The 57,671-nt window shown below is 40.6% G+C and carries 51 protein-coding genes (2 of these 51 only partly in view); 11 read left to right on the top strand and 40 right to left on the bottom strand.

Going from position 1 to position 57,671, the window contains the following annotated elements; all coding sequences use genetic code 11:
* The 5 genes from dnaX to udk all read right to left on the bottom strand — a co-directional run.
* Window positions 1–1,405, bottom strand: the 5' portion of a protein-coding gene (dnaX, locus tag GPW69_RS02650; protein WP_074391544.1) for a DNA polymerase III subunit gamma/tau. Its footprint begins 263 nt before the window's first position; 1,405 of the gene's 1,668 nt are visible here — the first part of the coding sequence; the start codon lies at window positions 1,403–1,405; the stop codon falls past the left edge of the window.
* A complete protein-coding gene (locus GPW69_RS02645) occupies window positions 1,405–1,902 on the bottom strand; it encodes a GAF domain-containing protein (protein WP_044758508.1) in 498 nt (165 codons plus the stop codon). Before GPW69_RS02645 ends, dnaX begins: the two co-directional genes overlap by 1 nt.
* A 64-nt stretch (window positions 1,903–1,966) precedes the next feature.
* Complete coding sequence (locus tag GPW69_RS02640) at window positions 1,967–2,236, bottom strand: DUF1294 domain-containing protein (RefSeq protein ID WP_074391545.1); 270 nt, start codon at window positions 2,234–2,236, stop codon at window positions 1,967–1,969.
* Window positions 2,237–2,323: 87 nt separating this feature from the next.
* Window positions 2,324–2,863 carry a PadR family transcriptional regulator gene (locus GPW69_RS02635; RefSeq protein WP_024400271.1) on the bottom strand — a complete coding sequence of 180 codons (540 nt, stop codon included), beginning with the start codon at window positions 2,861–2,863 and terminating at the stop codon, window positions 2,324–2,326.
* Between the two features lies 1 nt (window position 2,864).
* The gene (gene udk, locus GPW69_RS02630) at window positions 2,865–3,494 is read right to left on the bottom strand and encodes a uridine kinase (protein ID WP_002936217.1); all 630 of its coding nucleotides are present in this window, start codon (window positions 3,492–3,494) and stop codon (window positions 2,865–2,867) included.
* An 82-nt stretch (window positions 3,495–3,576) separates the two neighbouring features.
* Between udk and GPW69_RS02625 the strand changes: the two genes are divergently transcribed.
* The gene (locus GPW69_RS02625) at window positions 3,577–4,563 is read left to right on the top strand and encodes a Gfo/Idh/MocA family protein (RefSeq protein ID WP_074391546.1); all 987 of its coding nucleotides are present in this window, start codon (window positions 3,577–3,579) and stop codon (window positions 4,561–4,563) included.
* Complete coding sequence (locus GPW69_RS02620; RefSeq protein ID WP_074391547.1) at window positions 4,553–5,635, top strand: DEAD/DEAH box helicase; 1,083 nt, start codon at window positions 4,553–4,555, stop codon at window positions 5,633–5,635. Before GPW69_RS02625 ends, GPW69_RS02620 begins: the two co-directional genes overlap by 11 nt.
* 66 nt (window positions 5,636–5,701) lie before the next feature.
* Here GPW69_RS02620 and GPW69_RS02615 read toward each other — a convergent pair whose 3' ends face one another.
* From GPW69_RS02615 to GPW69_RS02600, 3 genes are all read right to left on the bottom strand, one after another.
* Complete coding sequence (locus GPW69_RS02615; protein ID WP_074391548.1) at window positions 5,702–7,099, bottom strand: polysaccharide deacetylase family protein; 1,398 nt, start codon at window positions 7,097–7,099, stop codon at window positions 5,702–5,704.
* Window positions 7,100–7,443: 344 nt separating this feature from the next.
* On the bottom strand, window positions 7,444–7,827 hold the full coding sequence (gene gloA, locus GPW69_RS02605; protein ID WP_024385011.1) for a lactoylglutathione lyase: 384 nt from the start codon (window positions 7,825–7,827) through the stop codon (window positions 7,444–7,446).
* A 105-nt stretch (window positions 7,828–7,932) separates the two neighbouring features.
* Complete coding sequence (locus GPW69_RS02600) at window positions 7,933–8,625, bottom strand: phosphoglycerate mutase (RefSeq protein WP_002936226.1); 693 nt, start codon at window positions 8,623–8,625, stop codon at window positions 7,933–7,935.
* A gap of 225 nt (window positions 8,626–8,850) precedes the next feature.
* On the opposite strand from GPW69_RS02600, the gene GPW69_RS02595 reads away from it, so the two are divergent.
* The 3 genes from GPW69_RS02595 (at window position 8,851) to GPW69_RS02585 (ending at window position 12,539) form a co-directional block, all read left to right on the top strand.
* Window positions 8,851–10,035 carry an acetyl-CoA C-acetyltransferase gene (locus GPW69_RS02595; RefSeq protein ID WP_074391549.1) on the top strand — a complete coding sequence of 395 codons (1,185 nt, stop codon included), beginning with the start codon at window positions 8,851–8,853 and terminating at the stop codon, window positions 10,033–10,035.
* Window positions 10,036–10,063: 28 nt separating this feature from the next.
* Window positions 10,064–11,218: a hydroxymethylglutaryl-CoA synthase gene (locus GPW69_RS02590; protein ID WP_074391550.1), complete on the top strand. Its 1,155-nt coding sequence runs from the start codon at window positions 10,064–10,066 to the stop codon at window positions 11,216–11,218.
* A gap of 61 nt (window positions 11,219–11,279) precedes the next feature.
* Complete coding sequence (locus tag GPW69_RS02585) at window positions 11,280–12,539, top strand: hydroxymethylglutaryl-CoA reductase, degradative (RefSeq protein ID WP_074391551.1); 1,260 nt, start codon at window positions 11,280–11,282, stop codon at window positions 12,537–12,539.
* 20 nt (window positions 12,540–12,559) lie between these two features.
* On the opposite strand, the gene GPW69_RS02580 is transcribed toward GPW69_RS02585, so the two are convergent.
* The 11 genes from GPW69_RS02580 to xseA form a co-directional block, all read right to left on the bottom strand.
* Window positions 12,560–13,027 (bottom strand): GNAT family N-acetyltransferase, encoded by a 468-nt coding sequence (locus tag GPW69_RS02580; RefSeq protein ID WP_029171938.1) that lies wholly within the window; start codon window positions 13,025–13,027, stop codon window positions 12,560–12,562.
* 576 nt (window positions 13,028–13,603) lie between these two features.
* Window positions 13,604–13,879 (bottom strand): HU family DNA-binding protein, encoded by a 276-nt coding sequence (locus GPW69_RS02575; protein WP_024385016.1) that lies wholly within the window; start codon window positions 13,877–13,879, stop codon window positions 13,604–13,606.
* A gap of 89 nt (window positions 13,880–13,968) precedes the next feature.
* Window positions 13,969–14,565 (bottom strand): YpmS family protein, encoded by a 597-nt coding sequence (locus GPW69_RS02570; protein ID WP_024385017.1) that lies wholly within the window; start codon window positions 14,563–14,565, stop codon window positions 13,969–13,971.
* The gene (locus tag GPW69_RS02565; RefSeq protein ID WP_002936251.1) at window positions 14,537–15,370 is read right to left on the bottom strand and encodes an SGNH/GDSL hydrolase family protein; all 834 of its coding nucleotides are present in this window, start codon (window positions 15,368–15,370) and stop codon (window positions 14,537–14,539) included. The genes GPW69_RS02570 and GPW69_RS02565 overlap by 29 nt, the downstream gene beginning before the upstream one ends.
* The gene (locus GPW69_RS02560; RefSeq protein WP_024385018.1) at window positions 15,363–16,196 is read right to left on the bottom strand and encodes a DegV family protein; all 834 of its coding nucleotides are present in this window, start codon (window positions 16,194–16,196) and stop codon (window positions 15,363–15,365) included. The genes GPW69_RS02565 and GPW69_RS02560 overlap by 8 nt, the downstream gene beginning before the upstream one ends.
* A gap of 93 nt (window positions 16,197–16,289) precedes the next feature.
* Window positions 16,290–17,951, bottom strand: coding sequence for a DNA repair protein RecN (gene recN / locus GPW69_RS02555; RefSeq protein ID WP_074391552.1), 1,662 nt, complete (start codon window positions 17,949–17,951; stop codon window positions 16,290–16,292).
* A 2-nt stretch (window positions 17,952–17,953) separates the two neighbouring features.
* Entirely contained in the window at window positions 17,954–18,379 is a 426-nt protein-coding gene (locus tag GPW69_RS02550; RefSeq protein WP_002936261.1) for an arginine repressor, read from the bottom strand.
* The gene (locus GPW69_RS02545; RefSeq protein ID WP_074391553.1) at window positions 18,372–19,193 is read right to left on the bottom strand and encodes a TlyA family RNA methyltransferase; all 822 of its coding nucleotides are present in this window, start codon (window positions 19,191–19,193) and stop codon (window positions 18,372–18,374) included. Before GPW69_RS02545 ends, GPW69_RS02550 begins: the two co-directional genes overlap by 8 nt.
* The gene (locus GPW69_RS02540; protein WP_074391554.1) at window positions 19,186–20,055 is read right to left on the bottom strand and encodes a polyprenyl synthetase family protein; all 870 of its coding nucleotides are present in this window, start codon (window positions 20,053–20,055) and stop codon (window positions 19,186–19,188) included. The genes GPW69_RS02545 and GPW69_RS02540 overlap by 8 nt, the downstream gene beginning before the upstream one ends.
* Window positions 20,055–20,270, bottom strand: a complete 216-nt coding sequence (locus tag GPW69_RS02535) for an exodeoxyribonuclease VII small subunit (RefSeq protein ID WP_002942935.1) — start codon at window positions 20,268–20,270, stop codon at window positions 20,055–20,057. Before GPW69_RS02535 ends, GPW69_RS02540 begins: the two co-directional genes overlap by 1 nt.
* Window positions 20,245–21,588: an exodeoxyribonuclease VII large subunit gene (xseA, locus tag GPW69_RS02530; RefSeq protein WP_024408666.1), complete on the bottom strand. Its 1,344-nt coding sequence runs from the start codon at window positions 21,586–21,588 to the stop codon at window positions 20,245–20,247. Before xseA ends, GPW69_RS02535 begins: the two co-directional genes overlap by 26 nt.
* 166 nt (window positions 21,589–21,754) lie before the next feature.
* Between xseA and ypfJ the strand changes: the two genes are divergently transcribed.
* Window positions 21,755–22,663 carry a KPN_02809 family neutral zinc metallopeptidase gene (ypfJ, locus tag GPW69_RS02525; RefSeq protein ID WP_074391555.1) on the top strand — a complete coding sequence of 303 codons (909 nt, stop codon included), beginning with the start codon at window positions 21,755–21,757 and terminating at the stop codon, window positions 22,661–22,663.
* An 87-nt stretch (window positions 22,664–22,750) separates the two neighbouring features.
* Here ypfJ and GPW69_RS02520 read toward each other — a convergent pair whose 3' ends face one another.
* The 6 genes from GPW69_RS02520 to GPW69_RS02495 form a co-directional block, all read right to left on the bottom strand.
* The gene (locus GPW69_RS02520) at window positions 22,751–23,857 is read right to left on the bottom strand and encodes a hypothetical protein (protein WP_141668701.1); all 1,107 of its coding nucleotides are present in this window, start codon (window positions 23,855–23,857) and stop codon (window positions 22,751–22,753) included.
* Between the two features lie 22 nt (window positions 23,858–23,879).
* Complete coding sequence (locus GPW69_RS02515; RefSeq protein WP_074391557.1) at window positions 23,880–24,431, bottom strand: isoprenylcysteine carboxylmethyltransferase family protein; 552 nt, start codon at window positions 24,429–24,431, stop codon at window positions 23,880–23,882.
* Window positions 24,432–24,650: 219 nt separating this feature from the next.
* Complete coding sequence (locus GPW69_RS02510; protein ID WP_074391558.1) at window positions 24,651–27,536, bottom strand: LPXTG cell wall anchor domain-containing protein; 2,886 nt, start codon at window positions 27,534–27,536, stop codon at window positions 24,651–24,653.
* Between the two features lie 195 nt (window positions 27,537–27,731).
* Window positions 27,732–28,277, bottom strand: a complete 546-nt coding sequence (locus GPW69_RS02505; protein WP_024402072.1) for an isoprenylcysteine carboxyl methyltransferase family protein — start codon at window positions 28,275–28,277, stop codon at window positions 27,732–27,734.
* 283 nt (window positions 28,278–28,560) lie between these two features.
* On the bottom strand, window positions 28,561–29,919 hold the full coding sequence (locus tag GPW69_RS02500) for a sensor histidine kinase (RefSeq protein WP_074391559.1): 1,359 nt from the start codon (window positions 29,917–29,919) through the stop codon (window positions 28,561–28,563).
* A 2-nt stretch (window positions 29,920–29,921) separates the two neighbouring features.
* Complete coding sequence (locus tag GPW69_RS02495; RefSeq protein WP_024385031.1) at window positions 29,922–30,566, bottom strand: response regulator transcription factor; 645 nt, start codon at window positions 30,564–30,566, stop codon at window positions 29,922–29,924.
* Window positions 30,567–30,731: 165 nt separating this feature from the next.
* On the opposite strand from GPW69_RS02495, the gene GPW69_RS02490 reads away from it, so the two are divergent.
* A complete protein-coding gene (locus GPW69_RS02490; RefSeq protein WP_044768641.1) occupies window positions 30,732–31,439 on the top strand; it encodes a CPBP family intramembrane glutamic endopeptidase in 708 nt (235 codons plus the stop codon).
* A 781-nt stretch (window positions 31,440–32,220) separates the two neighbouring features.
* Here GPW69_RS02490 and GPW69_RS02485 read toward each other — a convergent pair.
* Window positions 32,221–33,630: an MSCRAMM family protein gene (locus GPW69_RS02485; RefSeq protein WP_074391560.1), complete on the bottom strand. Its 1,410-nt coding sequence runs from the start codon at window positions 33,628–33,630 to the stop codon at window positions 32,221–32,223.
* 134 nt (window positions 33,631–33,764) lie between these two features.
* Complete coding sequence (locus GPW69_RS02480; protein ID WP_074391561.1) at window positions 33,765–35,744, bottom strand: M13 family metallopeptidase; 1,980 nt, start codon at window positions 35,742–35,744, stop codon at window positions 33,765–33,767.
* Between the two features lie 1,622 nt (window positions 35,745–37,366).
* On the opposite strand from GPW69_RS02480, the gene GPW69_RS02475 reads away from it, so the two are divergent.
* Window positions 37,367–38,074: a hypothetical protein gene (locus GPW69_RS02475; RefSeq protein WP_044682202.1), complete on the top strand. Its 708-nt coding sequence runs from the start codon at window positions 37,367–37,369 to the stop codon at window positions 38,072–38,074.
* A 264-nt stretch (window positions 38,075–38,338) separates the two neighbouring features.
* Here the strand turns inward: GPW69_RS02475 and GPW69_RS02470 are convergent, their stop codons facing one another.
* The 7 genes from GPW69_RS02470 to GPW69_RS02440 all read right to left on the bottom strand — a co-directional run bounded on the left by GPW69_RS02470 (window position 38,339) and on the right by GPW69_RS02440 (window position 48,231).
* Window positions 38,339–41,944 carry a KxYKxGKxW signal peptide domain-containing protein gene (locus GPW69_RS02470; protein WP_156697650.1) on the bottom strand — a complete coding sequence of 1,202 codons (3,606 nt, stop codon included), beginning with the start codon at window positions 41,942–41,944 and terminating at the stop codon, window positions 38,339–38,341.
* A 293-nt stretch (window positions 41,945–42,237) separates the two neighbouring features.
* Window positions 42,238–42,783 carry a hypothetical protein gene (locus tag GPW69_RS02465; protein ID WP_074391563.1) on the bottom strand — a complete coding sequence of 182 codons (546 nt, stop codon included), beginning with the start codon at window positions 42,781–42,783 and terminating at the stop codon, window positions 42,238–42,240.
* A gap of 161 nt (window positions 42,784–42,944) precedes the next feature.
* Window positions 42,945–45,134, bottom strand: a complete 2,190-nt coding sequence (locus tag GPW69_RS02460) for a YSIRK-type signal peptide-containing protein (protein WP_074391564.1) — start codon at window positions 45,132–45,134, stop codon at window positions 42,945–42,947.
* 242 nt (window positions 45,135–45,376) lie between these two features.
* A complete protein-coding gene (locus GPW69_RS02455) occupies window positions 45,377–46,225 on the bottom strand; it encodes a bifunctional methylenetetrahydrofolate dehydrogenase/methenyltetrahydrofolate cyclohydrolase (RefSeq protein ID WP_074391565.1) in 849 nt (282 codons plus the stop codon).
* A gap of 233 nt (window positions 46,226–46,458) precedes the next feature.
* A complete protein-coding gene (locus GPW69_RS02450; RefSeq protein ID WP_002943067.1) occupies window positions 46,459–47,193 on the bottom strand; it encodes an amino acid ABC transporter ATP-binding protein in 735 nt (244 codons plus the stop codon).
* A complete protein-coding gene (locus tag GPW69_RS02445) occupies window positions 47,186–47,875 on the bottom strand; it encodes an amino acid ABC transporter permease (RefSeq protein ID WP_074391566.1) in 690 nt (229 codons plus the stop codon). The genes GPW69_RS02450 and GPW69_RS02445 overlap by 8 nt, the downstream gene beginning before the upstream one ends.
* Window positions 47,876–48,000: 125 nt before the next feature.
* Complete coding sequence (locus GPW69_RS02440; RefSeq protein WP_002938704.1) at window positions 48,001–48,231, bottom strand: DUF1797 family protein; 231 nt, start codon at window positions 48,229–48,231, stop codon at window positions 48,001–48,003.
* A 222-nt stretch (window positions 48,232–48,453) separates the two neighbouring features.
* Between GPW69_RS02440 and GPW69_RS02435 the strand changes: the two genes are divergently transcribed.
* The 3 genes from GPW69_RS02435 to GPW69_RS02425 all read left to right on the top strand — a co-directional run bounded on the left by GPW69_RS02435 (window position 48,454) and on the right by GPW69_RS02425 (window position 51,692).
* Window positions 48,454–50,682 (top strand): ATP-dependent Clp protease ATP-binding subunit, encoded by a 2,229-nt coding sequence (locus tag GPW69_RS02435; RefSeq protein ID WP_015646546.1) that lies wholly within the window; start codon window positions 48,454–48,456, stop codon window positions 50,680–50,682.
* 185 nt (window positions 50,683–50,867) lie between these two features.
* Window positions 50,868–51,329, top strand: coding sequence for an NUDIX hydrolase (locus GPW69_RS02430; RefSeq protein WP_002938708.1), 462 nt, complete (start codon window positions 50,868–50,870; stop codon window positions 51,327–51,329).
* A 54-nt stretch (window positions 51,330–51,383) separates the two neighbouring features.
* Window positions 51,384–51,692 carry a DUF1827 family protein gene (locus GPW69_RS02425; RefSeq protein ID WP_002938710.1) on the top strand — a complete coding sequence of 103 codons (309 nt, stop codon included), beginning with the start codon at window positions 51,384–51,386 and terminating at the stop codon, window positions 51,690–51,692.
* Between the two features lie 312 nt (window positions 51,693–52,004).
* On the opposite strand, the gene ileS is transcribed toward GPW69_RS02425, so the two are convergent.
* From ileS to GPW69_RS02395, 6 genes are all read right to left on the bottom strand, one after another.
* The gene (gene ileS, locus GPW69_RS02420) at window positions 52,005–54,794 is read right to left on the bottom strand and encodes an isoleucine--tRNA ligase (protein WP_074391567.1); all 2,790 of its coding nucleotides are present in this window, start codon (window positions 54,792–54,794) and stop codon (window positions 52,005–52,007) included.
* A 10-nt stretch (window positions 54,795–54,804) separates the two neighbouring features.
* Window positions 54,805–55,248 carry a GNAT family N-acetyltransferase gene (locus tag GPW69_RS02415; protein ID WP_029171398.1) on the bottom strand — a complete coding sequence of 148 codons (444 nt, stop codon included), beginning with the start codon at window positions 55,246–55,248 and terminating at the stop codon, window positions 54,805–54,807.
* A 231-nt stretch (window positions 55,249–55,479) separates the two neighbouring features.
* Window positions 55,480–56,169 (bottom strand): DivIVA domain-containing protein, encoded by a 690-nt coding sequence (locus GPW69_RS02410; RefSeq protein ID WP_024385043.1) that lies wholly within the window; start codon window positions 56,167–56,169, stop codon window positions 55,480–55,482.
* A gap of 8 nt (window positions 56,170–56,177) precedes the next feature.
* On the bottom strand, window positions 56,178–56,969 hold the full coding sequence (locus GPW69_RS02405) for a YlmH family RNA-binding protein (protein ID WP_074391568.1): 792 nt from the start codon (window positions 56,967–56,969) through the stop codon (window positions 56,178–56,180).
* A 2-nt stretch (window positions 56,970–56,971) separates the two neighbouring features.
* Window positions 56,972–57,235 carry a YggT family protein gene (locus GPW69_RS02400; protein WP_074391569.1) on the bottom strand — a complete coding sequence of 88 codons (264 nt, stop codon included), beginning with the start codon at window positions 57,233–57,235 and terminating at the stop codon, window positions 56,972–56,974.
* A 4-nt stretch (window positions 57,236–57,239) separates the two neighbouring features.
* Window positions 57,240–57,671, bottom strand: the 3' portion of a protein-coding gene (locus tag GPW69_RS02395; RefSeq protein WP_024406976.1) for a cell division protein SepF. Its footprint extends 135 nt past the window's final position; only the last 432 of its 567 coding nucleotides appear in the window; the start codon falls outside the window, past its right edge; it ends in the stop codon at window positions 57,240–57,242.

Below are 57,671 nucleotides of genomic sequence, written 5' to 3'. Positions count from 1 at the left end.
TCGCATGATTTTCATTTGCAGCGACTGGTTGAGAACCAACAAGCAAGGCACGATCTGCTCCTGATAAACTCTCAATAATTTCTCCCCAAGCATTCTGCAAGCGAGTCAAATTTTCACGCGCCAAGGTTGGATTTTCCATAGCTTCCTGCAAAATAGCATGAACCTTGCTGGTATCCAATCGGTACTTCTTCGGAGCCTGCGGCTTGCGTGAAACTGGCTTAACAGCACTTGGTTGACTAGATAATTGACCTAGTTGTTTCTGTAAATCCGCAACTTGTTGTTGCAGACTGGCTAGTTGCCCCAGTAAATCAGCTGGCAGCTCTGCCATTGCCCCCGAAGGAGAACTATCTTCAGCCAAACGAATGGTCATCATTTCAGCGTAAATCTTCGGTTGAGGACTGGACTTGATGTCCGCCAAACCCCTGGTCACCGTCTCAATCATGGTAAAAATCCGTGCCTGCTCAAGAGCTAGATTTTCTGAAAAACCTGTTGTTAAATGCGTATCCTCACCACCCGTCTGCACGATAAGGACATCTCTCAAATAGTGCAAAAGATCTGTCGCAAAACGGCTCATACTCTTTCCTTGGTCAAACAAGGTTTGTAGATGCTGGAGAGCTGTGACACTATCCCCTTGACGCAGACTTGCCACATAGTCATCCAAGGCACGCAAGCTGATAGAACCCGTAATTTCCTCAGCAATTTCCAAGGTCACTTGCTGGTCCTGACTAAGGCTGAGAGCCTGATCCAAAATAGATAGGGCATCCCGCATCCCCCCTTCTGCCCGACGCGCAATGATCGTCAGAGCCCGCTCGTCAAAGATTAGCCCTTCCTTGGTCAAAATTGCAGCCAAGTGCTCCTGAATGTCCGTCACCTTGATGGACTTAAATTCAAATCGTTGCACCCTTGACAGAATGGTAGCAGGAATCTTATGCAATTCCGTCGTTGCTAGAATAAAGACTACATTTTCAGTCGGTTCTTCCAAGGTCTTCAAGAGGGCGTTGAAGGCACCAGTAGACAGCATGTGGACCTCGTCGATGATATAGACCTTATAGGTCGCAAGACTAGGTGCATAGGTCGACTTATCACGAATATCACGAATTTCATCCACACCATTGTTGGAAGCAGCATCAATCTCAATCACATCTTCCAAGCTACCTTCCGTAATAGCCTGACAGATATAGCAATCGTTACAAGGCTCGCCTCCAACCTGATTAGGACAATTCATGGCCTTGGCAAAAATCTTAGCTGCCGATGTCTTACCCGTACCACGAGGACCTGAAAAGAGGTAGGCATGGCTAATTTTCCCCTGTTCAATGGCCTGTTTGAGTGTGGTCGCAACCACCTCCTGCCCCACCATCTCCTCAAAGGTCTGGCTTCGGTACTTCCTATATAAAGCTTGGTACATTAGCGTTTTTCTCCAAACATAGCAAAATTCCAGTCCGTCTTCTCAACCAAGAGAGCAACGAACTTTTCTAGATAGTCTTGGTCAATCGTATCATAATCAGCAACCAATCTCGAATCCAAGTCCAAAACGCCCAGCAACTGGTCGTTTTTCACCATTGGCACAACGATTTCCGAAAGAGCTGTCGCATCGCAGGAAATATAGTTATCATGTAGACGAACATCGTCTACGAGAATAGTCTGGCGCTTAGCTGCAGCCTCACCGCAGACACCCTTTCCAAGTGCAATATGAACACAGGAAACGCCACCCTGAAAAGGCCCCAAAATCAATTCTTGACCATCATATAAGTAAAATCCTGTAAAGACAGAGTTTGGTAGAGCTTGATTGAGCAAAGCAGAAGCATTTGATAGATTGGCTAAAGCATTGGTTTCACCATCAAGAAGAGCTTCCAATTGAGCCAATAATAGTTGATAATTTGAAATTTTTTCTTGTTTTGTCATAGGAACATTATAGCATAGTTAAGCCGACTTTTATAGTCCGAGCGATAAAGAAAAAGGCTTGCGCCTATTTCCACATCCAGTACATAATCACTGCATCAATCAATACCCCTATAGCCCAGTCTAGTTGAAAATACTTTTTCTGTGTCTTATGCCGAAAATGGGTTCCACCTGCCCAGGCACCCAGCCCGCCACCAAAATAGGACATGAGTAATAAGGTCTTTTCTGAAATCCGATAGGCGTTCTTTCTTGCCTTTCCTTTATCCATACCATAGGTAATGAAGACAACTAAATTCCAAACTACTAGCGCCATACTAACCATCTGTTTGATTGACATACATTCCTCCAATTAAGTCACATTTCTTCTTACTCTAACATAATCCAAAACAGGACACAAGGAAAAACGATTCGGAAATCCGAATCGTTACATTTCTGCCAGTGTATCCTCTAACCATTTGAGCTGGGCACGGTTGCGTTCAATAGCCCGTGTCAAAATCAAATAGTGTCCATAATTGTCTTGGATACTTTCCTTGGTTGAGAACAGCTCAACTTTACGACTGTCTAGGTGTTTTAAGTGCTTGGTGACTAGTTCAATTTGACTCTGCAACAAACCAGGAATCCGTGGGTCATCCTTTTCACGGATAAAAAACATCTTGATTGAAAACAAGTCTTTTTGCTGAGGCGTTTCTTCATTTGGAATGGATAGCCATTCGTCTAAAATCTGACGACCAGTAGCCGTCATCGCATACTGCTTTTCCTTTTCATTTCCAGGTACTGCATGACAAGTAATCAATTCTTCCTTGGTCATACGTTTTAATTCTGGATAGACTTGGCTATGGGCAACCTGCCAAAATTCGCCTAAATCACGTTGAACATAGTCGGTAATCTGTTTGCCAGTTACCATCTGACCGCTAGCACCCATAATCCCTAATATGATATGAGGTAATATTCTTTGCTTGGGCATCTTAACCACGCTCTCTTAATATACTCTCCACCTTGGTGTTAATCAAGTCGATGGCTACAACGTTGCTGACGCCTTCAGGAATGACGATATCTGCATAGCGCTTAGTTGGCTCGATAAACTGGTGATACATTGGTTTCACCACCGAGGTGTACTGCTCAATGATACTATCTAAGCTACGGCCACGCTCTTCCATGTCTCTCTTAATGCGGCGAATGATACGAATATCGTCATCAGTATCGACGAATATCTTAATATCCATTAAATCCCGCAACCGTTTGTCTTCCAATACTAAAATACCTTCCACAATAAATACATCTTGTGGTTCCTGACGATAGGTCTTCTCTGAACGTGTGTGCTGAGTGTAATCATAAATCGGAATATCCACTGAACGTCCTGCTAATAGCTCACTGATATGGTAAATCATCAAATCCGTATCAAAAGCCAGTGGATGGTCATAATTGGTCAGTATCCGTTCTTCAAAGGTCAGGTGGGACTGATTCTTATAATAAGAATCATGTTCAATCATAGATATACGAGCATTTGGGAAATTATCCAGAATGGCACGTGACACACTTGTCTTGCCACCCCCAGATCCGCCGGTTACGCCAATAATAATGGGTTTCTGAGTCATCATCATCTCCTTCTATTTTCAATACTATTTTACCATGAAACATGGTATAATGAAAAGGATAACACAAAAGAAATGAGAATTTATGCTTAATTTTGGTATTGTTGGCACCTCAGACATCTCTCATCGTTTTATAGAGGCGGCCCATTTAAGTGGACATTATCAGCTACAGGCTGTTTTCTCCCGTAAACTAGAAACTGCTGCTGCCTTTTCAGAGCAGTATGAAGGAGTCGATTTATACACAGAATGGGTAAAATTTCTTTCTGCTCCCATTGATGTTGTCTATATTGCCAGTCCAAATGCCCTGCACTTTGAACAGGCAAAAGCTGTTCTAGCTGCTGGTAAACATGCTATTGTTGAGAAACCCATGGTTTCTACACCTCAGGAATTAGGACAATTGCGTCGCGTTGCCCAAGAAAATAATGTTTTCCTCTTTGAGGCTGCTCGAAACTATCACGAACAAGCTCACACCATTATCCGTGAATTTTTGACGGGTAAAACGATTTTGGGTGGTTCATTTGGGTATGCCAAGTATTCTTCTAAGATGCCTGAATTGTTAGGTGGGCAAATGCCAAATATCTTTTCAACTGATTTTTCCGGTGGTGCTCTCATGGATCTAGGTGTCTATACGCTCTACGCCGCTATCGGTATTTTGGGAACTCCCATCACGGCCCGCTATGTAGCACAACAGCTACCTTCTAGTATTGACTTAAATGGTTCGGGACAACTCATTTATGACAACTATATCGTCCACATTCAGGCAGGAAAAAATATTACGAGCAATCTAGCAAGCGAAATCTATACAAATGATGGAACACTAACACTCAACGCATGTCAGCATATCAGCTCTGCTATTTTCACAAAACATGACGGAGAGCAAATTGTTTTACCAATCCAAGCGGCCCAGCACCCTATGCTCGAAGAAGCGCTAGAAATTGCACAGGCAATCAAGCAACAAAACCGCGAGCTTGTGGACCAGTGGTTGGCTGTAGCAGAAAGCGTCCATCAAACACTTTACACCATGCGTCAAGACGCAGGAATAATCTTTAAGGCGGATAACAATGAAATCTAAATTTCCCTCCAGCTGGACGAACCAGCTTACCCTACTTGGCTTTGAGGACTTTACTCCTATCCAAGTCCAGGCCTTTGAGCCTATTGCAAACGGCAAGTCCCTTCTAGCTATCAGCCCAACAGGCACAGGAAAAACCCTTGCCTACCTCTGGCCTAGCCTATTAGCCCTAACTCCTAAAAAAGCCCAACAATTGCTCATCCTCGCACCAAATACAGAGCTGGCTGGCCAAATATTTGATGTTTGTAAGACTTGGTCGGAGACAATTGGGTTGACTGCTCAACTATTCTTATCTGGTTCCAGTCAAAAACGCCAGATTGAGCGACTAAAAAAAGGACCAGAAATCCTGATTGGAACACCTGGTCGTATTTTCGAGTTGATTAAATTGAAAAAAATCAAGATGATGAATATTAACACCATCATCCTAGATGAATTTGATCAGCTATTCTCCGATTCTCAATATCAGTTTGTCGAAAAGATTATCAACTACGTACCTCGTGACCACCAGTTAATCTACATGAGTGCAACAGCTAAATTTGACCGTCAAAAAATTGCTGAAGACATTGAAAGCATTGATTTATCTGAGCAGAAATTAGATAATATCCAGCATTGCTATATGATGGTAGATAAGCGTGAACGTTTGGAAACTCTACGTAAGTTTGCCAATATCCCTGATTTTCGTGCTCTTGCATTTTTTAACAGCCTATCAGACCTTGGTGCAAGCGAAGATAAACTACTCTATAATGGAGTGAATGCAGTTTCATTGGCTTCGGATGTCAACGTAAAATTCCGCAAGGTCATCATCGAACGTTTCAAAAATCACGAACTCAATCTTCTACTTGCTACAGATATGGTCGCACGTGGTATCGATATTGATAACTTAGAATGTGTCCTCAACTTTGAAGTTCCTTTTGACCAAGAAGCCTACACTCATCGTTCCGGACGTACTGGACGCATGGGAAAGGAGGGACTTGTCATCACCCTAGTATCTAGTCCTAGCGAACTAAAACAATTGAAAAAGTATGCCTCCGTCCAAGAAGTCATTCTCAAGAATCAAGAGCTCTACAAAATATAATGAACAATATACAAAAGGCTTAGAACCAGTGTTTCTACTAACATGATTCTAAGCCTTTTATCATTCTTACTGGGCTGGACCAGATAATTCTTGTGAATAATAGATTAATTGAGGATTGAGAGGACTGGCGAGTAAGTCTGTTACAGTAACCATATTGTAGCCCTCACCTGTTAAGTATTGCAATACAGACTCGAGGCTATCAACTGTTGACTGATGAATATCATGCATTAGGATAATACTTCCTGGGCAAGTCTGTTCTTTTATTTCTTTCAAAATGGCTTGGGGATTGCGACTCTTCCAATCTTTAGAATCGACAGACCAATAAATCGATGGAAGTCCCATCTGATTGACAACAGCCTGGTTAACCGAACCATACGGAGGACGAACCATTGTTGGTACAATACCTGTAGCTTCAGCAATAGCTGCCTGTGTATCTTGAATTTCTCTCTGTACTTGCTCCCCAGAAATAGTGACTAGATTAGGATGATTCCACGTATGGTTGGCGATGACGTGTCCTTCTGCTACCATTCTACGGAGAATAGCTTCATTCCCGGCTACAGCCTTACCAACAACAAAGAAAGTAGCTTTGGCATTATATTTTTTCAGTAAATCTAAAACTACCGGTGTCGTGTTCGGATTTGGTCCATCATCAAAGGTTAGAGCTACCTGTCTCAAATGTTTCTTATCCACAACTTGTGCAGCCATATACTCATCATAGCCAACCTTATCAGCATCTACTAGGTAATCACTCTTCACTACTGGGTACAAATCTGAAATTGGTAGAAGCAACTGGTTGATGCCGTAACCATCTGGTAATTGTAAGGTTAATTGGCTGTCTCCATAACTAAAGGAGATAGCATTTAAGTCTAGTGTTTCAAACTTTTTGACAATCGCTTCTACATCAGTCTCTTCCATTCCTTGAGCAAGTAAGGCTTCTCTTAGATGATCAACAATAATACTTGCTGCAGAGGATAAATTAGGTAATAAATCTTCCAGGGTAAACAATTCATTGTCCTGCGTCAACAACACACGCTCAGACGGAAGTTTATCCTGCTTTTTAATTTGCAAGTTGTCTACTTTATAGTGCTCCGCTTGAATTTCACGAGCTGTTACATTTTTAAAATTCGTTTTTCCCTCTATTGACGAAACAAAGACCAGTTTTTGAATTTTTCCTGCTGGTTTTTTATGACCAAAGCGTCTTTGAACATAAGAAATCATTCGACTTTCTACAGGTCCTAAGACTTGACCTGCATCATCTGTAGGTAAGGCAGCCACAACATGGGTCGTATCAATATTCCCCTCTTGAATTTTGCCCTTGCCTTTAGCGAGGATAGTTTGTTGTTTTTCCTCGATAAACTGACTAACTTGTCTTTCTTGAAGTCCTGCAAATAACCAAAAAGCCAAACTTACCATCATGCCGAGCAAGGCGATGTTGATTCCCAACCAAAAACTAACTTTTTTCATCTCCAACCTCCCATTCAAAACATATATAAACTATGCTAAATCATTTAAAGGCTCTTGTCAAGACAGTTCTATAAAAACTCATAAAAAGATTAGGTAATACTCTTCGAAAATCAAAATTATCCGTTGTCAAGAGCCTTGATGAGTGAAAAGCTCCAGTGGAGGTTTTCAGCCTGTTACCTTGAAATAAGAAAGTAACAGAGTTCTATCTTCGGCTTCGTTTCCTAGGCTACTTTTGATTTTCATTGAGTATAAATAATTGATTTACTTCCTAATGCCCTCCCTTCTGCCATTTTCTGATTTTTTTCTGAAAAGAAAAAAAGACTGCCTAGGCAATCTTTTCTAAATTAATCTGCACGAATGACTTCCACACGGTAGCCATCTGGATCTGTCACAAAATAATAACGACCTGGACTTCCTGGCAAGCCTTTTATATCTGTCGTTGGATAGCCCAATGCTTTGTGTTTCGCATTGTCCCCTTCTAAGTCATCCGAAGAAAGAGCTAGATGCGAGAAGCCATCCCCTACGATATAGGGACCATGATCATAATTGTAGGTCAATTCAATCTCAAAGTCATCCCCTTCAAGTGCTAAGTAAACCAAAGTAAACTTGTGCTCTGGATAGTCCTTGCGACGGGTTTCCTTAAATCCAAATGCTTCTTCATAAAATTTTTGAGATGCTTCTAAGTTCTCAACACGCAAACATGCATGTAGCATTTTTTTACTTGCCATAATAAACTCCTCCTACCTTTTAATACCACCAGTATACCATACTCTCTATGAAAAGTCCGATATTCAAAACTAAAAAAGCCTGAGCGAACTCAGGCCTTAAATGAATTATGCTTCCAAGTAGTACTCTTTCACAATGTTCAAGTTTTCATCCAATTCGAATACAAGTGGTGGGAAGTTTGGAATTTCCACATCCATGATTTCGTCATCAGACAATTGTTTGATGTGTTTTACAAGGGCACGGATTGAGTTACCGTGTGCACCTACGAATACGTTTTTACCGTCTTTCAATGCTGGAGCAATTTTATCTTCCCAGAATGGAAGGGCACGCTCAAGCGTTACTTTCAAGTTTTCTGCATCTGGAATAACTGAATCATCAAGGTGTGCATAGCGACGGTCAGTGTGTGCTGAATGCTCATGATCTTTAGCCATTTCTGGTGGCAAAGTATCATAAGAACGACGCCAGATGTGAACTTGCTCATCACCAAATTCAGCAGCTGCTTCAGCTTTGTTCAAGCCAGTCAAACCACCGTAGTGACGTTCGTTCAAACGCCATGATTTTTCAACTGGTACCCACAATTGATCTGCAGCTTCAAGAGCCAAGTTTGTAGTCTTGATAGCACGTTTCAATACAGATGTGAAAGCAAGGTCAAATTCGATACCTGCTTCTTTGATCAATTTACCTGCATCGATTGCTTGTTGTGTACCTTTTTCAGACAAATCAACATCAGCCCAACCAGTGAAAAGGTTAGCTTTGTTCCATTCAGACTCACCATGGCGAGCAAAAACCAATTTTACCATTTATGGATTCTCCTTTAAATTTTGAGGTTCCCCTCTTATACTTCTCTATTTTACACGAAAAGGTAAAAAAATGCCAGCCTTTCCACAATCTGTGTACGCTTTCATTACTCTTTCATGTAAATTCAGTCTCTAGACCTATCTTTCTTCTTAGAAAAAAGACAAAATAATGGTATAATAGTAAGGCTGAACACGACAGTTCAAAACGATACCACTATAGGAGTTATCATGAAAAAAGTAGCTATCGTGTCTGCCTATCGTTCTGCCATCGGCAGTTTCGGAGGTAGTCTGAAAGATATTGAAATCGCTGATTTAGGGGCGCAAGTCCTCGAAACAGCCTTAGCTAATAAAAACATCCCTGCAGACAGCGTTGATGAAGTTATCTTCGGAAATGTTCTCTCAGCAGGACAAGGACAAAATATTGCACGTCAAATTGCTATTCGTGCAGGCATTCCTCAGACAACCTCTGCCTATGCAGTCAATAAAGTCTGTGGTTCTGGTCTCAAATCAGTCCTTCTTGCCACACAATCAATCCTTCTCGGTGACAATGATGTAGTTGTGGCTGGAGGCATTGAAATCATGAGCCAGGCACCTTATCTATCCAAAACTAGCCGGTTTGGTAGTAAATTAGGGCATATTAGTCTGGAAGATTCCATGTTAACAGATGGATTGACAGATGCCTTCAACGACTATCACATGGGCATTACTGCAGAAAATGTTGCTGAACGCTATCAAGTCAGTCGCGCAGAGCAAGATGCTTTTGCATACAGTAGCCAAGAGAAGGCTGCAAAAGCTATTGCTGAGGGAAGATTTGTTGACGAAATTGTTCCTATTAGACTAAAAAATCGGAAAGGCGAAACTATTTTTGCCACAGATGAGTATCCTCGTCTGACGCCAATTGAAAAATTGGCAACACTCCGTCCAGCTTTCAAAAAAGATGGAACCGTCACCGCAGCCAATGCTTCTGGCATCAACGACGGCTGTGCTGTCTTGGTACTCATGTCTGATGAAAAAGCCAGTGAGCTAAATATCCAGCCACTCGCCTATATTGAGGCCTATGCAACAAGCGGTTTAGATCCTGCCTATATGGGGTTAGGTCCTATAACAGCTAGTCAAAAAGCCCTTGAAAAAATCGGCAAATCCGTCGAAGATATTGACTTATTTGAACTCAACGAAGCTTTCGCAGCCCAATCAATTCCAGTTGTCAAACAACTCAGCATTAATCCTGCAAAAGTCAATGTCAATGGTGGTGCTATCGCCCTTGGACATCCAATCGGAGCTAGTGGTAGTCGAATCCTAGTCACTCTGATTCACGAATTAATCAAGCAAGAAAAAGAGCTTGGTCTTTGCTCACTTTGTATCGGAGGCGGTCAAGGCATCTCCCTAATCGTTTCCAATGCGCAAACAAGTTAACCTATCATTTGTACACAAAGGATATATTATGAACATCGGTATTGATAAAATCGGATTTGCGGCACCCGATTATGTTTTAGATTTGGCTGATTTAGCCCAAGCCCGCAATGTGGACCCAAATAAATTTAAGATTGGTCTTCTTCAGTCTGAAATGGCTGTAGCTCCTATCACTCAAGATATTATCAGTCTTGGTGCAAGGGCTGCCGAAGCTATTTTGACAGAAGAAGATAAACAAACCATTGACATGGTTATTGTCGGTACAGAATCTAGCGTAGATCAAAGTAAGGCAGCTGCCGTCACCATTCATGGATTACTCGGTATTCAGCCCTTCGCTCGCTCCATCGAGATGAAGGAGGCCTGTTACGGTGCAACCGCTGGACTAAGTCTTGCCAAAAGCCATATCGCTCAATTCCCAGAATCAAAAGTCCTAGTCATTGCTAGTGATATTGCAAAATATGGAGTCGCTTCTGGCGGTGAACCTACCCAAGGTGCTGGGGCAGTTGCCATGTTGGTAACCGCAAACCCACGAATTTTGGTCCTCAACAATGATAATGTCTGCCAGACACGTGACATCTACGACTTCTGGCGTCCTAACTACGACAAATATCCACGTGTTGATGGTAAATTTTCAACTGAACAGTACACCGATTGCTTGACGACAACTTTCGGCTACTATCAACAAAAAACAGGCAAAACCCTCAACGATTTTGCTGCCATGTGCTTACACATTCCTTTCTCCAAGCAAGGTCTTAAAGGATTGCAGGCTATCACTCAGGACGAAGAAACATTGGAACGTTTGACAGAGCGTTTCCAAGAAGCAATCGTCTATAATAAGGTTGTCGGCAACATCTACACTGGCTCTATCTTCCTCTCCCTCCTTTCCCTTTTGGAAAATAGCAGAGCTTTAGAGACAGGGGATCAAATCCTCTTTTATAGCTATGGTAGCGGCGCTGTCTGTGAAATTTTCAGCGGTCAACTCGTTGAAGGTTATCGCGACCACTTACAAGAAAATCGTTTAGAACAACTCAATCAGCGTACAAAACTCAGCGTTAAGGAATACGAACAAGTCTTCTTTGAAGAAATTCCCCTTGATGAAACTGGTTCATCCCTTGACCTACCAGAAGACCAAACTCCCTTTGCCCTTATCAAAGTGGACAATCACAAACGTATCTATCGTAAATAGTAGCCAAAACGGCGCCCTTTGGCTCTCACCAAGGGGGGCTTTCTTGTAGAAAGAGGAACCTATGTCAACTTTTTCCGGATTTTATAAAAAATCACGCCAAGAGCGCATTGATATTCTCCGTCAGAATCGTTCCCTATCCGAAGATAGCTTAGACATTCTATACAAAGACAAAAACCTGCCAGAAGCAATTGCGGGAAAGATGGCAGAAAATCATCTAGGAACATTTTCCCTACCTTTTTCTGTACTTCCTGAACTGCTCGTGGATGGACAAACTTATTCTGTACCGATGGTTACTGAAGAACCTTCTGTGGTTGCAGCTGCGTCTTTCGGAGCCAAAATCATCGCTAAATCTGGCGGTTTTACAACGACTATTCACAACCGTATCATGATTGGACAAGTTGCTCTCTACGATATTTCGGACCATAGCAGAGCGACACAGGCGATTCTTGACCAGAAGGAGAGTATTTTAGAAACTGCCAATCAAGCACACCCTTCTATTGTTAAACGAGGGGGCGGTGCAAGAGAATTGACTGTTGAGAGTAAGGATGAGTTTTTGATTGTCTATCTTCAAGTTGATGTACAAGAAGCCATGGGAGCCAATATCCTCAATAACATGTTAGAAGCTGTTAAGGATGACTTAGAAGAGCTCAGCAAGGGACAGGCTTTGATGGGAATCCTCTCCAACTATGCAACGGAGTCACTGGTCACCGCCCAATGCCATATTGCCATCTCTAGTCTGGCTACCAGCTCTGCCATTGCTCAAGAAACTGCTCAAAAAATAGCCCTGGCAAGCAAACTGGCGCAAGCGGACCCTTATCGTGCTGCGACACATAACAAAGGGATTTTTAATGGTATAGATGCTGTCGTTATCGCTACAGGAAATGACTGGCGGGCAGTCGAAGCCGGGGCTCATGCTTATGCCAGCCGTGATGGGCAATACAAGGGGCTTTCTACTTGGTCCATTGATGGCGAGCACTTGGTCGGCTCCATCACCCTACCTCTTCCGATCGCCTCCGTCGGTGGCTCTATCGGGCTCAATCCAAAGGTAGCTGTCGCTTTTGACCTTCTCCAACAACCAAAGGCACGCCAATTAGCTTCTATCATCGCTTCTGTCGGTCTCTGTCAGAACTTTGCTGCCCTGCGTGCTCTTGTTACTTCAGGGATTCAGGCTGGTCATATGAAGCTCCAGGCAAAATCCCTAGCACTACTTGCTGGTGCCGAGGAGCATGAAGTAGACCAACTAGCCCAACTCCTGCGGAAAGAAAAGCACAGCAACCTAGAAACTGCTCAAAAATTATTAGCAAAAATGAGAGAACATTAAAAAGAGGGACTCCCTCTTTTTTAATTTATTATTTGCTCCATACGAAACTTTTGCGGTTTCATTCCTTGGCGTTCATAAAAACGGACAGCTCCTGCATTGTCAGCCCATACATCCAAGGTAAGATTGTGGCAACCCTGCTCCTTAGCATAGGAAAGAGCAAATTCATAAAGTTGCTCGCCAATTTTTTGACCACGCGCCGAATTGGCTACACACAAATCATCAATAAACAAGGTTTTAACTGGTTCTAAAACATCGCCTGTTGCGGTAGATAATTCACAAAAAAGATGCCCAACCACTTGTCCCTCTAGCTCAAAGACAAAAATAGGCTTATCTGGATTTTCCAAAAGTGCTACTAATTCAGCCTCAGAAAATTTTTGACCTGCACTTTTAAAAATATCTGGTCGTGCCTGGTAATGCACCTGTAAAATATCTTGAAGCAATTCATTTAAAACTGGAATATCAGATTGTCTAGCTTTACGGATTGTCATAAAAAATCTTCCCTTTTTTATTTTTTCTATTATAACACATGTTTATTTTTTAACAAAATAGGTCTACAGACCGATGAAGAATCTGAAAATTCGAGTATACTATAAGTGTATCCTAAAATTTTTCATAAATCTCCTAAAAAATCAGCTGGCCAAAGCTGGTTTTTTTGTTGTCTTAAAACGAGAATATGTACTGTAGAAAACTACTAATAGTCAATGAAAATCAAAATTATCCGTTGTCAAGAGCCTTGATGAGTGAAAAACTCCAGTGGAGGTTTTCAACCTATTACCTTGAAATAAGAAAGTAACAGAGTTCTATCTTCGGCTTCGTTTCCTAGGCTACTTTTGATTTTCATTGAGTATAAAGCTTCTCCATCTTTGACGCAAAGTGTTTTTGTCCCTTATTTGCCCCTTAAACAAGAAAAAAGCCTACTGCACAACGTAGAAACGTTGATACAATAGGCTTTTTTCACGTTATTCCTCGCTCTTTTATTTCTAGGCGGGGGATAAAACAGTCTATCCCCAGTTTTGCTCTCCCGTTTTCAAGCAAAAGATAAAAAGGTCCACTGGACCTTTTTATTATTTTACAGCGTCTTTAAGAGCTTTACCAGCTTTGAATGCTGGAACTTTTGAAGCTGCGATTTCGATTTCTTTACCAGTTTGTGGGTTGCGACCTTTACGTGCTGAACGCTCACGAACTTCAAAGTTACCAAAACCGATCAATTGTACTTTTTCACCAGCTGCAAGGTAGTCTGCTACTGCTCCGAATACTGCATCAACAGCTGCTGCTGAGTCTTTTTTAGTCAATGAAGTTGCTTCTGCAACTTTTGCAATCAAATCTTGTTTATTAGCCATTTGCTAAGTCCTCCAATAATTTTCTGAGTTATTACTCACTTCTATATAGTACCGAATTTTAGGCGTTTGGTCAAGTTTTTAATGCTATTTTACTGTCTTTTTCTGTAGATATCAACAATGAATTGATCGTTGTACAAATCAATCGTATTCGCCTTTCCATACAGACCAAATTTGTTCTTCAGTTCTGTCAGTTGAACCTGTACTTGCGCTTGTTCTGAGTCTATTTTTACAAAGGCAGGTAGTTTATAATTTTTTTGTAAATAGGCTAATACCTCTGCTTTCGGCAAGGATAAACTTCCAGCTGATATTTCTATTATCCGTAACAAAATACTGCCATCTTCCATTTTGCTAGGTTGAAAATAAATATAGAGTGGGATAGTCACACCAAAAATCTGATAGCTACCTTCAAAAACAACTTGCTGACTCGTTACGAATAATTGATAGGAAAACTCTTCCGTCTGATAATCTTTTAGATAGTTAGTGAGGGTTTGGTTGAGCTGTTCCCTATTAGTGGAGAAGGTCCCAACCTTGGTATCTTCTGTACTAGTCTGAACGAGCTTTGTTAAATCCTCTCTATCTGTTTGAATCCGTGTATAGAGGACTATTCCGCAACCAATCAATAAAGCCATCTGGGCTAAAAATAGCCATTTCCAAATATTAAGGTTCCCAGCTTTCCGTGGTCTCATTCATTCTCTCCAATATCGCTTTTTTCATAATCTCATATCCAGTATTATTGGGATGGAAACTGTCTTCCTCATACAGTAAATTATTGGTAACTTGGCTACCATTTTGACTAATACCAGCCTCCCCTTCCAATCCTTTATAGAGCAAATCATTGATTGGAACAAAGTAGACATGTTGATATTTTTCAGTTATCTGTTCTGTCATAGTATTCCAATTATCAACAATTGTCTGCATTTCTGTCAATTCAGGAAAATTGAGGTAGAGTGGATTGTAAATCCCGACAACATAGATGGGAAGATTTGGATTATTCTTACGCGCTGTCTTAATAATCGTATCCAATCGTTTTCCGTAATCTTTTGCGGGCTTATCAAAAGTTGAAACTTTGAGATTGGCAATGTTTTTAATAATAGCCTTGCGCAAATCGTTGCCACCAACTGTCAGAGTTAACAGATCTGCTGTTTTTAAGTAGCTTATCAGCTCTCCATCTTCCTTCATTCGCTTAAGAATCTGATTACTGGTATTCCCAGAAACTCCGAAATTTTTATAATCTACTTCATAACCATAATCGTTAGTTAGAGATTGAGCCAACAAGGGAACAAAGCCCCCCTGTCCAGTTGTATCTCCAACACCCTCTGTCAAAGAATCACCAAGTGCCACATATCGAAAACTGATTTTTTCTGATACGGTAAGCTCTTGTCTGGAGATACGAGATGAAGCAACAGGAATAAGTTGATGAAATAGAAAAATCGACCCTAGAATTGCCAGAAAAAAGAAAACAAAGCCTTGAATCAACTTCCTGTTATTCATAACGAATCAAAATAGCCCAAGCATCCTCACCGGTATGAGTTTGAATAATGGAGCCTGTCTCTAAGACAGAAATTTCTTTTGAGACGTACTCTTGTAATTGACCCTTCATTTCATTTGCAAAATCTGCCGTTCCTGAATAGGAAATACCAATCTCGGCTACTTTTTTATCTGCTAGAGTTGCCGTGAACTCTTCCAGCCATTTTTTAAAGGTCTTATTGCCTCGTCCCTTGACAATCGGAGTTAGCTGATGGTCTTTCATTTCCATGATGACACGGATATTGAGTAGGCTACTCAACATCCCTTGAACACGTCCAATACGACCACCCTTGACTAGATTTTCTAGGGTTGATACACCGATGTATAATTCCGTTTTTTCTTTGACTGTTTCAATAGCTGCAAGGATCTCTTCTTTGCTGGCACCAGCTTGTGCCATGCGTGCTGCTTCTACAACTTGGAATTTTTCAGCCTGATCTGTAAAGCTTGAATCGAGTATTGTCACATCAGCACCAGAAAGGGTTGCACCTTGTCTAGCAGCTTCTACTGTCCCTGATAAGGCATGCGACAAGAGAATGGCAATAATCTGACTGCCGTCTTTAGCCAATTCAGCAAAAGTTTCCGCAAAGAGTCCTACTGGGGGCTGACTTGTTTTTGGCAAGTTTTTTGACCCACGCATGAGCTCCAAGAATTCTCCTTCTTTTAAATCGTTGTCAGAGTATACGACTCCGTCAACCATTACAGATAATGGAACAACTGTTATATTCAATTCTTCGACCAAACTGGGTTCGATAGTCGTACTTGAATCCGTAACAATCTTAATCTTTGACATATTTCATCCTACAATTCTCTTCAATTTTGCCATCTATTATAACAAATTTTGACCAAAAAATAAACTTTGGACATAAGCAAAAAGGCTAGTCACCTAACCTTTTTCTACTAATTCTTTTGCTTGATTACGGGCTGCATCTGTGATTTTGTCACCGGCTAACATCTTGGCAATTTCCTCAATACGCTCTTCTTTGGTCAAGAGACGGACACGAGAAACGGTCGAATGTTCATCGGATATTTTCTCAATAAAGAACTGATAATCTGCAATAGCAATGACTTGTGGTAGATGGGAAATAGCCAATACTTGCCCATATTGTCCGATTTTGTAAATTTTCTGGGCAATTGCCTGGGCCACACGTCCAGATACCCCTGTATCCACCTCATCAAAGACAATAGAAGTTTTACCTTCTTTACGGGCAAAGGCTGACTTAATGGCCAACATCAACCGAGACAATTCTCCTCCAGAAGCCACCTTAACCAGAGGCTTGAAGTCTTCACCTGGGTTGGTGGAGATGTAAAATTCTACCGTTTCATTTCCTTCTCGATTAAATTTTCCTTTGGTAAATCGAACTTGGAAACGAGCTTTCTCCATATACAAGTCTTGCAATTCTTGGCGGATAATATCTTCTAAAACAACAGCTAATTCATGGCGTGATTGGCTGAGCTGACCTGCTCGTTCAACCAATTCTTTCTCTAAGTTCTTAAGCTGAACTTCCAAATCATCACCAGATAAATCATTGCCTGTCAATAGATTGTATTCTTCACTGATTTTACTAAAATAGTCCAAAACATCATCGACAGTTCCACCATACTTCTTCGTAATGGTATTGAGCAAATCCAGACGACTTTCCAATTGCAAGAGACGATTGCCATCAAAGTCTAGATTGTCCACCACATCACTGAGACGCTTGATCACATCTTCAACGACATAATAAGCTTCTGTCAGGCTAGAAGAGAGCTGTTTGTAGTCTGGATCAAATTCTTCCAGACTTTGCAAGTCACTCATAGCTGAGCGTAGGTTGTTCAAGCTTGAAAAATCTTCATTGTCTAATAGTGCATAGGCATTGGTCAGTGTATCTGCAATTTGTTTGTGGTTGAGCAGTTTATCGCGTTCCTGATTGAGTTGAATATCTTCGCCAGACTTCAAGTCTGCTGCTTCGATTTCAGCAATTTGGTATTCCAACATCTCAATCCGCGCCTTGTGTTCTTGCTCATTTTTTTGCTTTTCAAGAACTCGTTTACGAAGACTACGATAGGCATCAAAAGTTGTCTGATAACGGTCTTTAAGACTCCAAAACTCAGCTTCTCCGAAACTGTCCAAAAGACGGATATGGTGTTGAGACTTCATCAATTCTTCCTGGTCATGTTGACCATGAATATCTACTAAATATTGCCCAATCTGTTTCAAGACAGATAAATTGACCATTTGTCCATTGACACGGCTAACCGAACGGCCATTTTGTAGGATTTCACGACGGATAATGAGTTCGTCAGCTACTTCAATCCCCTGTTCAAGCAAAATCTGCTCGAGAGCTCTGCTATTTTCAAAGGAAAAAAGCCCTTCAATCTCAGCCTTGGCGGCCCCATGTCTGATAACATCTGTCGTCGCACGCGCCCCTAGCATCAGATTCATGGCATCAATGATAATGGATTTACCTGCACCTGTTTCACCAGATAGGATGGTCATCCCGTTTTCAAAATTCAGTGATACCTGCTCAATAATGGCGAAGTTTTTAATGGACACTTCTAGTAACATGGCTACCACCCTCTAACCGTCTGTTCGATTTGCGAAATAATACCTTCGTTTGTAACGATGAGCAGAATACTGTCATCATCAGCAATCACTGAAAAAACATGTTCTTGAAATTGTTCCAAAATCTGGCGTTTTACCACAGCAGAACTTCCGGGTACCAGACGGAGATTAATCATTTTATCCATCACTGAGACTTCAAAAACATTCTGCGATTTTACCTTAACAAGACCTGCCTTTGGTAAACCGTAAATATATCCCTTATCTGCTGATGGAACCTTAATAATGCCAAGTTCCTTGATGTCACGTGAAACCGTTGCTTGTGTCGCATTGACACCCATTGCTTCTAGACGTTCAACAATTTCTTCCTGTGTATCAATAGGAAATCGGACTACCAAATCTTTAATGACTTCTAATCTTTCTCGTTTATTCATCCTTTTTAAATTCCTCATGTGCTTGATAGACTGTAGTTGTTATGACCTCTTTATCAATCTGGTTTGGTTGTGTTGATTTTTCTAAGTGCGCTAAAAATTCGATATTGCCATGACCGCCTTGAACAGGGGAAAAGCTAAGGGCTTTCACTGAGAAGCCTGTTTCCACGGCCATGTTTGTCACTTCTTCCAAAACTTTCAAGTGAACGGATTTATCCTTGACAATGCCATTTTTCCCAATCTGTTCACGTCCAGCCTCGAATTGAGGTTTGACAAGGGCAACAACCTGGCCGCCCTCCGCTAAAATACGATGGAGTGCTGGTAAAATCAGACTCAATGAGATAAAGCTGACGTCAATGGACGCAAAACTTGGTTGACCAAATTCGAAATCTTCCAACTCAGCATAGCGGAAATTGTACTGTTCCATGCTGATCACACGTTCGTCCTGACGCAATTTCCAAGCCAGTTGGTTGGTGCCGACATCCACTGCATAGACCTGCTTGGCACCAGCCTGCAACATAACATCCGTAAATCCGCCTGTCGAAGCCCCAATATCAATCGTCGTTTGACCCTCAACTGATAATTGGAAAACCTGCAAGGCCTTCTCCAATTTGAGACCACCACGGCTGACATACTTGAGTTTTTCCCCCTTGAGTTTGAGTTCAATTCCCTCATCAATTTTCTCGCCGGGTTTGTCATAACGTTCGCCATTGATGACCGACACAACCAGTCCAGCCATGACGCCGCGTTTGGCCTGCTCCCGCGTCTCGAAAAGCCCCTGTTTAAAAGCTAGTACATCTACTCTTTCCTTAGCCATTGATTCGTAAACTTTCTATGATTTCTTTGATTTTTTCTGTTGAAAATGGGACTTGTTTAGCCACTTGATCTAGCTCGCTGATTGCTTGATTCAAGCTATCTTCTAGAAATATTTTTGAGGCTTCCAAGCCCATTAGGGCAGGGTAGGTAGACTTCTCAGCCACTACATCTTTTTGGGGAGTTTTTCCGATTTCCTCAAAAGTGGCTGTCACATCCAAAATATCATCCCGAACTTGAAAGGCTAGACCAACTAATTGACCTGCTTGTCGCAAATGGTTGATGACCGCATTCGATTGTCCTGCAATCAAACCTGCTGCTACAAAGGGAAAGGTCAATAATTTCCCTGTCTTATTGGCATGAATGGCTTGTAATTGCTCTAAGGTCAGATTCTGCCCTTCACCAGCCATATCCAATATTTGACCAGCAACCATTCCAAAGGTCCCAGATGCCTGGGAAAGCTCTCTCACGAGAGCAAGGATGGTCTCAGCTGGTAAATCAACTTGGGCTAGGAAACCAAATGGATCTAGAAAGAGACTATCCCCTGCTAAAATAGCTGTTGCTTCATCGTAAACCTTGTGGTTGGTCAAGCGACCACGACGGTAATCATCATTATCCATAGCAGGCAGGTCATCATGAATCAAACTTCCCGTATGGATCAACTCGACACATGCTGCCACTTGGTAATGAGCTTGTTTTAATTCCATTCCAAAGGACTCTAAGATGGTCAATAAAAGCAAGGGGCGGATTCGTTTCCCGCCAGCCTGTAGCGAATAAAGAACCGATTGGTTGAGGCGTTCTGCTACCTGAGGTTGGTAAAAGTCTGCCATGGCATCCTCAAGTCGCTGCAATTTACTTGCAACCATTAGTTCATCTCCGCTTCACTGCCATCCGCCTGCATGACCTTGACCAAGGTCTTTTCAGCTTCTGCTAGTGTCTTTTGTAGGTCTTTCGATAGGACCATTCCTTTTTGAAACTCAGCAAGTGCTTCTTCCAGAGCCACATCGCCTCGCTCCAGTTTGGTTACGATTCCTTCTAATTCAGCTAAGTTTTCTTCAAATGTTTTCGTCTGTTTGGACATGTTTTACCTCCACATCAAGTTGACCATCCTTCATCTGGATGGTTAGGTTTTCACCCATCTGTACATTTTCTACACTATCAATCACCCGACCATCTTGACGAATCATGGCGTAGCCACGGGCCACGATGCGACTAGTATCCAGCATGGTCAAGGCCTCAATCAGCTTATCTGCCTTGGCCATCTTATTATCATAGATATTGGCCATATTGCTCTTCAAGAGTCGTTCCTGCTGGATAATTCTCTCTTGGAAACTCTCTACTTTACGACCTGGATGCACACCTTGTAATCGTTGCTGTAGTAGGAGACTAGCCTGTTTCTGCTGGCTATATAGTTCTTTCATCCGTGTCTGCAATTGATTGGTCAAGCGGTCTAATTTTTGTAAATAACCATCATACAGGCGTTCAGGCTGGCGGAACATGACTGACTGGCTAATCTTATCAAGCTGACCTCTCAGGAATTTCAAACGATTGATCATGGCCTGATAGGCTCTATTTTCCTGCTGATTGAGGTAGCCCAGTAAGTCTGCCTTGGTCACAGGTGTTGCTAATTCTGCAGCAGCTGTTGGGGTAGCAGCTCGTTTATCTGCTACAAAATCAGCCAAGGTCGTATCGGTTTCATGACCTACGCTGGAAATGATAGGAATACGGGATTCAAAAATTGCCCGAACCACAATTTCCTCATTGAATGCCCAAAGGTCTTCAATAGAACCTCCACCACGACCAACAATCAGAACATCCAAATCATCCCGTTCATTGGCTCTTTGAATATTGGTAACAACCTCCTGAGCAGCACCATCTCCTTGCACCTTGGTCGGATAGAGAACAATCTCTACGCCTGGAAAACGTCGGCTAACGGTTGTAATAATATCCTGAATAACAGCTCCACTTGGACTGGTAATGACACCGATTTTCTTGGTAAACCGAGGGAGGGTCTGTTTGAATTCTTCTTTAAATAAACCTTCCTGTGTCAGAGCTTGTTTGAGCTGTTCAAACTTGATAGCCAAGGCTCCAATACCATCTGGCTCAGCTTTTTCAATGACAATGGAATAAGAACCATTTGGTTCATAGAGCTGAATGCGCCCGATGACATTGATTTTCATTCCCTCTTCAAGCTCAAAGCCCAGATTCTTATAGACGCCTGCCCACATGGTCGCTTGGATGACCGCCTTGTCATCCTTGAGCGAAAAATATTGATGGCTAGGGCGTTTACGGAAGTTGGACACTTGACCTGTCAAATACACCTTCTCCAAATACGGATCGCGGTCAAACTTTAATTTTAAATACTTAGTTAGATGACTAACCGATAAATATTCAACCATGTCCACTCCTTCTATATTGTATCCCTACTATTATACCAAATTTTGCACTTTTATACAGAACTAGGCCTATTATTTCCGATAGCTTTCCTGTGTTTTTTTCAACAATTTGCTATATAATAGTTTGTGAGAAAATAAGAACTTGTTGACAGGTTCTAAGGAGATTTATATGAAAATTGATGATTTACGAAAAAGTTCTAATATTGAGGACCGCAGGGGACAATCCAGTTCTAACTCATCTTTCTCGTCTGGTTCATCTGGCGGAAATGTCCTATTGGGACTACTCTTTTCACGACTTGGTTGGAAAGGAAAACTACTTGTTCTTGTCCTTTTATTAGCCTTCGGAGGCATGTCAAACCTTGGTGGGTTGCTTTCCCCATCAACAGGGACTAATCCTTACCAATCGAGTCAAGTCACAACGACTGGTACAGATGTGTCTGATGCAGATGCTGAATTCATGAGTAAGGTTTTAGGATCGACAGAAGATTTTTGGACCCAAGAATTTAAAGCCAATGGTTTAACCTACAATGCACCGACTATGGTTTTCTATACTAACCAGACCCAAACCGGGTGTGGAGTTGGTTCCGCCCAAGCCGGTCCATTCTATTGCTCTGCTGACCGCAAGATTTATATTGATACTTCTTTCTATCAAGAATTATCTAGCAAATATAAGGCTGCTGGTGACTTTGCCATGGCTTATGTCATCGCTCATGAAGTTGGTCACCATGTTCAAAATGAATTAGAAGTTCTTGGGGCTTACCATCAAAAACGGGCTCGACTATCCGATAAGGAAGGCAATGCGCTAAATGTTCGCCTAGAATTGCAAGCTGACTATTATGCAGGAGCCTGGGCCAAATATGTTGATGGACAGGGCATCTTGGATGCTGGTGATATTGACGAAGCTATGAATGCTGCCCATGCAGTTGGTGACGATACTCTTCAACAGGAAGCCTACGGCCGTACCGTTCCAGACAGTTTTACCCACGGTACTTCTGAGAAAAGGAAAAAATGGTTTAATCTCGGTTATACCTATGGTGACCTTGCTCACGCCGATACATTCTCCGTAGAGAACCCTTAACCTCTACGCTATCAATAAAAGCTCCTGTAAAATTGCAGGAGCTTTTATCAATACAGTCTACTTATACAGCCGAGATTGACTGCCGATCTATTTTTTACGTCCAGTTAATTCTCTGGTACGATGTTGTTTTTTATGCTCTGTGTGTGAGTGCCGGTTCTTTTTCGAACGATCTTTCTTTCGTTCTTTGCCTTCTTTCTCTTTCTTCTCTTTCGGAACCTTCTCTGTTCGTGGCGCCACTACTTCTAATCCCGCAGCAGAAGCAATTTGATCACCATAAATATAGTGAGTATACTTATTGAAATTCTTTATCACTGCGATGAGAGAGAAGGGCTTTTCTGATTGCTTTTCTATTTCTGTCTCTATTTTGTAAGTGACAGTCTGCACATCTCTGCGGTAGTCTCGAAAGAAAATTTTGGAGAAACGATTTTCGTCCTTCCATTTATTAAATATAGCATTACCCATAAGCCCTGCAGACCAGCCCCATTGCGCATCAAATTCTCCCTTTCCATTTTCAAATGCCCTATACTCATCTCCACCAGCACCTTCTGACTTATAGTGATTTAAAATATCCGTATTACTTTGATCCACTAACTTAGTTAGTTTTAAGCCATCTGGAAGGATAAAATAGTATCCGCCAATCGATTCATAGAATGCCCATTCTCCAGCTTTGAAAGTCACTTCCCACTCAATTTTTTTATCAGTTACGGAAGTTGTTTTTATCAAAACAGATTGCTGTAATTGAAATGGTTTACCTGGATAGTTCGTATCTTGAATATAGGCTGGTTGTTTCTCATTCGGCAATTCTGGAGTAACAGGGAGGGATTCCATATCCAAATTATGTTCAGCTGACCTTACAGCACGCGGTGTAAATTCAGAAAGGGTTGAATCCTCAGCCTTTGTTTCTGGGGTTGCTTCAGCCTTTGGCTCAGAAATGATGTTCTCGACTTCCTCCAGTTTAGAAGACTGGTTTGGAACTTCATCATCTAGAATTTCTCCATTCTCAGCTTCTTTTGTAGCTTGCTCTTCAACCGTCAACGGCTGTTCTTCTAGCATTTGGTTAGAATCTATCGTCACAAGGCTTGCATCGGTTGATACCTCCGTATCCGCCTTGATATGTGATACATTCGCAGTCATTGTAACACCTAATAGGGCACTGCTTACTAGTAATCCAGCTATCATTTTTGTTTTTTTCATAAAATACTTTAACCTCTCTTCATTAATTATTTTCGGCAATTTTCCTTCCAAAATCTATCCTGCTATTTGATACGACCGTTTCTTTTTCCAGCAGATTTTCTTCTCGTATTCGTCCATGCAGGATCCCCATATAGATTGGAAAGAGAAAAATTAAACTATACTTCGCATGACATAGTAAGGCAAGCCCTACTAATTCTGGAATAATGATTAGAAAAATATTCGGATGTCTTACGGTTTGAAATAGCCACTGATGGATAGGATGGTAGGTTTCCCCGAATAGTTGTCCAACTGTCCACTTGTCTCCTAAAATTCTTCTCAGATAATATAAGGTTGCCATCGCAGAAAATAACATCACGAACCCCAATCCACTAAACCAGTCAAATAGGGGCTGTTTTATTAGTGCTTCACATAAGCATGAAAAGTAAAATACCATATGTGCAACTAACCGCCATTTGACATTGTGGATGCTGTCTTCTATTCCACCAGTAAGCACTGTTTTCTCTTCATTTTCAAGAGCTATTCGCAAACAATATAGCCTCAGCAAAACAACCAAACCGACTGAAAAAATAATCACGATAATCCCTCCTTCTACTATTGAATTACAGACTTAGTATATCAAGTCAATCCATTTTCACCCTGCCCATGTTCTATTTTTTATTTATTTTTGTTGGTTGACTAGTGGAGTGACCCTAGCTGGTGCCAAATCAAAAAAATTCCTGAGTCAGTACATTCGAACTCAGGAATTTTTTATGATTTTCATACTTGGTAGCTACGATTGCTAATTTAAAAGAAATTACTCTTCTTTCTTTTTGTTTTTAAATACATACACAAAAGTTGAAAGAGTGGCCAGGGCTGCTCCTAACCAAGTTAAGCTACCGCCTGCTTCTCCAGTCTTTGGCAAAGTCTCTTTGCTCTTCTGAGGTTTCTTACCATCTGACATTTCATCCATTGGCTGTTTGACCGCTGGTGATGTTGTTTTTGACCCTTGTGACTCGGGTTTCATCTTCTCAGAAGGATTATCCGTTTTTTGAGATTCTTTTGCCATCTGATCTTCTTGTTTTGGCTTAGCCATTTTCTGAATATCAGATTTTTCTTTTTCAGATTCTTTAGGAACCTCAATCTTAGGAGTTTCAGTTTGTGGAATCTCTTTTTTCGGAGCTTCTTCTTTCGGAGTCTCTACTTTTGGTTGTTCTAACTTTGGTGTATCTTGTTTAGGATTATCTACCTTAGGCATTTTCTCCTCAGGAATAACCATCTCTGGTTGTTCCTTCTTAGGAACTTCTGGCTGTGGCATGTCCATATGTGACTTCTCGTTAGTAACTTTAACATCTACCAGAGCAATATCATACGAATGATCATCATAGATGACCTTCACATTTACCCCATATTTCCCTTCTACTAGCGGAACTTCTCCAACAATTTCTTTTGTAATTGGACCAGCTTCTTGAGGAACTGTGACAGCATCTAAGATTTTTTTCTCCGCAACTTCTTTTGAGGTTCCTACTGGATACGCTACCCAGTCAACCATTGAAACAATCGGTTCATAAAGTTCATCCTTAGTCTTATTGGGCACCATTTCTTCTTTCTTTGGACTTTCAGGTGCTGGACTTGGTGCTGGTGTGTCTGGCATTTCTGGTACACGAGGCATCTCTGGTCCCTCTGGAGATGAAGTCTCTGGTTTCATAGGAGCTTGCGGTTGCTCTGACTCTGAAGTCGGTGGCACTACCTCTGGTTGTTCCATTTTAGGTGTTTCGCTCTTAGGAACTTCTGGCTGTGACATATCTGGTACTTCTGGAGTTTTAGGTTGTTCTGGTTCTGGAGCAGGAGATGGCATTTCTGGACTTTGTGGCATGACCTTCGGCTGCATTTCTTCTACTTTTGGTTCAACCTTTGGCATTTCAGACATACGAGGTTGCTCTGGACTTCGAGGCATATCTTCATTCGGTTTGTCAGTCTGGTTAGATGTCACATGAACATCAACTAAAGTGACATCGTACGACTTATCATCGTAAATGACCTTTACATTTACTCCGTATTGCCCTGCTGCCAATGGAACGTCCCCAACGATTTCTTTTTTAGTTTCTCCTGCTTCTTTAGGAACCATTACTGCATCAAGAATTTTCTTCTCTGCTTCTTCCTTCGAAGTTCCTACAGGATAAACCACCCATTTGTCTGTTTGGACAATTGGCTCATAGATCTCATCTTTGGTTTTATTTGGCGCCATGTCTTCTTTCTTAGGACTTTCAGGAGATGGACTTGGCGCTGGTGCTTCCGGCTGTTCTGGTACAGAAGGCTTCTTCGGTTGTTCTGGTGTACCAGGCTTCTCTGTTTCCGATACCTTCGGATCAACCATAGGTTTTTCTGGAATAGATGGTGATTTAGGTGTTTCGGGTTTAAATTCTTCAATCTTCTTGACAATAGGGACTACTGTCAGCGAAGAAGTTATGGCATCTGTTTCAAGAATCGTTTTATTGCTGCCATCTACTTTCCACCCCTCCAATTTATATCCTTTAGGAATAACTAATGTTCCTTTTGGGGTATCATTAGTCGGTTTTTTGACTATTTTTGGCAATGCAACTTTTAATAGTGAACCTACAGGAACAGTTACAGAATACGAGCCTTTATAAAAGTAATAAGTTGCATCTGCCAAAGAATCTACATCCTTAAAAGTGATAGAAACCTTATCTATTGTTTTCGGTTCCAACGTTGGGACTTCTGATTTCTTATCTACCTCAGGAGCATTGTCTGGTACTACCATTCTTATTCCAGCAGCAGATACAACATCTGAGAAGAAACCGAAATATTTCATAACAGCGATGACAGGAAGAGTCTTTACATTTGTATTCTCAATTTTAGCTGTCAATTCGTAGGTCACTTTATCTGTATGGCTTGACGGAGCTTTAAGAAAATAGATCTTGGAACTTTCATTTCTCCAATCAGATAACTTCCCTCTCACATTTCCTACTGACCATTCCCACTGTGCGTTAAAACTACGCTCTCCTTCTATCCGATCTTCTTTACTAAAAAAACGATGAGTATTAGAGGATGAGTTGTCCAAGTCTTGGACCATTTTAGGGAATTTATCTAATATATCTGTTTTTTCCCCCTCTACAATCTTTGTCACTTGCAAACTCTTAGGAAGAATAAAATAATATCCCCCGCGTCCTCGGTCGAAAGACCAATTCTTAGTATCGAATGTCACCTTCCATGTAGCCTCATTATTATCCACCTTTACAGGCTCAATTGATACTGATTTTTTATAATAATCACCTTGATCATTACCGCTAAAATTTGTCCCCTGAATTAATCCTTCCTCATCATTTAGGGAGGCCTCCTCCCCCTCTACTACGTTTTTCGATTCTGATAATGAAACTAGCTCTTCATTTGAAACTAGTTCCAAATCTACATTTTCTTTTTTATCTCCCTCTTCTTTCAAAGAAGACTCAGCATTAGTTGAAGGATTATTATCTGCAACCATAACCGCTTCCTCCAATACTGGAGATGGACTATTTTTAGATGTCACGGAAATCTCTTCACTATTTGACTTTGGCGCTTCGGTCACAGCTACTTCTGTAAGCTCTGTCCCTTCTGCTTTGACCAATGATGTTGGATAAAGTAATAAACCACCCAATACCGTTGTACTTAATAATAAGCCTGATATTACTTTTTGCTTGCTCATAATTTGCTCCTTTTAAAAAAACGCATAATCTTTATAAAATACCTGTTTTCAAACTGGAAATTACCCTACTATTCTAAATGCACAGCCTTCCTTGGGTCAGTAGTAATTCATAAAAAACGATATTTAAACTAAATTAATGTAACCACTAGAATGATTTCTCGTAGAGTTCTATCTTTGTATCTCTCTCCGCACACTTCACTCCAACATTTCACCAGCAGACTCTACCTTACCATTAGGAATAATGACTTCCTTCAATAAGATATTTTCTTCATGGATCCGTCTGTACAGTACAACCATATAGATTGGGAATAGGATGATAAAGCTGAACTTGGCGTGGCATAACAGAGACAATCCTATCAATTCGGGGATAATGTTTAAGAAATAATTTGGATGTTTTACTGTTCGAAACAGCCAATGATCAATAAATCGATGGTTCTTTACCAACATCAATTTAACAGTCCAAATATCTCCTAAAATCCTTGTAACCCAGCATAGCATCATCATCGAAAAGAATAATACTGCTAGTCCAAGTACACTCAAGCCATCAAAACTAGCTTGTTTTAACACTGCCTCACTCAAACATGATAAGTAAAAGACAATGTGGACGACTGTTAGTAATTTTGTATTTTGCACTCCGTATTCAGAACCACCATTTGCTAAAATCCGCTGTTCATTTCTTAGCGAAATTTTCAAAAAATACAATCTCAATACAAAAACACTAATAACCCAAAAGACAATCATAATGTCCTTCCCTTCTCTTTGCAAATTCACAGAGTTCTACCCTGTGGCAAAAAAATTATATCAGTCACAACTATTTTCACCCCGCCTTCGGTCTATCTTTTTTGTATTTTTTATATTTTTGCATGTCGTCTTTATCCATCGAACTCTCCGCTTCTCATCCTCATCAAGATTCAAATAGAAGATTCCAACATTCAATAAAAAAAATTGCTCATGACTACTATCTAGTCACAAGCAATTGCTATCTATTTCTTACTGTCAAAATTTTTTTATATCATGGGATAATCTAGGAATCAAATTGAATAACAAAGCGCATTGTCTTTTCATCAGCAGCATAAAATGTATATCCAAATTGGTGTTTTTCAAGAATTTGTTGCACAATGAACAAACCAATCCCTGTTCCACCATCTTTTCTCTGCCGACTAAAATCTGGACGATAGAAAGGTTTGAAGATTTGCGACAATTCCTCCTCATCCAGTACAGTCTCGACTTCATTTTCAATAATTAATTGTTGCTCAGTTAATTGTAGACGAATAGCACCTCCACTTTTTGTATAACGAAATGCATTGTCCAAAACATTTTTTATAGCCTTTAGTAGATAAACTGAATTTCCTTCAATAATAACTGGAGCTAAATCAACTGTAAACTGATAGGGACGAACTTCCGCTAAGCTAAAATAGCTCGCCAATGAATCCTTAATTAACTCATCTAATTGGATACTTCCCTTGCTATCTTTCAATGCCATCTCGAGATTGGTTGCTTCTAAAATGGAATAAACCAAATTAGATTGTTCCTTCAGCAATTCTCTACATTTCTTCAAATAAGTATCATGATCCTGAAAAGGACCGACATTATGAATCATCCCCTCAATCAAGCCTAGCGCACTAGCAATCGGAGTTTTTAATTCGTGAGATGTGATACGGAGAAAGTCAGATTTTTCCTTTTCACGAGCTAAAGTCCTCTCGTTCTCCGTTTTCAATTCCTTGATACTGGTCAAAAGCTTACTATAAAGACTATTGACATCTTGTGCTAGGGTTGCTACTTCATCCACACCAGATACAGAACAATTAATCCCCGGCTCCAAAGATTGCATTTTGCGGGTTGTTGCAGAAATAGCTGCGATTCTACGAGTGGCCAGTCGACTATAAACAAAGGCCGAGGAAACTGCAAGCAAAATGATCAATACCAGAATGAATGGATAGAAGGTAACCAGGGTCTGACTGACATCCGAGAGAGAATGAAAACCGTAATTAAACAGCAAATAGTAGGTCGTCCCTTCAGCGGATTCTATGGCTACTGACCATGAACCAAATTCATCAAAATTCCCTTTCTTTAAATACTCCTCCTCGTTCTTTTTGGCCTCTTCGTCATTGGGATCTGGATAGATAATTTTATTTGACTCGGAGAATAGAGTAATGATGATATTCGGAGTTTTCTGATCGTAATCATCAATTTTCTCTAAAATTTCAACTTCTGGCTTCCCGTCCAGTTGCATCGCAACTCTCATATAATCATCTTTGAGTTCTTGTTTCCGAACTTGATTATAATAGATCGGCATGGCATAATATAATAGTCCCAATAAGGTCAAAGAAATAAAAGTAATCATCACCGTAACAACAATGAAGTTTTTTCTAGCGATTCCCATTGTTAGAATTCCTCAACCTGATAACCTCGACCAATTACCGTTCGTAAAGGAAGAGATGGTAACTTCTTACGTAGATTCTTGATATGATTGTCCAAAACTCGGCTATCCAGTTCTGTATAGCCCCAAATTCCCAGCATTAGATGATCACGATTGACAATTTTTCCACGTCGTTTTGCCAAGTACAGTAAAATCTCGTATTCTTTTTTCGTTAATTGCACTTCTTCTTCTGCCATATAAACCGCTCCACTGGACGGATGGATTTGGATGTCGGCTGCTTCTATAATATCACCTTCACCACGCAAAATATTTTCAATGCGTTTCACAAGAATAATCGGCGAAAAAGGTTTTACAACGTAGTCACTAATCAGTTGATTGAAGCTAACCAATTGAGTGTATTCGTCATCCATTGCCGTTAACATAAGAATTGGAATTTTTGATGTCTTACGAATCTCCTGTAGGACTTCCAATCCTGTCATGGACGGAATCATAATGTCCAATACAATCAAATCAAATGATTCTTCTCGAAATGTTTCAAGTGCAATTTTTCCGTCGGAAATATGGGTCACTTCATAGCCGTGATCCTTTAGAAACTCACAAACTACTTGACTGATAACAATATCATCTTCTACAACCATAATTTTCGCCATTATACTCTCCTTTAAAACATATAAATAAATTGGTATTCTTGTGTCTCTTGTTATATATATATCTACTATCTTGAAAAAACAGATAAAAAATACATCTCGAAGAGAACATGTATAGAATTGTTTGGTAGACTAAACTAAATTAAATTAATAAAGAAAGGACTACTAATGTTCAACTTGAATTCTGAAAAACTGACTGTTCTTAAGTGGTTTGATATTGTCATCCTGAGTCTGATTTTATTTGGTGAGGGAATTTTCAACTCCACACTCCAATACCTGGCACTACAAGATCAAACGAGAACCCTACAGGAAAATCTGACTTTTTCAGCATTAGATAACTGCAAGGCAGTGGCCATTCAAATTGTATGGTTAGCTCTTGCCCTCTTCTATTTACTACTGCGTAATTTTGACTTTTCACAGTGGAAAAAACGAATTCTCTTTACACCGTGGGTTCCACTACAGACTATCGTCATCTTCATTGTCGCAGCCCTCTGTATGGATGTTTTTCAGCTTGTGTCCCATCAAGTTATCGCACCTGCGACACCATCGATGTTTCACTTGGTAGATAAAGCCAGCTATTCATTAATATTCTATGCCTTGCTAAATGGATTCTACGAAGAGATTTTCTTCCTTGGTATCTGTCTGATGGGCAATCCAAAACATACTAAGTGGGCATTTCTCTACTCACTGATTATCCGTTGTAGCTTCCATACCTATCAGGGTCTAGTTTCTGGTATCGGACTAGGATTAATCGTTGGAATTATTTTCCATCTACTCTACCAAAAAATAAAACCTCAAAACATGCTTCCGTTCTTCTTGGCTCATGCCATAGCAGATATTATCGGGCTAACAGTCCTGGGGCATATATACATATAATACGTACACATTTATGACTCACATAACCATCTAAAGGTGATGTGAGTTTTATTTATGCTTCCAGACCCGTTTGAAAGGCAGGGGAGCAGAAGACCTCCATTTCCTACCACTAAGATAGAACTCTATGGCATATCATATCCAGTCAACAGCATATAAATAGTGGCTCAACACAGTCCTTATAGCAGACTTTTCTTTGAATCAATTATGTTTAGTTTATAAAAAGTTGCTCTCATAAAACAACTTCACATTACCTTCTCTGTAGATAACAACAATAGTATATCACAATAAAAAGATATATAGAAAAGTCACTCAAAAGAAACACAGAATACTTAGACAAAACATAGAACTATTTTAAATGTGCTAAAATCACCTCTATTCAGCTGAGGATATTAGCCAGTTTCTAAACTTTCACAATCAGTTTGTGTCTATTCTGCATGGCTGTACAGACGTTCTTTAAATAAACAACAACCACCTCATCGTGCGCATTGAGGTGGTTGTTATCCAAATATAGTAATTGGATTCCTAAGGATGAGGATGAAAATTAGACATTGTATCATAATTCCTGTTAGGTAGTCCACATATCTTCTTTATCATGTGACTACACCAACTACTATGTACCAACTTAGGTGCAAAACATACTATGGATGGCGATATGTTTGCATAATCTATTTTATCATGGAATCCTTAAATTCATTTATGTTTCATCTATTGTTTGTTTACGCTTACTCTATTATCGAGAATTATTCAAATTTTCCCCTTAAAAATTGCTACAAACTGGACCTTATGCATTTTTTCTACTCTTTTTCCGTAGGAATGGGACGACTAAAAGTAGCAAAAATCCTAGTAGGGTCGCAATTCCATTTTTCTCCCCAGTATTAGGTAGCATTTTTCTGTGATCCCGATTTTCTTTCTTCTCTGTTTTTTCAATAGTAGCAGAAGATTTTTTCGTATCCATCTTATTACTACTTGTTTCTTTACCTTTGTTGGAATCCATTTTTTCTGGCATGATTTCCTTTTTACTGCCAGAATTTGGTTGAGTTTTTTCCCTGTCTGACAGAAATTTTTCTTTGATGAGGGCCTCTGTCTTTATCTGAGGTTTTTCCGCAGGTGATGGCTTGATAATTTCCTTGTTAGACAAGTAAATACTGCGTTCCATACCTGTCATGACTTCAGACATCACCTTACCATTAACCAGTACTGTATAGAAGGTACCATCAAGCAACCCCTCTTTAAAAATAGCCTTTCCATCTGCATTCGTCCGCAGCGTTCCAATTGAGCGACCTGTTTTATCCACCAAGGTCACTTCTTGCCCGCTTACAGGATTAGCTCCTGCATTGCGAATAACCACTGTCAACGGTGTCCTGCTGAATTCTGGATCAACAGTCCCCTCCCCCTCAGCAATAAAGCTAGAGCCCAACTGACTCTCACTTCCATTGGCACGGAGGGTATACCCCTGCGCAACTCCATCTACAACTACACTCAAATTAATATTTAAGGGAAGATGATTAAAAATAGCCTGCCCCTTGGCGTTTGTTCTATTGGTAGCGACTACCTTGTGTTCTCTTGTTGAGGTATCCACTATCTGGACTTCCTTATCTGCTAATACTTTTCCGTTTTTATTGATAATGGTTGCTGTAAAAGTAAATCCTTTTTCTTCAGTTTCTTCTTTCTTACTGCTATAAGATGAAGCCTCTTCCTTTACAATTTTATCTGAAGAAAGATAGGCAAAACGAGACTGTCCCGGGAATACCTCTCCAATTTTCTCTCCATTGACATAGTATTCATAGAAAGTACCTTCAACGATTTTGTCAGTAAAGCTGACCTTTCCGTTTTGATCAGATAAGCGACTTCCAAGGGATTCATTAGAAGAGGTTTTTAATTCTACTAATTGAGAAGATAAGGGAGTTGCATCTTCATCCTGAACGGTAATCTCAATCGCCTTCCCACTCAATTGCTCCTTATTAATAACAACATTGGTCTCCGATTCAGGCTTATTAGCTAAATCAGGCATGTTTCCTTCACCTGATACCGTATTGTTACCGTCAACTGTGTTTGCTCTGAAATCCAATTCAGTCTTGTTGGTTGCTACATCTGTTTCCTCCGCTAAAATAGTAGGCATTGAGCCCAGTCCAGCAGTTAAAAGTGCTACAACAGATACAAATCGAATGGTGTGATGTTTTGAAAATAACATAATAGTCTCCTTCTAAAATATAAACTCTTTAATATACCCCCTCAAAAAAGAGCCTTTATTAGTTGTTCTAAATCAAGGCTCTCCTCATCAAAGGGATCTTTTCAGTGTAAAATGATTTTGTATTTTTTATACTCCTACCAGACCTTCAAACGCTCCTCAGGCTTAACATACATAGGATCGCCCTCTTTAACATTGAAGTCTGTATAGAATTGTTCCAGCTGATTCACAATATTATTCACACGGTATTTAGCAGGTGGATGTTCATCAGTAATATTGGCAATTGCAAATTCTTTCGTTGTCACTGCACGCCAAACTTTTCCGTAGGCTTCGAATACTTTCTTGGTATCATAGCCTTTTTTCTTGGCAATATCAATGGCAACTGTCATTCCTCCCAAATCAGCAATAATTTCTCCCGTTGAAATCTCCCCGTTGACATAGTATCCTGGGGCAACTTCCAATTTTGAATAAATATCTGCTGCTTGTTGAACCTTAGCCTTGAATTTTTCCAAGTCTTCTGGTTGCCACCAGTTCACTAAGTTCCCTTTTTCATCAAATTGTGAGCCTGCTCTATCAAAAGCATGGGAAATCTCGTGTCCAATGACAGCACCAATTCCACCCAGATTTGCCTCTGGACTGGCAGATGGGTCATAGAAAGGTGCTTGTAAAATACCTGCTGGAAAAACAATTTCATTGTTTGATGGGCTGTAAAAAGCATTGACAGTGTGCGCAGGCATTCCAAAGTGAGTCTTATCAAAAGGCTTATTAAGCTCAGCAAACTCTTCTTTCAATTTGCTCATCCGAATCGTATCAATATTAGATAGCAAACTACCTCCATCCTCCTTGGCTTGGATGCTAAAATTAGTATAGTCTTTCCACTGATCTGGGTAACCAATTTTAACGCCCATACTGTCTATTTTTTTAAGGGCATGCGCTTTTGTCTCCTCAGACATCCACTGTACTGCTTGGATACGTTCGCGATAGGTTGACTTGATTTCTTCCACCATTTTGAGAACATCTGCTTTAGATTCTTCTGAAAAATGATTCTTCACATAAAGTTTGCCAATCAAGTCCGCAAAGTTTTCATCAACAGCAGATTCGACAACTTCATCATGACTTGGAATATTTACAGTCCCTTCCATTGCCCCCTCATAAGTTGCCTTAGCTTCAATAACATCTTCTGATAAATAATTGCTGTAGTGGGCAATCAAACGATATTGGAGCAGAGCTTTAAGAGCTGCAAGGTTCTTTTCTTGATACAATTCATTTAATTTCTTAAGAGCATCTGGTTCTGATACCACCATTATTGCAGCATGCTCAAGCTCCAGTTCTGAAGCAAGTGCTGAAATTGGTAGATTGGGTGCTAATGCTTTCACCTCATCCCAGGTCTTTTGATTATACATTGCATCAAAATTATCTGCCTCTTTCTTTGGACGCTGCACTATAGCCATCTCTTTTTCCAAGTTAAATACAAGCTCTGCCTTTGCAGCGGCTTCCTTGGAATCATCCCCTATTAAATGAAAAATTTTTTGTAAATACTCTTTAAAGGCTTTCTGACTTTTCTGTGAAAAATCATCAGTCCCTTCATAGTTCTCTTTCGCAAAACTTAATTTATGAGGGTCAATATAGAGAGAATTTTTATTACTATCCTTTATATCCTGGGTGACACTCAAATTGATGAGTGTTCGGATATTTTTACCATACATAGAAACAAAAATCTTGCTCACTTCATCCATTGTAGAGGCTTTCTGTATCTCGTCTAGAAACGGTTTGAGCGGTTCAATTCCTAGTTTATTTCGCGTCTCAAAATCAGCCGCTAAACGATAAAAGTCAATCAGCTTTCTCTCCTCACTTCCGATTTTCAACTGCTGATAATTTTCATCCAACTGGTCAATCATTTCTAGGATTTTTTCTTGTGTTCTGTCTGTCATTTGAGCAAAGTTATCGATTTGAGCCTGACCTTCTCCCAATTTTGTTTCCTTCAACCATTCAGCATTGATATAAGAATGAAAATCGGTTTGCGGTGTTGCTTGCGGAGTCGATTTCCCCACTCCACAGGCTACTAGAAATACCACAGAAAACATGGAAACTGCAGTTAACTTAAGCGTCTTATTCATCTTGATTACACATACCTTTCGTTAAATTTGAAATGAAGTCAATAATTTACTATTTCTTTAAAATAAATACTGTCTACTTATCTCCTCCTTATCAATAAATGCACAAATAAGTCAGACTATCCCTACTCGTCCATTTCGCCTCATCTCTAGATTTAGCTGAGCAGTCCCCATCCTGTAAGACACAAGATAAGTCTCGCGCATTTTCCAAAAGAGACCAATAGCCGTTTGTCCATGTCATCTTAGCAACTGCCGATAGGAGGTCTCAATCGAATCATGTGCTTGTTGCACAAAAATTCTCCTTAGCCTGATGTCAGCAGTCACTTCAGCATAGATTTCAGCGCCTGACTAAACCATCTAATGAGTCTCAATTTCCCTTAGAATCAGCCTCAGTATATCACACCAAACCCCTTCAAAACGGGAAAACTCAAAAGAAATACAAAAAGCTTATACAAATCTTATATTGCCTAAAAAAGAGATGCAATCATTCTTACCGACTCTCCTTCCCTTTCTCATACAACAGAAATACAGCCATATAAAAACCTGCCTCTAGGAAGGAAGAGACAGGTTTTTATATTATGAATTGAAAAAGATTTTAGAAGGCAATAGTAAATAAAGAAGTTTTTAGAGTTTATGCGAATCATTTACTGGACTACGATATTTTAATGAATTAAAAAAGTTTGTGAAAGTTTTGTTTGATTATGAAATTTCAGTGTATAAGAAAGTTTTATTAAATTATGAAGGACAAAAATTATAAGATTGATAAGAATTACTCTCTAAGCTATGAGAAAGTTATTTCAAAATTTCTTTCAACCAATGTCAGATTCATTAAAAGTCCTAGTCAATGTACTTTTTCTTGTATGCCTCATCTGAACGAGACTAGATTTGTACAGATGATTCCATTTGAGACTATCTCTAAAACTTCTTTTCGGTACGACGATCTATCTGATACATAGTACCTTTCCATTGTCATGGCCGCTAATTTAACCAAAGGTAAGCAAGAAATATTAAATTAGTTCCGACAATTATTGGAATAACTATGACGTTCACTTCAGATTACATTTCGCTTTGCTATGACTTATTCCATCATAACTCCTTTTCAATTTCATCATTCGCTATCTTAATCGATACCGTGAAGTTAGTATAGCATAAAAAAATGTCAAAAAAACAAAACATATACAAATATTACATAAAAACTAGGGTAGGGTTATATAACCTAAAAAACAGATATGTATCATCTCTTACACAAACACCTTTGGCTATTCGTAAGAAATAATATGAACTTCGCTGTGTTTACTATTTATAGTAAAGTCATTTCTCAAAGTTTTCTTCCCATCCAAACCAGCTTGACATTTTTACAATATACTAGCCTACACTTATCATTCTATCCAGCTTTTTTGCGTGATTATGTGGCTACTCTAATAACAGCCATTAACGTTAAACTTTGTAGACCTTCATTCTCCAACTACATCGTACAACGATTGAATTTTTCAAATAAATCATCTTACAGATAAAGCGTATACAAATAATAGTCTGTCCCCACCTACAAATTTCTCGTTTATGATAAGATGAGTGTGTAGAGGAATGGCCATTCTTTTATATATTTTTTTAGAAAGAGGTGCTTTATGAAGAATCAACTTAAAAGTAAAGCAGTAGCTATTTTACATGCACAAGCAATTCCTGCCCTAGCACTAATCACAATGATTGGAATGGCTGGGACAACTGCCACTATCCACGCCGACACCCAGGCAGCTAACATGCCTGTTGAATCGGCTCAATTTAATGGATATTACGATTTTCTCTTTCCACAAACAACAGAAACTCTAACATTGGCTCAGGAATTACGTGCCGATTTAGAAGACCGTATTAGCGAGGTGGAAAAACGAGCTTCTTACTCTCCCGAAGTCACAAGCCAAGCTGATGAATTACGCGTAAAAGTTCAGCAGCTTGACTTTGTTTGGGGTTCCAAAGATGATTTGATTCAGATATACGAAATGATTCTTCAAGATATTGCGATTTGGAAGGCACAAGTAGAGGATCACGGCTTAAATCCTATTGATGACTATCCATATCTAGATGGTGACATCATTCCTCTTCGTCGCACTCCTGAGTTTTATGAATTACGAGACGAATTAAAAGCAGACTTGGAAAGCCGTATCACTGAAATCGAAAACTTGGAATCAAGAAAAGGCTATTGGACTCCAAAAGCTAATAATTTCCGCAACCAAGTTATGAAACTTGAATACTATCACATTGAACAGTCCCTAATTCAAGAATATGAGAGAATCCTTCGTAATCTTGCAACCTGGCGAACACAGGTGAACGAATCCTAATCCTTTTACTACCATTTCACTTTTCATAGTTTATAAAATTACGTATAAATTCCTTTTATCATCAAACAATGTATAAACTAGAGAGAGCAACTGCTCTCTCTTTATTTCTTTATTTGAGACCAGTCTACAGTAATGCCAATCATTTCATACTCCACGCAATAAAACACTCCTGTGTCTAGTTTTATACTAGAATTCAACAGGAGTGTTTTTTTCTATATGTCATTTTAGGAAGTATTCAAACCAAGATGGGTTTTCGGATGTAGATTACAGTTCAATCCTCCAACCGATTTCCCACTCGATAAAACTACCGTTGTTATAATCTACGCGTCCGTGCTCATATCCAAGTTCAACAAATGATGGCCAATCATCATTACTACTTTCGTCTGGGAGCTGGGTTTCACCACTTTCGCCTGGAAGGGGACGATGACCATTGTTACCGCTTAAGTTAGGCAAGTGCTTTTCACCACTTTCACCCGGAAGTTGATGACCGCCATTATCACCTCTTAAGTCTGGGAGCTGGCTTTCGCCACTAGCACCTGGAAGAAGACGATCGCCATTATTACCACTTAAATTTGGCACGTGGCTTTCACCACTTTCGCCTGGAAGAGGACGATGACCATTGTTACCGCTTAAGTTAGGCACGTGGCTTTCACCACTTTCGCCTGGAAGGGGACGATGACCATTGTTACCGCTTAAGTTAGGCACGTGGCTTTCGCCACTAACACCTGGAAGTTGATGACCACCATTATTACCACTTAAATTTGGCAAGTGGTTTTCACCACTTTCACCTGGAAGTTGACGGTCCAAATTATTGCCACTTAAGTCTGGGAGCTGACTTTCACCACTTTCACCTGGAAGTGGACGATAACCATTATTGCCACTTAAGTTCGGCACTTGACTTTCACCACTAGCACCTGGAAGTTGACGGTCACCATTATTGCCACTTAAATTCGGCACGTGGCTTTCACCACTAGCACCTGGAAGTTGACGGTCACCATTATCACCGCTTAAGCCTGGGAGCTGGCTTTCACCACTTTCGCCTGGAAGTTGATGACCGCCATTATTACCGCTTAAATTCGGCAAGTGGTTTTCACCACTTTCACCCGGAAGTGGATGACCGCCATTATCACCGCTTAAGTTAGGCACTTGACTTTCGCCACTTTCACCGGGAAGTTGAATACCACCATTATTACCGCTTAAGTCTGGGAGCTGGGATTCGCCACTAGCACCTGGAAGAAGACGATCGCCATTATTACCACTTAAATTTGGCACGTGGCTTTCACCACTTTCGCCTGGAAGGTGAAGACCACCATTATTACCACTTAAATTTGGCAAGTGGTTTTCACCACTTTCACCTGGAAGTGGACGATAACCATTATTACCGCTTAAGTTAGGCACGTGGCTTTCGCCGCTAGCACCTGGAAGAGGACGATCGCCATTATTGCCGCTTAAGCCTGGGAGCTGGCTTTCACCACTTTCGCCTGGAAGTGGACGATGACCATTATTACCGCTTAAGTTAGGCAAGTGGCTTTCACCACTTTCGCCTGGGAGCGGACTATGATTGCGGCTACCTAAGCCGGAATCGCCGGGGACGACAGTCTCACCTTCCTTGCCGGGAAGTGGATGACTATTACGACCTTCTAGATGGGACTGTTTTCGTGCAAGTCGCCCTTCAAAGTAACCTCTCTCATAGTCCGGATCTGGAATAGGAGCTTTTCCAAACCCTCTATAACCATCTAAATAACCTATTTCATAGCCTGTTTTCCATCCCTCTTCTGAACTAGATTCACTTAATTTCGGTCCACGATTGTCTCCCTCCGAACCTGGGAGAGGACGATCGCCATTATTGCCACTTAAGTTAGGCACTTGGCTTTCGCCACTTTCACCTGGAAGTTGATGGCCACCATTATTGCCACTTAAATTTGGCAAGTGGGTTTCACCACTTTCGCCTGGAAGAGGAAGGCCACCACTATTGCCGCTTAAGTCTGGGAGCTGGCTTTCACCACTTTCACCGGGAAGTTGAAGACCGCCATTATTACTGCTTAAGTTAGGCACTTGGCTTTCGCCACTTTCACCTGGAAGTTGATGGCCACCATTATTGCCACTTAAATTTGGTAAGTGGGTTTCACCACTTTCGCCTGGAAGAGGACGATGACCATTATTACCGCTTAAATTTGGAAAGTGACTTTCACCACTTTCGCCTGGAAGGTGACGGTCACCATTATCACCGCTTAAGTTAGGCACTTGACTTTCGCCACTTTCGCCTGGAAGAGGACGATTGCCATTATCACCACTTAAGTTAGGCACTTGGCTTTCACCACTTTTACCTGGAAGTTGACGGTCGCTATTATCACCTCTTAAGTCTGGAAGCTGGCTTTCGCCACTAGCACCTGGAAGTTGATGGCCTCCATTATTACCACTTAAGTTAGGCACTTGACTTTCACCACTTTCGCCTGGAAGGGGACGGTCACCATTATCACCGCTTAAGTTAGGCACTTGACTTTCGCCACTAGCACCTGGAAGTTGAAGACCACCATTATTACCGCTTAAGTCTGGGAGCTGGGTTTCGCCACTAGCACCTGGAAGAGGACGATGACCATTATTACCGCTTAAATTCGGCACTTGACTTTCACCACTAGCACCGGGAAGTTGATGATCGCCAGTATTACCGCTTAAATTCGGCACTTGGCTTTCACCACTTTCACCTGGAAGAGGACGATCGCCATTATTGCCGCTTAAGTTAGGCGCTTGGCTTTCGCCACTAGCACCGGGAAGGGGACGGTCACCATTATTACCGCTTAAGTTAGGCACTTGACTTTCACCACTAGCACCGGGAAGGGGACGGTCACCATTATTACCGCTTAAGTTAGGCACTTGGCTTTCGCCGCTTTTACCGGGAAGTTGATGGCCTCCATTATTACCACTTAAGCCTGGGAGCTGGGTTTCACCACTTTCACCTGGAAGTTGAAGACCACCATTATTGCCGCTTAAGTTAGGCACTTGACCTTCACCACTTTCACCTGGAAGTTGACGGTCACCATTATCACCTCTTAAGTCTGGGAGCTGGGTTTCACCACTTTCACCTGGAAGTTGATGGTCACCATTATTACCACTTAAATTTGGCAAGTGGGTTTCACCACTTTCACCTGGAAGAGGACGATTGCCATTATTGCCGCTTAAATTTGGCAAGTGGGTTTCACCACTGGCACCTGGAAGTTGATGGCCATCATTATTACCACTTAAATTCGGTACGTGGCTTTCACCACTGGCACCTGGAAGTTGATGGTCACCATTATTACCACTTAAATTCGGCACTTGACTTTCACCACTAGCACCTGGAAGTTGATGGTCACCATTATTACCACTTAAATTCGGCACTTGACTTTCACCACTAGCACCTGGAAGCGGATTAGGTGTACGACCCCCTAAGCCAGAATCGCTGGAAAGTGGACCACTATTATCGCCACTACTACCTAATAAGCGATGCATTCCAGCATTGCCATTCTGTCCTAATTGCTGACTAGTTCCCCCTTCACCCGCTAATTGAGAATTTCTATTTTCACTTTCTTGATGATAAACGCTCGATTCTGAATTTTGAGGGCTTCGATTTCCTCCTTCTGAACCCGGTAATGTCCTAGTATTCCGACCACTTAATGCTGAATTTTCTCCCTCGGTTTGCTGCTCCATCCTGCTATTCTCAACAATAGACAATCGTTGCTCATTTGCATTTCCACCCGGTCTTAGAATTTTATTTCCGCCTACGACTAGACCAACCGAAGCTAACGTGACAATGGCACCTGCATATAGCCATCGTTTCCCTGATTTCCACATCCTAAAACGGCCTTGAAATTTGAAAAAATTATTTGACATCTGTGAATATACCTCTCTACTTATTTTTTCACATTCTTAAAAAACGTACGTCATTCATTTGTACTGGATAATTTTATCAAAAAAATATCCCGTAAAAAGCCTCTTACAGCAAAAAATAGATAAAAAATATCCAAAAAATACGAACGTTTTACCTTTCTCCCTCAAACTTTTCACGATAAAAAAAGCCATCATTTTTGATGACTTTTCTCTTAATTGTTCTGACTTAAATTATTATAAACCATACAAATAAAATAGAAGAATAGCCTCGTATCTTATTTGTAAATACTAAAATTTTACAGAATCTTAATTTGTCCGAATCCGTACTCATCTACTAAGCATGGATCTGACGTCTTAAATCCACCTGCTGGAGAGTGTTGCAATGTAAAATCTCCATTTTCAATCTGTTTTGCAAGCTCATTATTCACTTCACCTTCTGAGCCACGTCCACCTGGTCTATAGTGGTTGATAAATGTATAATCACCCCAACTATTTTTTGTTTCTACTTCCTCACCTTCAAATCGATATGGATCTGATGTTTTAAAGCCAGTTGCTGGAGAGTGTTGCAATGTAAAATCTCCGTTTTCAATCTGTTTTGCGAGCTCATTGTTCACTTCGCCTTCTGAGCCACGTCCACCTGGTCTATAGTGGTTGATAAACGTATAATTACCCCAGCTATTTTTTGTTTCTACTGCCTCCCCATCAAATCGACATGGATCTGATGTTTTAAAGCCAGTTGCTTCAGATGATACAGCTGTAAATGTTTCTGCTTGTGCAGTAGCTCCTCCAAATAATGCAAGTCCTGCTAACAAGGTTACTGCACCTAATTTTAATGTTGACATAAAAATACTCCTTTAAATTTTTCTTTTCCGTACCAATGTACGGTTTTATTATAACAAAAATACAATTTATGAAAAGACGTTTTTTTCAAAAAATAGATAAAAAATAGCCTAAAAATACCAATAAGACGAACTCGATTTTAATACCTATTCGATAATCGAATTTAATCATTACGCTTCTTTAAGATGCTCATAATCAAAACTGTAAAGAATAAGCTGACAGCTCCCAGAATGGCTAAAAGCATCCCGTTTTTCTCACCTGTTTTTGGGAGGGAAACGCTCTGGCTTTGCTTAACAACAGCATGTAAATCCTCTTTTCTTTGCTTGTCTTCTTCCATGGCTTCAGATTTTTTTGATGGAGCCACCTTCTCTTCCTTGCTCCCCATTTTTTCTTGATGACCCTTTGACTCCAAGCTCACCTTCTCCTGAACAACATCCATTTGCTGTCCCATCTGCTGATTCTCTCGTGACAAACTCATTGATGGGGACTGAGAAGAGTTTGGTTGCTTCATATCATTTGTCTTGACTTCATCTGTGATGGCATCATTTTTTCTGATAAGGGGTGCTGGTTTACTAATCCGCTTCCCTTTTCCTTTTTGTACTGTCACAACCTCCCAAGCCATCTGACTCCCATCTTGGTCAAAAGCCCTGAATGACAGAGTTTCTCCCTCTTTTAATACTCGATTTCCTAAATCAAATACAAACTGACCTGTAGCATCAGCGGTTGTCCGAGCAAGCATTTCTTCAGCCTTATGTGTCGATACCAGTTCTACTGTCACTCCTGGGGCAATTTTTCCACTAATATAGCCGTGATCAGTTGTCACTTCGTCCACTTGAAATGGCAAGTCACTCTCATCCTCATCTTCTAAATATTGACCAACGACTACCTCTTTTGAGGCCAACAAAATATTTGTCTTTGGATCTAGAATCTCAAAACGAATTTTCTCTCCTTTTTCAAAGGGGAGTTGTAAATCTTGAATTTGAAAACCGAAAAAACCTAATTCATCAACTTGGACAGGCGGGTATACCTTACCTTCAATTGATGAAACCATCCGAACATAGGCATGTGGAAACAGAGTTCTACCAACGATATAATCTTTCTTATTGTGCAAAGTAGGGACAACAATCGGGTTTTCAAAAGTTGCCTCATCCATATCTACCTCTTGTAAATAAGTCACCAAGGGGGCAATAACAGCCTTATCTAATTGTTTGCTTGGACCATCTACCGTGTCAATATAAATTGATTCAACTTCTCCTTGCTGATTGTACACCAAGCGGTAATATTGCTCTCCTGGTTGCAATTTCGGTAAGGTAACTTTAAAGTTCCCTGTCTTATCAGCAATTGCTTCTTCCAAAAATTCAAAAGTAGCAACATTATATAATTGTACTTGACCAAACGGCACCGTCTGCCCCTCCAAAACGGAATTATCACTTGAAAGTGGCTTCACCATTATCTGTGAAGGGCTATCTGTTTTTTCCCACGGAATAACAATATGATTTGTAATAACTGGACGATTATCCTCAGAAATAAATGATAAAACTAGTTTGTCATTCGCCTTAAATTTCGAGCCTGCTAAACTGTCAGAAAAAGTCACCTCAAATCGCCCATCTTCATTGATTGGCGTCTTATCCGATACAAAACTTCCATTTATAGACAGATAAACAAATCCCTTAACAGAGGTATGCCCAATGACCTTATTGGCATGTTCCAAAATTGGTTCCACCAGAACTTGGTGTTGCCCATCTTCTGTCTTCTCTAGTCGTTCAGTCGGAATTTTATAAGCATCTGGATGACGCTCAGTTTTGACAGTTTCAATCAGTTCTTCACCTTCGCCCTCAGACTCTTCTTCAGATTCTTTCGGAAATGAACTAATCTCAACCACTTGGTTATAGCCCAATGGCTTCTCTAAAGAATGTTTAAACTTACCTTCTTCATCCGCTTCTAGACTATTATCAATGGAAGTAATCGCTTCACCATCCACAGAAATAAATACATATCCTCCAGGAATAGTCTGACCTGAAATTTGCTTGTCACCAGCATGGACAGGATCGATTTTCAAGATGCTTTCTTTAGCCTTTTTCTCGCTGTCAGGAAGACTAGCATCCGTCGGTTTCACTTCTACCTCAGTAGCTTCTTCCTTTTCTGTTTTTCTATCCGAATCTTCTACCAGCTCTTCTTCAATAGCAAGTGGCGTTTCCCTTACCTTGGCTTCGATTTCTGTACTCATAATAGCTGTTTCATCAGCTTTTGCAACTGCTCCAACACCTGTTCCAAACCACATAAGCGCAATCATAACAGAAGCTAATCCAACCTTACTCTTTCTCAACGAAAAAATTTCAGTCTGTCTATTCATTTTTTCTCCTTGTTTTCTATCATTTAATACTCAACACACACAGTGCCTACTCTAATTATAGAAAACCAATCTCACATAGTATTATGTTTCGTTTGTTTTTTATCTAATCTGCCCATGCTCATTCCCAAGAATAAACCTCAAAACGAAGCTTGGCTCAAGACCAGTAGCACTTCTCTGATTTCGTCTTCCCACTCCCAAAATAAAAAATACCAGCTACACCACATAGCTGATATTTCAGATAATTATTTTGCACTTCTGACACAAGCTTCATAGGTCTGTTCCATCAACATGGTAATAGTCATCGGACCAACACCACCTGGAACTGGGGTAATATAACTTGCTACTTCTGATACTTCATCATATTTGACATCACCGATTAGCTTGCCATTTTCATCACGATTCATACCAACATCAATTACCACGGCACCTGGCTTAACAAATTCCTTGGTCACAAAATGACCACGACCAATGGCAACAACAAGAATATCGGCCTGACGAGCAAGATCTGGCAAGTTTTTGGTACGAGAATGTGCAATCGTTACAGTAGCATTGGCATCCAATAGCAGCTGTGCCATCGGTTTACCAACAATATTAGAACGACCAATAACTAAAGCAGACTTCCCTTTCAGCTCAATCTGATATTCCTTGAACATTTCCATAATTCCTGCTGGAGTAGATGGAATCATGACAGGATGACCTGACCAGAATTTCCCCATGTTAGTCGGATGAAAACCATCCACATCCTTATCTGGGTCAATAGCCAACAAGACCTTCTCCTCGCTGATGTGGGCTGGTAAGGGCAATTGCACCAAAATACCATGCCATTCATCATCCTGATTATAGCGCTCAATCAAATCCAACAAGTCTGACTCAGAAATCGTATCTGGAACGCGAACAACCTCACTCTTGAATCCAGCAGCTAGAGCTGACCGCTCCTTATTCCGTACATAAACCTGACTAGCAGGATTTTCGCCAACTAAAATAACTACAAGACCTGGTACCAAACCCTTTTCTTCTTTTAATCGAGCAGTTTTCTCCGCCAAGGCAGCCTGCATTTTTACACCTAGTGCTTTCCCATCAATGACTGTCATACCTACACTCCTTTTGTTTTTTCTATTATACCCTAAAATTCTCCGACTGACTATACTTGTACAAAGTAGAATATAGCATGTAGCAAAAAACTCCGAACAATATCGGAGTCGTACTTATTTGTTCATTTATAGTCTTTTAGTTTACTTTTAGTACTAGGCAACGAGCTGCAGACAGTACTGGAGTACGGCAAAGCGAGTTAACGAAGTAATAAAAGAAAAACTAAATGACTATATTACAAGACCTTAGACAAGAAATCCTTAGTCCGTTCTTCCTTGGTATGTTCAAAGACTTCTTCAGGCGTTCCATCCTCCACGATGACACCACCATCCATAAAGATAACCCTGTCAGCTACCTCACGCGCAAATCCCATCTCATGAGTCACGATAACCATGGTCATCCCTGACTTAGCCAAATCCTGCATAACAGCAAGAACTTCACCAACCATTTCAGGGTCTAGTGCAGAGGTCGGTTCATCAAAAAGTAGGACATCTGGGTCCATGGCCAGACCACGTGCAATAGCGATCCGCTGTTGCTGACCACCTGAAAGGCTTTGTGGATAGGCATTCGCCTTATCTGGCAATCCTACCTTTTCAAGTAATTCCTTAGCCTTCTTCTCAGCCTCATCCTTTGCAATTCCCTTTGTCTTAATAGGTGATAAAGTAATATTATCTAATACCGTCATATTCGGAAAAAGATTGAACTGTTGAAAAACCATTCCCATCTTTTCGCGCATCTTGAAAATATCATTTGACTTGTCAGTAATATCAACACCTTCAAATGTAACAGTTCCCTTGGTCGGTACTTCTAAGAGGTTCATTGTACGTAAGAAAGTCGATTTCCCTGACCCTGATGGACCGATAATAACGACTACCTGACCTTGTTGAATATCTAAATCAATTCCTTTTAGAACCTCATTCTTTCCGAAGTACTTATGTAAATCCTTGATAGAAATAATCGCATTAGACATGGAACTGTCCTCCCTTGTTCAACTTTTTCTCAAACGACTGAATAATCACTGTTAGCACCGTTGTCATAATTAGATAATAGCTCGCTGCAAATACAAGTGGTGTTAAAGGAATATAAGAAGTGGATTGAACTGTCTGAGCACCGTTCCATAATTCCATCACACCGATGGTTGATAACAGGGAACTATCCTTAACAATAGTCACAAATTCATTTCCCAAGGCTGGAAGGATATTCTTGATAGCCTGTGGCATGATAACGTAACGCATCGCCTGCTTTGGTCTAATACCAAGCGAATAAGCAGCTTCCAGCTGTCCTTTTGGTACAGCATTAATACCTGCACGAACAGTTTCAGATACATAGGCACCCGAGTTCATCGAAATAACAATAATACCTGGAATCAAGCGTGTCAAATCTACCGTCAAAATTCCTAGCTGAAAAGTTGGTGCTACAAAATGTGTCATCGCAAAAGCAATCATAATCTGGACAATCATCGGTGTACCACGAAAAATCCAGACATAGATATTAGCAGACCAAGCTAAAACTTTATACTTACTACGCTGAGCAAAGGCAAGCAACACACCTAAAATACTACCAAAAAATACTGAGAAAAATGCAATAATGAGGGTAACAATTGCCCCATAATTAAAATAAGCCCAATACTCAGGCAAAAAAGAAAAATTCATTCATCCTACTCCAATTCTGTCATTTAGAGTCTATTATACCATTTTTGAATATTTATGCAATACTTTTGTTTATAATATTCATTTCACATAAGAAAAAAGCACCCTTAGGTGCCTCTCACTTCTTCTTAGTACAATAGCTCATAGATTTCCATTGCAATCAAGTCGATGCTATCAAACGCGTACGTTTCACGAGCAGCAACATCACGCAAGGTAAATACTGAACCATTTTCCTCGTCATAGCTATAAGCCACTTCTGCAACAACAATACCATCACGTTCGAAATTACGTTTCAACGTACCGCCGTCATTAGCCATAGCTTCCAGACGATTGATAATTCTCACCAAATGTGATTCCATATTCGTTCTCCTAATCCTTTTTATAGGAATATTTTACCACATATTGCCAAAAAAGTCTTATTTTTTCCCTATTTTCTTCCTATCGCCCTATTTTTCATAGAAAGTTTTTCCAAGCGTAGTAGTTTCTTGATTTTTCTATGAATCTTGTTATAATAAAGCTAGAACTGACCTTTTTTGACTATTTAACAATAGGTCACATTTTTCACAGAAAGAGGTAGAATTATGCTCTGCAAAAATTGTAATATCAACGACGCAACGATCCATCTCTACACCAACTTAAACGGTAAACAACAGCAGGTAGACCTCTGTCACAACTGCTATCAAATCATGAAAACAGACCCTAATAATGCCATCCTACGTGGGTTGGGAGATTTAACAAATCCTAACAACATGGATCCCTTTAGTGAATTTTTCAATCACCTAGGTGGCTATCCTGGCAATACCCCTGCTGGAAAAAATCGCGAACAGACTCCTCCCACTCAAGCCGGTGGGCATAATGGACGTGGTGGACAGACCCCTCCTCCGCAACAACCCCAACAACCAAATGGGCTCCTTGAAGAATTTGGTATCAACGTTACCGAAATTGCCCGTCGTGGGGATATTGATCCAGTAATCGGTCGCGATCAAGAAATTACCCGTGTCATCGAAATTCTCAACCGTCGTACAAAAAACAACCCTGTTCTTATCGGTGAGCCTGGTGTAGGTAAAACAGCGGTTGTTGAAGGCTTGGCTCAAAAAATTGTTGACGGCGATGTCCCACAGAAATTACGAGACAAGGAAGTCATTCGTCTGGATGTTGTCAGCCTCGTACAAGGAACAGGTATCCGTGGACAATTTGAAGAACGCATGCAAAAACTCATGGAAGAAATCCGTAATCGTCGCGAAATCATTCTTTTTATTGACGAGATTCACGAAATTGTCGGTGCTGGATCTGCAGGCGATGGTAACATGGATGCAGGTAATATCCTCAAACCAGCCCTCGCACGTGGTGAAATGCAACTAGTCGGTGCAACAACGCTCAACGAGTACCGTATTATCGAAAAAGATGCCGCCCTAGAACGCCGTATGCAACCTGTAAAAGTTGAAGAACCAAGTGTCGAAGAAACCATTACCATTCTCAAAGGTATCCAAAATAAATACCAGGATTACCATCATGTTAAATACTCCGATGCTGCTATCGAAGCTGCCGCAGTACTGTCCAACCGCTACATTCAAGACCGTTTCCTACCAGACAAGGCTATTGACCTTCTGGATGAAGCTGGTTCAAAAATGAATTTGACCCTCAACTTTATTGATCCAAAAGAAATTGACCAACGCCTGATTGATGCCGAAAATCGTAAAGCACAAGCTACACGGGATGAGGACTATGAAAAAGCGGCCTATTTCCGTGACCAAATTGCTAAGTACAAGGAGATGCAAAAGGCAACTATCAGCGAGGAAGATATTCCACTCATTACTGAGAAAGAAATTGAGGCCATCGTTGAGCAAAAAACAAATATCCCAGTTGGTGATTTAAAAGAAAAAGAACAGTCCCAGCTTGTGAACCTCGCTAGTGACTTAAAAGCCCATGTTATCGGACAAGATGAAGCAGTTGACAAGATAGCTAAAGCCATCCGCCGTAATCGTGTCGGTCTCGGTGCTCCAAATCGTCCAATTGGATCCTTCCTCTTTGTCGGACCAACAGGTGTCGGTAAAACCGAATTGTCTAAGCAATTAGCTATCGAACTCTTCGGTTCGGCGGACAGCATGATCCGCTTCGACATGTCCGAATACATGGAAAAACACGCTGTCGCTAAACTCGTCGGAGCTCCTCCAGGCTATGTAGGCTATGAGGAGGCTGGACAATTGACTGAAAAAGTCCGTCGTAATCCTTATTCACTCATCCTCCTTGACGAAGTTGAAAAAGCCCACCCAGATGTCATGCACATGTTCCTTCAGGTCTTAGACGATGGGCGTCTGACAGATGGACAAGGTCGTACTGTCAGCTTCAAAGATACCATCATCATCATGACATCAAATGCTGGTACTGGAAAAGTTGAAGCAAGTGTCGGTTTTGGTGCGGCTATGGAAGGGCGGACTCAATCAGTCCTTGGCCAACTTAGCAATTTCTTCACACCTGAATTTATGAACCGATTTGACGGCATTATTGAGTTCCAACCACTGAGCAAGGAAAACCTACTTGAAATCGTCAGCCTCATGCTAGACGATGTAAACAAACGCCTTTCTCACAATGGCATCAGCCTCCATGTAACAGATAAAGTTAAGGAGAAATTAGTGGACCTTGGCTACGATCCAAAGATGGGAGCTCGTCCACTACGCAGAACCATCCAAGATCAGATTGAAGATGCTATCACCGACTTCTACTTAGAACATCCAGCAGAAAAAGACCTACGTGCTGTCATGTCAAGTAAAGGTACAATTCAAATCAAGGCACAAACAAAGACAAAATAAGAAAATAGAGCTGCTCCCTACGAGTAGCCTATTTTACTGTTTTGATATTCTATTTTTCTAAATTTTTCCCCATCTCCATCCTATAAAAAAACTTTACTTTGTAAAGCCTATCACAAGGAAAAATAAGAAAAAAGTGGTATAATGTATACAACTCATTCCAATTATGAAAGAGGATAGAATTGCCTATGGAGAAAATCGCTGTATTTGGAGAAAAGAAGGCTGGCGTCAGCTACCAGAGTCGCTTTGGTGTTTACGCAGTTATCCCAGATGAAAAGAAAGAACAAATCATACTCGTTCAAGCACCAAACGGAGCTTGGTTTCTTCCTGGTGGAGAAATTGAAAAGGGAGAAAATCACCTCATTGCCTTGGAGCGCGAATTGATGGAAGAACTTGGATTTACCGCTGAAATCGGAAAATACTTTGGTCAGGCTGACGAATACTTCTACTCTAGCCACCGCGATACCCATTTCTATAATCCAGCCTACATCTATGAAGTAACTAGCTACCATCAAATAGGACAACCACTAGAAGATTTCAACCATATTGCCTGGTTCCCAGTCAATGAAGCCATCGATAAACTCAAACGTGGTAGTCACAAATGGGGCATTGAACAATGGAAATTGCAAGAAAATTCATTCAATAACTAGTAAAAACACTCTAATCGTGCTATAATGTAGCCAAAGAGATAGAGGAGGTTCCACATGAAAATCATTAACACGACAAATAGTCATCCCAATCTTGTCCAAAGCCAGTTGGCTAATACTGATGCTTTCCTAGTAGAGACTTATTCTGCAGGGAATACAGACGTTATTTTCACACAGGCACCCCGTCATTATGAACTCTTGATCAGTAATAAATACCGTGCAGTACAACAAAATGAAATCGAGCAAATTCGTGATTTCTTCCTTCATCGAAAAATTGATGAACGAACTATTAACAAGGCTGCCATTCAAACGATTCACACAGACCGTTTGATTGAAATGTCTATTCCCATTATCGCAGAAGTGTAGGAAGACATTTGGCTTCTTTCAGATTGAAGAAAAAGTCCATTTTGGACAATTTTCTTCAATCTTTTTTCTTTATGTTGAAAATAAAAAAACTCTCAAAAATACCGAAATATCAATGTTTCTAAGAGTTTAATGACTTGCTATCTTTCGCAAACTTCTTCAATTTTTATATTTTTAGGAGTTTGTCTACGTTCTGAAGCTCCAATGGAGCTTTTCACTCATCAAGGCTCGTGACAACGGATAATTTTGATTTTCGAAGAGTATTACAAAAAAAGCCTATCGCTAGATAGACTTTAACAAATGTATTGTGATTACTTAAGCTTCAAAACCTTGAGCTACTGCTTCAGCAAAGTTTTCTTCCACTACGTTTGCACAGTGGTCACAGATTGTCGCACCATAGCTACGTTCTACAACGCTAGTATCAATACGGCGGCAACGGTCACATACTTCACCGCTTGCACGCTCTACAGTAAAGGCAACTTCTTCTACCAGAACAGCACTTTCAGGAGCTGCTTCCGTGGTTACTGTAAGGTTAGAAACGATAAGCAACTGAGCAAGGTCTGCATTCAAGCTCTCCAAGAAGGACTTGGTTTCAGCTGAGACATAGGCAGTCAAATGAGCTTCAAGTGACTTACCGATGACTTTGGCATTACGCGCTTCTTCCAAGGCTTTTTGTGCCTGAGTACGGAAGACCATAAAGTTTTCCCAATCAGCCAAAAGTTGCGCTTCATTGGCAAAGGTTTCCACCTCTGGCATTTCCGCCAATTGTACAAACTCTTCTGCTTCGTGTTCCAAGTATGACCAAATTTCTTCTGCTGTGTGTGGCAAGATTGGGGTCAAGAGCTTGGTAATTTTCACCAAGATGTCATAGAAAACTGTCTGCATCTGACGGCGAGAAAGTGATTTAGCACCATCAATGTAGACAACATCTTTGGCAAAATCGAGGTAGAAGGCTGATAAATCAAGGGTTACAAAGTTTATTACAGATTTGTAGATACCCATGAAATCATAATTGTCGTAGGCTTCACGGATTTGGGCTACCAATTTGTTAAATTTCACCAAGAGATATTGGTCAACAGAACGAAGCTCTTCGTAAGCCACTGCATCACTTGCAGGATTGAAATCAGAAGTGTTGGCAATCAAGAAGCGAAGGGTATTACGGATTTTACGATAGGTTTCAGAAACCTGTCCAAGAATATCCATAGACACACGCACATCGTTTGACGTATCAACGGATGTCACCCACAGACGCAAGATTTCTGCACCAAATTGTTTCTCAACATCACTTGGTAGAATGGTATTGCCTAGAGATTTAGACATCTTCATACCTTTGCCATCTAAGACAAAACCTTGTGACAAGACAGCCTTGTATGGTGCATGACCGTTTACAGCTACAGAGGTAATCAAGGATGAGTTAAACCAACCACGGTATTGGTCAGAACCTTCTAAGTAGAGGTCTGCTGGGTAGGCAAGATTTTCACGGGCGTTCATGACACCATTCCAAGATGAACCAGAGTCAAACCATACGTCCATGATGTCTGTTTCTTTGGTAAATTCGCCATTTGGTGAACCTGGATGAGTGAAACCAGCTGGCAAAAGATCTTTTGCTTCTGATTTCCACCAGATGATAGAACCATGCTCTTCAAAAAGGGCAGCAACGTGGTCTGTCACTTCCTTGGTCATAATCGCTGTACCATCTTCTGCATAGAAGATTGGAAGCGGCACACCCCAAGCACGCTGACGAGAGATGACCCAGTCACCTCGGTCACGGATCATGTTGTAAAGACGTGTTTTACCCCAAGCAGGAATAAAGGTCGTTGCTTCGATTTGGTCCAAGATTTCCTGACGGAATTTAGAAACAGAGGCAAACCATTGCGGTACTGCACGCCAGATGATTGGCTTCTTGGTTCTCCAGTCAAATGGATAAGAGTGATTAATCACTTCACTAGCAAGGAGCAAGTCGCCTAATTTTTCCTTAACCGTTGGTACAACCTTGTCATAGAATTGCCCTTCAAAATCAGGACCCGCAGCTTCATTCATCAAGCCGCGTTCGTTGACAGTTACCGCAACCTCTAAATTGTATTTGATTCCGACATTATAGTCATCTTCACCAAAACCAGGAGCCGTATGGACAATACCAGTACCTGAATCTGTCGTTACATGATCACCCAAGATGACCAATTCATCCACTTCATTATCCCATGGGTGTTCTGTGACAATATATTCAAACTCAGCACCCTTGTGTTTTGAAATCACTTCGAAGGATTCCCAACCAAATTTGGCTGCCAAACTATCAACCAAGGCTTCTGCCAATACATACTTACGGTCAGAACCAGCTGGTTGAACCAAGACATAGTCAATGTCTGCTCCCATTGTCAAACCGCGAGAAGCCGTTACTGTAAATGGAGTCGTTGTCCAGACAACGATGTAGCTGTCTGTATCCAAGAGCCCCTTGCCATCTTTGACCTTGTTAGCATAGTAAAGAGATGTTGAGTCAATGTCATGGTACTCGATTTCAGCTTCTGCAAGGGCAGATTCAGATGACCATGACCAATAGACAGGCTTGGCACCGCGGTAAATATAGCCCTTGTCTGCCATAGCACCGAAGACACGGATTTGAGCTGCTTCATAGTCTTTTGTCAAGGTGATGTATGGATTTTCCCAGTCTGCAGAAACACCCAAGCGTTTGAAATCATCACGTTGCTTATCAACTTGGCTAAGAGCGTAGCCACGGCACATTTCAAGGTATTCTACCAAGTCCATTTCCTTGCGCTTAACACCTTGTTTTGCCAAGACTTGCTCAATAGGAAGACCGTGCGTATCCCAACCCGGTACAAATGGTGCACGGAAGCCAGACATTGACTTAGAGCGAACGATAATATCTTTAGAAATCTTGTTCAAAGCATGTCCAACATGGATATTTCCGTTAGCGTAGGGAGGGCCATCGTGGAGGTGGAAGGCAGGTTTGCCTTCATTGAGTTCTTGGCGACGAGCATACAAGTTTGCTTCATCCCAAGCCTTTTGCCATTCTGGCTCACGTGTTGGTAAGCCTGCACGCATAGGAAATGCTGTCTTACCTAAATTGAGTGTTTCTTTTAGTTTCATCATAACTCCTTTATCTTATAATTAATTCCATTTTCATTTCTTGGCCTTCTAAACCAACGGATTGAAAACCAAGTTTTTCTAAAATGTACCTCATTTTATGATTGCCAATAACATAATTTATAGAAATTTTATGACAAAGCGGATCCGCCTTCGCCTTTCCAATCATTTGCTGGATGGCTTCCTTTCCGTATCCACGATTTTGAAAATCCTTATCAATTAACAAGCGCCATAAATAATAACTATTATCTTTGGGTTCAATAGATAACATTGCAAAACCGACAACTTTTCCGCCAGATAGCACAGCATATGGTAGAATCATTCCCGAATCTTTATATAGCCAAGCCTGGGCTAAAGAATATTCAACCGATGCCACTCGGCGCTGGTCCTCAGGTGCAAGTTGAACTTGTAACACTGCTTCAAAGTTGTCCTTGTTTACTAATTCTAATCGTATCATAAAAATAAAAAAAACTCCCGCCAAATAAGGACGAAAGTTCGTGGTACCACCTTAGTTTAGATAGAGTTTCCCCTATCCCTCTATGTTCGTAACGTGAACGGGCGTCTTTCCTTACTATTTTCAGGAAAAATCAAACAAAGTGATGATCCATAGAAAGAGATTGTAGGGCTTCCACCATCTCCTACTCGCTATAAATATTTCTACCGACCGTGTCTCTGCTTATGATCTTTATTATTCTTCTGTTGAAATTTCTACAGACTCTCCACTCTCAAAAGCTGCTGCCTGACGAGTTAATTCTGCAATTTCTTCTGGTGTCAATTGACGTGTATAATCCAAACTTTCTTCTTCAACAGGTAATTCTTCATCCAAAGCCTTATGAAGAACATCACGGAAAGCCTCATCACTTGTTTGAATGTAACTTGCTGTTGGGCGAAGGATCTCCTCCCATTCAGATGAATTAACCAATGATAATTGGCTTTCTACTGTTGATTTCAGACGCTGATGGAAAATACGTGTCTTGTTTTTTAATTCTTCAGTCTCAATGACAACTTTTTTCGCATTGTCAGTCGCATTACGAAGAATTTCATTTGCCTTATCTTTAGCTTCATGTAACAATGTTGCCGCATCATAGTCAGCTTGTTTAATAATATTTGCCGCTTGATCTTCGGCCGCAACCTTTACTTTCTCAGCTGTATCTTGAGCTAAAAGAACTGATTTACTCAATGATTCTTTCATCTCATCAAAATAAGCCAAACGTTCCCGCAAATTTTTCAATTCTAACTCTTGGTCATGGTTTTTACGAATTAAATCCTCATAATCACGCGTTACAATGTCCAAAAAGTCATCAACTTCATCTGCGTCGTATCCTCTAAATTTTGTAGCAAAGGTTTTATCTTTTAATTCTAATGCTGTAAGTGCCATCTTTCCTCCTAAGTTTTAACAATGTCTAACTTTAATTTTATCTTCCCTTGCTTAGAAAAACCTAAAAATTCATTTAGGCGAACTCTACCATATCTCCTAACACTAATTAATTGCCCTATTTCAACTAATTTACTGGTTTGTTCTGTCAGAACATAATCCAACTTCACATGTCCAGCCTCAATCAACTTATTTGCAGTTGCCCTTGAAAGATTAAATGCGACCGAAATCACTTTATCCAATCTCATACTAGAAACCAACACATCCTTTGAACGCCATTCCTGTCCAATCGGTAGTCGAACAGTCGTCCATTCTTCTTCCTTTCCCTTAATAGGGACACGAGCAATTTTGGTGATAGACTGTAAGGCAATCTGCCCAAATTTCTGATCGATAAAGACAATCAATCGTTCATCATCAATCAAAATATCACCCAAATACTCCCTTTTAATCCCTAGTTGATTGAGAAAAGTTCCAAGAACTTGTGAATGGGATAAGGTATGAAATTTTCTAGCATAGGACAAATGAAGAGCGGTTAACTCAAAGTCCTTGATGTCCAACTCATAATAAGCCGGGGCAATAATAACCCGCGAATGTTCAGTCGAAACAAAGTCCCGACTAGAAAACGTTTGTAACTGGTAGTAGTTAGCAATTTTGCATACAATTTCATCTTGTCTAGGATGTAAAAAGTGAGTTAATCTATATGAATACGTATCTTCAACTTGCTGACACATATCCATTATTTTCTCTACAAACTCTCTTTCTTCCCTAGAAAAATGTTGCAATAAGTTTTTGTCATTTTTCATAACTATGCTAACAGTAGCAATAATTGAACCAAGAAGCGAGTTCCCATATTAAGCGCAATCATGGCTGCCATTACAGTCCAATCCAACCCCATAAATTGCAGATTAAATCGCCTAAAGGGTTTTAAAATGGGTGCCACCAGCCATTGAATCAAACGTCCAATCGAGCTTGTGTATAGGCTAGGAAACCAACTTAGCAAAGCGTATGCCAATAAGAGATAGGAATACATTTCTACAATTTTTAATAGTAAAAAAATCAAAATTTGCATAGCGTTACCGTTTTATATCAAAGTCAAAATTTGAATCAGCCGCACCAGTAGTTGTACCAGCATTGCGCAATTCTTCAATATTGACAGTGACATTTACTGGAGTTAACAGCCACATGGTATTTGAGACCTTTTTCAAATTTCCAGATAATACTGAACGAGCACCATCCAAGTAGTCTAGGCAACGTCTTGCTTGTTGCTCCGACATATATTGAAAATCAATGAGAATACTCGCATTGTCTAGTAAAAGATTTACCATCTCTGGTGCATCTTCATAACGTTTTGGAAACTTAATATCAATTGTAGTTTTGACAATCTCTTTTTCGTTATTATTAGTCATCAATTCTTGCTGCCTTTCATGTAGGCGTTGAAGTTGACTTTCTGAACGTGCTTCCCGACGCGTCTCTACTTTTGGCTGCTGTTCGCGCACAGGTGCAGC

The sequence above is a fragment of the Streptococcus suis genome (genome assembly GCF_902702775.1).
Lineage (GTDB): Bacteria > Bacillota > Bacilli > Lactobacillales > Streptococcaceae > Streptococcus > Streptococcus hashimotonensis.
This window is presented reverse-complemented; position numbering and strand designations above follow the sequence as displayed.

Coding starts and splice junctions, on each gene's coding strand:
- GPW69_RS02430 (WP_002938708.1), top strand. CDS start 50,868: ATGGAGAAAATCGCTGTATTTGGAGAAAAGAAGGCTGGCGTCAGCTAC.
- GPW69_RS02425 (WP_002938710.1), top strand. CDS start 51,384: ATGAAAATCATTAACACGACAAATAGTCATCCCAATCTTGTCCAAAGC.
- gloA (WP_024385011.1), bottom strand. CDS start 7,827: ATGGCAAGTAAAAAAATGCTACATGCATGTTTGCGTGTTGAGAACTTA.
- GPW69_RS02470 (WP_156697650.1), bottom strand. CDS start 41,944: ATGTCAAATAATTTTTTCAAATTTCAAGGCCGTTTTAGGATGTGGAAA.
- GPW69_RS02435 (WP_015646546.1), top strand. CDS start 48,454: ATGCTCTGCAAAAATTGTAATATCAACGACGCAACGATCCATCTCTAC.
- GPW69_RS02560 (WP_024385018.1), bottom strand. CDS start 16,196: ATGTCAAAGATTAAGATTGTTACGGATTCAAGTACGACTATCGAACCC.
- GPW69_RS02415 (WP_029171398.1), bottom strand. CDS start 55,248: ATGATACGATTAGAATTAGTAAACAAGGACAACTTTGAAGCAGTGTTA.
- GPW69_RS02615 (WP_074391548.1), bottom strand. CDS start 7,099: ATGAAAAAAGTTAGTTTTTGGTTGGGAATCAACATCGCCTTGCTCGGC.
- GPW69_RS02400 (WP_074391569.1), bottom strand. CDS start 57,235: ATGCAAATTTTGATTTTTTTACTATTAAAAATTGTAGAAATGTATTCC.
- GPW69_RS02570 (WP_024385017.1), bottom strand. CDS start 14,565: ATGAGACCACGGAAAGCTGGGAACCTTAATATTTGGAAATGGCTATTT.
- GPW69_RS02600 (WP_002936226.1), bottom strand. CDS start 8,625: ATGGTAAAATTGGTTTTTGCTCGCCATGGTGAGTCTGAATGGAACAAA.
- ileS (WP_074391567.1), bottom strand. CDS start 54,794: ATGAAACTAAAAGAAACACTCAATTTAGGTAAGACAGCATTTCCTATG.
- GPW69_RS02580 (WP_029171938.1), bottom strand. CDS start 13,027: ATGACAATCCGTAAAGCTAGACAATCTGATATTCCAGTTTTAAATGAA.
- GPW69_RS02550 (WP_002936261.1), bottom strand. CDS start 18,379: ATGAATAAACGAGAAAGATTAGAAGTCATTAAAGATTTGGTAGTCCGA.
- GPW69_RS02590 (WP_074391550.1), top strand. CDS start 10,064: ATGAACATCGGTATTGATAAAATCGGATTTGCGGCACCCGATTATGTT.
- GPW69_RS02640 (WP_074391545.1), bottom strand. CDS start 2,236: ATGTCAATCAAACAGATGGTTAGTATGGCGCTAGTAGTTTGGAATTTA.
- GPW69_RS02635 (WP_024400271.1), bottom strand. CDS start 2,863: ATGCCCAAGCAAAGAATATTACCTCATATCATATTAGGGATTATGGGT.
- GPW69_RS02495 (WP_024385031.1), bottom strand. CDS start 30,566: ATGGCGAAAATTATGGTTGTAGAAGATGATATTGTTATCAGTCAAGTA.
- recN (WP_074391552.1), bottom strand. CDS start 17,951: ATGTTACTAGAAGTGTCCATTAAAAACTTCGCCATTATTGAGCAGGTA.
- GPW69_RS02585 (WP_074391551.1), top strand. CDS start 11,280: ATGTCAACTTTTTCCGGATTTTATAAAAAATCACGCCAAGAGCGCATT.
- GPW69_RS02490 (WP_044768641.1), top strand. CDS start 30,732: ATGTTCAACTTGAATTCTGAAAAACTGACTGTTCTTAAGTGGTTTGAT.
- xseA (WP_024408666.1), bottom strand. CDS start 21,588: ATGGTTGAATATTTATCGGTTAGTCATCTAACTAAGTATTTAAAATTA.
- GPW69_RS02480 (WP_074391561.1), bottom strand. CDS start 35,744: ATGAATAAGACGCTTAAGTTAACTGCAGTTTCCATGTTTTCTGTGGTA.
- GPW69_RS02595 (WP_074391549.1), top strand. CDS start 8,851: ATGAAAAAAGTAGCTATCGTGTCTGCCTATCGTTCTGCCATCGGCAGT.
- GPW69_RS02505 (WP_024402072.1), bottom strand. CDS start 28,277: ATGATTGTCTTTTGGGTTATTAGTGTTTTTGTATTGAGATTGTATTTT.
- GPW69_RS02500 (WP_074391559.1), bottom strand. CDS start 29,919: ATGGGAATCGCTAGAAAAAACTTCATTGTTGTTACGGTGATGATTACT.
- GPW69_RS02485 (WP_074391560.1), bottom strand. CDS start 33,630: ATGTTATTTTCAAAACATCACACCATTCGATTTGTATCTGTTGTAGCA.
- GPW69_RS02540 (WP_074391554.1), bottom strand. CDS start 20,055: ATGGTTGCAAGTAAATTGCAGCGACTTGAGGATGCCATGGCAGACTTT.
- GPW69_RS02545 (WP_074391553.1), bottom strand. CDS start 19,193: ATGGCTAAGGAAAGAGTAGATGTACTAGCTTTTAAACAGGGGCTTTTC.
- GPW69_RS02405 (WP_074391568.1), bottom strand. CDS start 56,969: ATGAAAAATGACAAAAACTTATTGCAACATTTTTCTAGGGAAGAAAGA.
- GPW69_RS02645 (WP_044758508.1), bottom strand. CDS start 1,902: ATGACAAAACAAGAAAAAATTTCAAATTATCAACTATTATTGGCTCAA.
- GPW69_RS02575 (WP_024385016.1), bottom strand. CDS start 13,879: ATGGCTAATAAACAAGATTTGATTGCAAAAGTTGCAGAAGCAACTTCA.
- GPW69_RS02445 (WP_074391566.1), bottom strand. CDS start 47,875: ATGAATTTTTCTTTTTTGCCTGAGTATTGGGCTTATTTTAATTATGGG.
- GPW69_RS02535 (WP_002942935.1), bottom strand. CDS start 20,270: ATGTCCAAACAGACGAAAACATTTGAAGAAAACTTAGCTGAATTAGAA.
- GPW69_RS02440 (WP_002938704.1), bottom strand. CDS start 48,231: ATGGAATCACATTTGGTGAGAATTATCAATCGTCTGGAAGCTATGGCT.
- GPW69_RS02455 (WP_074391565.1), bottom strand. CDS start 46,225: ATGACAGTCATTGATGGGAAAGCACTAGGTGTAAAAATGCAGGCTGCC.
- GPW69_RS02565 (WP_002936251.1), bottom strand. CDS start 15,370: ATGAATAACAGGAAGTTGATTCAAGGCTTTGTTTTCTTTTTTCTGGCA.
- udk (WP_002936217.1), bottom strand. CDS start 3,494: ATGACTCAGAAACCCATTATTATTGGCGTAACCGGCGGATCTGGGGGT.
- GPW69_RS02475 (WP_044682202.1), top strand. CDS start 37,367: ATGAAGAATCAACTTAAAAGTAAAGCAGTAGCTATTTTACATGCACAA.
- GPW69_RS02460 (WP_074391564.1), bottom strand. CDS start 45,134: ATGAATAGACAGACTGAAATTTTTTCGTTGAGAAAGAGTAAGGTTGGA.
- GPW69_RS02510 (WP_074391558.1), bottom strand. CDS start 27,536: ATGAGCAAGCAAAAAGTAATATCAGGCTTATTATTAAGTACAACGGTA.
- GPW69_RS02620 (WP_074391547.1), top strand. CDS start 4,553: ATGAAATCTAAATTTCCCTCCAGCTGGACGAACCAGCTTACCCTACTT.
- GPW69_RS02520 (WP_141668701.1), bottom strand. CDS start 23,857: ATGAAAAAAACAAAAATGATAGCTGGATTACTAGTAAGCAGTGCCCTA.
- GPW69_RS02450 (WP_002943067.1), bottom strand. CDS start 47,193: ATGTCTAATGCGATTATTTCTATCAAGGATTTACATAAGTACTTCGGA.
- ypfJ (WP_074391555.1), top strand. CDS start 21,755: ATGAAAATTGATGATTTACGAAAAAGTTCTAATATTGAGGACCGCAGG.
- GPW69_RS02410 (WP_024385043.1), bottom strand. CDS start 56,169: ATGGCACTTACAGCATTAGAATTAAAAGATAAAACCTTTGCTACAAAA.
- GPW69_RS02465 (WP_074391563.1), bottom strand. CDS start 42,783: ATGTCAACATTAAAATTAGGTGCAGTAACCTTGTTAGCAGGACTTGCA.
- GPW69_RS02625 (WP_074391546.1), top strand. CDS start 3,577: ATGCTTAATTTTGGTATTGTTGGCACCTCAGACATCTCTCATCGTTTT.